Here is a 54,430-nt window from a genome sequence, read left to right as displayed (position 1 = left end):
GACCACGAGCTCAGCGAGAACATCGTCCACCTGGTGCTGGCCAAGGTCCCGGGCGGACCGGCCGGGGTGAAGGGCATCTCGCTGTTCGTCGTCCCGAAGTTCCTGCCCGAGGGGGACGGCCTGGGCGAGCGCAACGACGTCGTGCTGGCCGGCCTGAACCACAAGATGGGCTACCGCGGGACGACGAACACCCTGCTGAACTTCGGCGAGGGCGTGCACACCCCCGGTGGCGCCCCCGGTGCAGTCGGCTGGCTGGTCGGCAGCGAGAACCGCGGCCTGGCGGCCATGTTCCACATGATGAACGAGGCCCGGGTCGGCGTCGGCCTGGGCGCGACGGCGCTGGGCTACACCGGCTACCTGCACGCCGTGGAGTACGCCCGCACCCGCACGCAGGGCCGCCCGCCGGCGGGCAAGGACCCGGCCGCTCCCCCGGTGCCGATCGTCGAGCACAGCGACGTGCGCCGGATGCTGCTGGCCGCCAAGAGCTACGTCGAGGGCGGCCTGGCGTTGGGCCTCTACTGCGCCAAGCTGGTGGACGAGGAGACGACCGCCGACACCGAGGACGCGCGGGCCCGGGCGCACACGCTGCTCGAGGTGCTCACCCCGATCGCCAAGAGCTGGCCGTCCCAGTGGGGGCTGGTCGCCAACGACCTGGCCATCCAGGTGCACGGCGGCTACGGCTACACCCGCGACTTCCCGGTCGAGCAGTTCTACCGGGACAACCGGCTCAACCCCATCCACGAGGGCACCGTCGGCATCCAGGGCCTGGACCTGCTCGGCCGCAAGGTGGTGGCCGGCGGCGGCGAGGGGCTGCGGGTGCTGGCCGAGACCATCACCGCGACGACGGCCCGGGCGGCCGGCACCGAGTGGGCGGGGTTCGCCGCGGAGGTCGACGCCGCGGTGACCCGGGTGGGCGAGGTGACGGCGGCGCTCTGGGCGGCCGGCGACCCCGACGTCACCCTCGCCAACGCGACGGTCTACCTGGAGGCCGTGGGGCACGTCGTCGTGGCCTGGCTCTGGCTGGAGCAGGTGCTGGCCGCGGGTGACGCGACCGGTGACTTCTACGCCGGCAAGCGCGCCGCGGCGCGGTACTTCCAGCGGTACGAGCTGCCCCGCACGGGGCCGCAGCTGGACCTGCTGGCCAGCCTGGACCGGACGACGCTGGAGGCGCAGCCCGGCTGGTTCTGAGCTAGGCCGAGACCGGGGCCGAGGCGGGCTCGGCGGCGTGCCGGGCCCGGGGGGCGGAGGCGGTGCGCTTCTCGGCCTCGTAGCGGGAGGTCGAGTGGGTCCCCATCATGATCACCACTCCGGTCAGCAGCAGGAACCCCACGAGGGTCACGAGCGGCCACAACACCATCGGGTCTGTCTCCCCATCCTGTCGAACAAGCACCAGCAGTCACCGGCGCGACGTCCGAAACCGTCCTGCCCGCATCTTCGGCATCTGAACCCCGTTCCTGCAGGAACCCAGGTGAACGTTGGGTAACGCTCCTCACGGCCCGCGCGGTCGTGGTCTGATGCAACCGTCTCCGTCGTCGACCCACCCCCAGGAGGACCCGTGCGCACCCGCACCCCCGCGGCCGGGCTGCTGGTGCTCACGCTGGCACTCGCCGTCACCACGCTGTCCCTGCTGCAGTCCCTCGTCGTCCCGATGCTGCCGGTCATCGCCGAGCAGCTGGGGGTGGGCGCCGGCGCCGCCGGGTGGGTGCTGACGGCGAACCTGCTGGCCGCGGCGGTGCTCACCCCGGTGATCGGCCGGCTGGGCGACACGCTCGGCGAGCGCCGGGTCGTGCTCGGCGTCCTCGTCGTCATCAGCGTCGGCACGCTGCTGGCCGTCCTGACCACCTCGCTGCCGCTGCTGCTGGTCGCCCGGGTGCTGCAGGGGGCCTCCTACGGGCTGTTCCCGCTGTCCATCTCGATCCTGCGCCGCGAGCTGCCCGCCGCCCGGCTGACCGTGGCCATGTCGATCGTGTCGAGCACGCTGGCCGTCGGCGGCGTCATCGGCCTGGTGGTCACCGGCCTGCTCACCTCCGACGGCGGGGACTACCACCGCCCGTTCTGGCTGGGGCTGGGCATCGCCCTGGTGGCCCTCGCGCTGGCCGCCTGGGCCCTGCCCGACCGGCCGGCCAGCGCCACCGGCGGCGTCGACTGGTGGGGCGCCGTCGTCCTCGGGGCCGGGCTCGTGCTGCTCCTGCTGCCGCTGTCCCAGGGCCACACCTGGGGCTGGGGCTCCCCCGGCACCATCGGCTGCCTGGTCGGCGCGGTCGTCGTGCTGGCCGGCTGGGTCGTGCTGCAGCGCCGCCGGACCCACCCGCTCGTGCGCCCGCAGCTGCTCACCGACCGGCGGATGCTGGTGCCCAACATCGCCGGGCTGATGACCGGGTTCGGGCTGTTCGCCTCCTTCCTCGCGGTCACCCAGTTCGTCCAGGTGCCGGCCGCCGCGGGTTACGGGTTCGGGGCGTCGACGCTCGAGGCGGCCGTGGTCTACCTGCTGCCCGGCGGCGTCGCGGGCATCGTGCTGGCCCCGTTCGCCGGGCAGGTGGTCGCCCGGATCGGCGGGTTGACCACGCTGCTGATCGGCGCCGGGTCCGGGCTGGTCGGGTTCACCCTGTTCGCCACCGCGCGGGCCACGCCCTGGGTGGTCGTGCTGGTCGGCCTGCTCACCCAGCTCGCGGTCACCGTGGCCTTCGCCGCGCTGCCGGCCCTGGTCGTGCAGGCCGTGGAGCCGGCGGAGACCGGCGTGGCCAACGGGGTCAACTCGATCACCCGCTCGGTGGGCAGCGCCCTGGCCAGCGCGCTGATCATCACCGTGGTCGCCGGGTCGGCCGACGCCACCGGGTTGCCCAGCAGCGGGTCCTTCACCGTGGTGGCGATCCTCGGCGGCGGCAGCGCGCTGGTCACCGCAGCCGCGGCGCTGTGGGGCCGGGCCGGCGAGCGGCGCGCCGGGGGACGGCGACCCGATGAGCTCGAGGACGTCGAGCGGGCCACCGCGTGCGCCGGGGAGTGGTCCCCGGTCAGCGGGATCCGCTGAGGCGGGTCAGCCCGCCGACGGGCAGCGCGGGGGCAGGTTCTGCGCCGCCCACCCGGCCAGCTGGTCCAGCACCGGGGTCAACGAGCTGCCCGTCGCGGTGAGCGCGTAGGTCACCCCGACCGGAGGGCCCTCGTCCACCGTGCGCTGCACCAGACCGGCCGTCGCCAGCTCGGAGAGCCGGTCGGACAGCACCGAGTCGCTGATGCCGCCCACCGCCCGGCGCAGCTCGCTGAACGTGGCGGGGCCGCCGCTGAGCACCCCCAGCACCATGCCGTTCCAGCGCTTGCCCAGGAAGCCGAACGCGTGCGCCAGCGCCGCGTCGCAGGCGCGGGGCTCGTGCTGCACGTCGTCGACCACGGGTGGAGCGTACTCGTGCTAGCTTCTGCGGCGTCGCTCTGTTTTTCCTAGCGACCTCTACGAACCTAGCGAGGTAGCCATGTCCCTGTTCCGCCTGGACGCCAGCATCCGCACCGAGGGCTCCGCCAGCCGCGCCATCGCCGACATCGTGGAGGCGAAGTGGCAGGCCGGGAACGCCGACGCCCCCGTCACCCGCCGGCACGTGGGCACCGAGCCGCTCCCGGCCGACGCCTGGGGCGCCGCGGTCGCCGGCTCCTACCTGCCGGCCGACCAGCGCACCCCTGAGCAGGCCGGGGCCCTCGCCCTGGCTGCCACGCTGACCGACGAGCTGGTCGACGCCGAGGCACTGCTGCTCGCCGTCCCGCTGTACAACTTCGGCGTCTCCCAGCACGTGAAGACCTGGGTCGACCTGGTCATCACCGACCCCCGCATGGGCCCGCGGGCCGAGCCCGCACTGGCCGGCAAGCCCGCCGTCCTGGTGACCGTGCACGGCGGCAACTACAGCGCCGGCACCCCGCGCGAGGACTGGGACCACGCCACCGGCTGGCTGCGCCGCATCCTGGCCGACGTCTGGCAGCTCGACCTCACCGTGGTCACCCGGGAGTTCACCCTGGTCGGGGTCAACCCGGCGCTGGACGACTTCACCGAGATGGCCGCCGAGCTCAAGGAGGCCGCCGAGGTCGAGGCCGCCGAGCACGGCCGCCGGCTGACCTCGGTCCGCCAGGCGGCCTGACCGGTCCCGGCGGGGGCTGCGTCCCCCGCCGGACCGGTCCGTGGTTCCCGGGCGCACGGGCGGGGCACGGCGGCATGGACGGGGAAGCAGACCACCGCCCACACCGACCGCCCGGAGCACCGATGTCCAGCAGCGCACACACCGGCCGACCCCGCACCGCCGACCCGGCCCCCGGCGACGAGCAGATCTCCGCCGGCGGCCGGGCCGACCACGCCCCGACCGGCGCACCGGGGAAGGCCACCACCGGTGGCACCTTCCGCCGGCTGCTCAGCGAGACCAGCGAGGACAACCTCACCGACTGGGCCGCCTCGCTCACCTACTACTTCGTGCTGGCGATGTTCCCGGCGCTGATCGCGCTGGTCTCGATCGTCGGGCTGGTGTTCGACCCGCAGCAGGTCACCGACGCGCTGACCCAGGTGCTGAACCAGGTGGCGCCCGGGACCGCGGCGGACACCTTCAGCGGGGTCATCGAGCAGGTCGCCGGCAGCACGTCGACCGCCGGCATCGGCCTGGTCGTCGGCCTGGCCGGGGCGCTGTGGTCGGCCTCGGGCTACGTCGGGGCGTTCACCCGCGCGGCCAACGTCATCTGGGAGACGCCCGAGGGACGGAAGTTCTACGTCCTCAAGCCGCTGCAGCTGCTGATCACCCTGATCGGCATCCTCTTCGTGGTGCTCATCGCGCTGTCGGTGGTGGCGACCGGCCCGCTCACCGACGCCATCGGCAACGCCCTGGGCCTGGGCAGCACCGCGACCACGGTCTGGGACATCGCCAAGTGGCCGGTGATGGTGGTCATCGTCGCGATCATGATCGCCGTCCTGTACTGGTCGACGCCCAACGTCCGGCTGCGCGGCTTCCGCTGGGTCTCCCCGGGTGCGGCGTTCGCGCTGGTCGTCTGGATCGTCGCTTCGGCGCTGTTCGCCTTCTACGTGGCCAACTTCGGCAGCTACAACAAGACCTACGGCGCGCTGGCCGGCGTCGTGGTCTTCCTGGTCTGGCTGTGGATCACCAACCTGGTCCTGCTGATCGGCCTGGAGCTCGACGCCGAGCGCGAGCGGACCATCGAGCTGCGCGAGGGCGTGCCCCGCGCGGACAAGGAGATCCAGCTCGACGCCCGCGCGGAGCCCGAGGAGCAGAAGACGACCTGAGGGTCAGCCCTGTTCGGCGGACCGGCGCATCGACCACATCTGCGCCGGCCGCTCGAACTGGGTGGCGATCTCCCAGCTGACGTGCGGCGGGCCGGTCTCCTTGCGGAAGTTGCCGACGGCGACCCGGGCCAGTGCGGGGTCGGCGGCGACCCGGGCGGCCAGCTCCCGCGCGCGGGGCTCGACGTCCTCGGCCGGCAGCGCGGCCCAGGCCAGGCCGAGCTCGGCCGCCCGCGCACCGCTGACCTCCTCGCCGAACAGCGCCATCGCGGCGGCGGCCTCGCGCCCGACCAGCCGGGACAGCAGCACGAAGTGACCGCCACCGGGGTGCAGCCCGCGCTTGAGGAACCCGCAGATCAGCCGGGCGTCGGTGGCCACGACCCGCAGGTCCGCGGCCAGCAGCATGTTCATCCCGGCACCCACGGCGGACCCCCGGACCGCGGCCACGGTCGGGACGGCGACCTGGCCCAGCCGGTAGAACGAGTCGTAGATCGCGCCCATGCCGTCCCAGGCGGCCTCGGCGGCGGGGTCCTGGCCGGCGTCCAGCAGGGTCTGCACGTCGCCGCCGGCGCAGAAGCTCTTGCCGACCGCGGTCAGCACCAGCGCGCCGACGTCGGACCGGCCGTCGACCTCGTCCAGCACCGCGATGAACTCCGCGGCCATCGCCGGGGTCAGGGCGTTGCGCCGGTCGGGCGCGTTGAGGGTGACCACGGCGACGCCGTCGGCGACCTCGAGCAGGACCTCGGGCACTCGTACCTCCACGGGACAGGGCCCCGGCAGCTCTGCCGGGGCCCTGTGATCAGACCATGCCGCTCAGGGAGCGGTGCGCTCCTCCTCCAGCCGCTGGGCGCCGGTGGTGGTCTTGAGCGCCTTCTCCTTGATGAACAGGACGACGATCAGGGCCAGCGCGGCCAGCGGGGTCGCGATGAGGAACAGCTCGGCGGTGGCGTTGCCGTAGGCGTCCTGCACCAGGGTGCGCACCTCGGCCGGCAGCGTGGAGACGTCCGGGACCGCGGCCTCGCCGGAGCCCGATCCGCCACCGAGGGCACCCAGGTCGGAGGCGACCCGGGCGGCCAGCACGGCGCCGAGGACGCTGACGCCGATGGTGCCGCCCAGGCTGCGGAAGAAGCTCAGCACCGAGGTGGCCGAGCCCAGCTGCGCGGCGGGGACGTCGTTCTGCGCGGCGAGCACCAGGTTCTGCATGAGCATGCCGACCCCGGCGCCCATGACCAGCATGTAGACCCCGATGAGCACGATCGAGGTGTCCGCCGAGATGGTGGCCAGCGCCCCGAAGCCCAGCGTCATCAGCGCGGCGCCGACGACCAGGTAGCGCTTCCAGACGCCGGTCCGGGTGATCAGCTGGCCGGCGACGGTGGAGGAGACCAGCAGACCGAAGATCATCGGCAGCGAGAGCAGCCCGGCGGCGGTCGGCGAGTAGCCCAGCGAGATCTGGAAGTACTGGCTCAGGAACACCGTCCCGCCGAACAGCGCGATGCCGACCAGGGCGCTGGCGACGACGGTGAGGGCGACGGTGCGGTTGCGGAAGATCGTGAGCGGCACGACGGGGTCCGACACCCGGGACTCGACCCAGACGGCGAGGGCCAGCACGACCAGGCCGCCGGCCACCAGCAGCGCACTGGGCACCGACACCCAGTCGTAGCTGTTCCCCGCCAGGGTCACCCAGATCAGCAGCGTCGAGACGCCGGCGGTGATCAGCAGCGCGCCGAGCCAGTCGACCCGGACGCCCTCGCGCGTGACCTGGGTGAGCTTCAGCGTCTTCTGCAGCAGCACGATCGCCAGCAGCGCGAACGGCACGCCGATGAAGAAGCACCAGCGCCAGCCCAGCCAGGAGGTGTCCACCAGGACGCCGCCGATCAGCGGTCCGGCGACGGTGCCGACGGCGAAGACGGCGCCGAAGATGCCGGCGTACCGGCCCAGCTCGCGCGGCGGGATCATCGCGGCCATCACGATCTGCACCAGCGCGGTCAGACCACCGGCGCCGATGCCCTGCACCACCCGGGCGGCGATGAGCATGGTGGTGTCCTGAGCGAGGCCCGAGGCCAGCGAGCCGACGACGAACAGGCCCAGCGAGGACTGCACCAGCAGCTTCTGGCTGAACAGGTCGGCGAGCTTGCCCCACAGCGGGACGGTCGTGGTCATCGCCAGCAGCTCGGCGGTGACCACCCAGGTGTAGACGGACTGGCTGCCGCCGAGGTCGGCGATGATCGTGGGCAGCGCGTTGGACACGACGGTCCCGGCGAGGATCGCCACGAACACGCCCATCATCAGGCCGGACAGGGCCTGCAGCACCTGGCGGCGGTCCATCACCGCCCGGGTGCTGGCAGCGGTCCCGGCGGCCGGGTCCTGGGTGGTGGTCACGGGTGTGCCTTCCTGTTCTGGTTCGCGACGGGGTGGGTCAGGGGGTGGGCAGGCCGGCGGCGAGGGCGTCCAGCGCCTCGTCGACGACGGCGGCCAGCGGGGTGTCGGGCATCCGGTGCCAGCGCATGACGGCCACCCGGGTCGCCGCGGTCAGCACGGCCGCGACGAGGGCCGGGTAGAGGTCGGCGTCGACGTCGGTGCCCGTGCGGGCCGCGACCGCGCCGGCGATCGACCGCTCGTCGCTGGCCGACAGCTCGACCAGCCGGGGCAGCAGCGCCGGGGTCGCGGCGAAGACGGCGAACCGCGCGCGCCAGGTGCCGGCGTCGGCCTCGAACCGCTCGAGCTCGGTGCGCAGCGCGGCCCGGACGGCGTCCAGCAGGTGCAGCGCCGGGTCCTGCTCGGCCAGCCGCTCCGCCAGGCCCGGCCGGCCGGCGCCCTCGGGCTGCAGCAGCGCCTCCTCCTTGGAGGCGAAGTGGTTGAAGAACGTCCGGTAGGACACGTCGGCGGCCCGGGTGACGTCCTCGACGGTGACGTGGTCGAAGCCGCGCTCGGAGGACAGCCGGAGCACCGCGGCCGCCAGCGCGGCCCGGGTGTCGGCCTTCTTGCGCTCGCGGAGCCCGGTGGTGGTCACCGACGACATCAGACACCTTCGCTGCACACTGTGCAACGTTGCCCAGTGTGCATCCGATCACCGCGCGGCCGACGCCGTCCGGACGGGTCCGGGATGGTTTGATCCCCGAACAGGCACGGGCGTGGAGGGTGGCGGGTGAGCGAGGACAGCGACGCGGTCCCGGCGTCCCAGACGCTGGACCGCGGCATCCGGGTGCTCGAGCACCTGGCGGCGACCCGCGAACCGCAGTCCATCGCCACCGTGGCCGCCGCCGTGGGCGTGCACCGCTCGATCGCCTACCGGCTGCTGCGCACGCTGGAGGCGCACCGGCTGGTCGAGCGGGACGCCGAGGGCAGCTACGGGGTCGGCCTGGGCGTCGTCGGGCTGTCCCGGTCGGTGCGGCGCACCCTGCAGGCCGCCGCTACCCCCGAGCTCGCCCGCCTGGTGCGGGAGCTCGGCATGACCGCGTTCCTGGTGGTCCGGGACGGCGACGAGGCGGTGACGGTGAACGCCGTGGAACCCCGCGACTCCCCCGCGCACGTGGCGTTCCGCCCCGGCAACCGGCACCCGGTCCACCTGGGCGCGACCGGGCTGGCCCTGCTCATCCCCGAGCCCCCCGGCGACGACGACCGGCCGGTGCTGCTGGCCGCGCGCGAGCGGGGCTGGGTGTCGTCGCTGGGCGAGGTCATCGCCGGCATGCGGTCGGTGGCCGCGCCGGTGCGACGTCCCGACGGCTCGGCCGCCGGTGCGCTGGCCGTCATCTTCGTGGACCAGGCCGTGGACGACGGCCAGATCGGCCCGGTGCTGGTGTCCGCCGCCGATCGCGTGTCGGCGGTCCTGGGCTGACTACCGTGCAGGCATGACCGACCCCGCTCCCGACCCCGACCGCGTGGCCGATCCCGACCCCGGCGCGACCCCCGAGAAGCCGAAGACCCCCGTCTGGTGGACGGCGGTCCCGGTGCTCGTGGGCGCCTACGCGGTCTACGGGCTGGCGCAGGGCGACACCGGCTCGATCTGGCCCTGGGGCGACATCGTCATCCTGGTCGTCGCGCTGGTCCTGCTGGGCGTCGTGCTGGCTCCCCGGCTCCGCGGCCGCCGCTGACCCGGTCGGGGAACGACCGGTCCCCGAAGAGGACGGCGCGGGCCACCGCCCGCCCCGGCGGGGTCCGCAGCAGCGGGAACCCGGCGCTCACCAGCGCCGGCGAGCGGACCGCGGACAGGCCCCGGCGCAGCAGCAGGCGGCCGCGGAACCGCTCCGGCAGCGCCGCGCCGTCGTAGCCGGCCAGCACCTCCCGGGACGACGTGCGCAGCGCGCGGTCCAGCACCTCGACGGCCAGCGCGGCCTGCCGCAGGCAGGGGTCCAGGCCACCGGCGGTGAGCGGGGAGACCGCCCCGGCGGCGTCGCCGACCAGCAGCCCGGCCGGCCCGGCGATCCGGCGGAGCAGCCCGCCGACCGGGATCGGGCCGCCGCGCTTCTCCACGTCGTCCGGGCGCGGGACGTCGGCGAGCCCCGGCGCGGTGGCGGCGAACTCCTGCAGCGCCGCCCGCATGCCGCGCGGGAAGCGGTCGGCGTGCCCGGCGACCCCGACGTGGGCGTGCTCGCCGTCGTCGACCACCCAGGCCAGGTAGCCCGGCGCCACCGTGGGGTCCAGCACGCAGTGGAAGGTCGGCGGCCGGTCGTGCCGCGGCACCGGGTAGACCTCCTCGGCGCCGGCCAGCAGCAGCCGGTTGCGGTCCAGCCCGAGGTCCGCGGCGACCCGGGAGCGGGCGCCGTCGGCACCGACCAGGAAGCGGGCCCGGACCCGGCTGGTGCCGCCCGGGCCGACCAGGGTGGCGGTGCCGTCGTCCCACCCGTCGTAGCGGGTGCCCAGGGCGAGCAGCACGCCGGCGTCGACGGCGTCGCGGGCGGCGGCGAGGTAGAGCGGGCCCATGTCACCGACCCGGAACTCCTCCCGCGGGCTGTCCAGCGTCACCGGACCGCGCAGCCCCGGCGGGTAGAGCACCACCCGGTGGATCGGTGGGCCGAGGCAGTCCTCGGGCAGGTCGAAGTCGGCCAGGGTCTTGGCCACGAAGATGCCGGTGGTGCGGATCGCGCCGTCCAGGGCGGCCCGCCGGTCCACCAGCACGACGTCGTGCCCCTGCCGGGCCAGCCCGGTGGCGGTGTGCAGCCCGGCCAGGCCGGCACCGACCACGAGGACGTCGACGGCGGTCACGTGCGGTCGGCGGTGTCGGGGACCCACTCGAGCAGGTCGCCGGGCTGGCAGTCCAGCACCCGGCACATCGCCTCCAGGGTGCTGAACCGCACCGCCTTGGCCCGGCCGTTCTTCAGCACCGCCACGTTGGCCGGGGTCAGGCCGACCAGCTCGGCGAACTCGGTCACCCCCAGCCCGCGCTGCGCCAGCGCCACGTCGATGCGCACCCGGATCGGCATCAGATGACCCCGTCCAGGTCGCTGCGCAGCGCGGTGGCCTGGCGCAGCAGCGAGCGCAGCACCAGCACGACAAGCTCGACGACCACGATGCCGACGAGCACCAGGAAGAGCAGCAGCGGCAGGCCGGGGTCCTCGGCGGCGAACCCGACGAGCACGAAGCCGACCGCGAAGACCGCACCCCCGGCGGCGGTGGCCCGCACGATGAGGTCCACCCAGGGCAGGGCGTCGGTGGTGAAGATGCGGTCGCGCTCGACCATGCCCAGCAGCTTCCAGGTGGCCACCACGACCACCTCGAACCCGAGCAGGGTGCCCACGGCGACCGCGGTCAGCGGCCAGCGCGCCCAGGCCAGGTCGGCGTCCTCGCGGGCCAGGGCGGCGAACTGGCCCGGGAAGGCGAAGGTCTGCAGGAACACCAGCAGGACGAACAGCAGGACGAGGGCGATCCGGAGCAGCGGGACGACCCCGACACGGCGCGACATGCATCGAGTCTCGATAGATACCTATCGAAAGTCAATCGCTTCCCACCCGTGTCGCCCGGGTGGGTCAGACCAGGCCGTGCTCGTGGGCGAAGACGACGACCTGCACCCGGTCGCGCAGGCCGAGCTTGCGCAGCACCGCGCCGACGTGGGTCTTCACGGTGGACTCCGACAGGTAGGCCGCCCGCGCGATCTCGCCGTTGGACAACCCCTGCGCCACCGCGGCGAACACCTCGCGCTCCTTCTCCGTCAGATCACCGAACACCCGCGGCACCGGCGACCGCGCCGGCGGCCGGCTGTCCAGCAGGGTGGCCAGGTCGCGCGGGGCCAGCACGGCGTTGCCGGCGTGCACCGTACGGATCGCGTCGCGCAGCTGCAGCGGCGTCGTGTCCTTGAGCAGGAACCCGCTGGCGCCGTGCCGGATCGCCGTCGCCGCCCGGTCGTCCAGGTCGAAGGTGGTCAGCACCACCACCCGGACCGGGCGGGCCCGGGCGGCCACCGCGTCCGGGGCCAGGATCCGGCGGGTGGCCTCCACGCCGTCCAGCTCGGGCATCCGCAGGTCCATCAGGACGACGTCGGGCGCCAGCTCCTCGACCGCGCGGACCGCCTCGTGGCCGTCGCCGGCCACGCCGACCACGCGCATGCCCTCCTGGGCATCGACGATCACCTGCACGCCGGCGCGGAAGAGCTCCTGGTCGTCGACGAGCAGCACCCGGATGTCGTCGTCCACACCGGCATCCTGCGTCACCGGCGGACCGGCAGCCGGGCGGTGACGGCGAAGCGGTCGGGTCCGGGCTCGACGTCCAGCCGGCCGCCGACCGAGGCGAGGCGGTCCCGCATGCCGACCAGGCCGCGCCCACCCGGGGACGGCGCGGCGCCGTCGGTGCCGTTGGCCACCCGCAGGCACAGGCCGTCGTCCCAGATCCGGTCGACCTGCACCGGGGCGTCCCGCCGGCCGTGCCGCAGGGCGTTGGTGACCATCTCCTGCAGCACCCGGTAGGCCACCTGCGCCAGCTCCGGCGGCAACGGCTGCGGCCGCCCGGTCTGCGCGTCGACGACCTCCCGGCCGCTGCGCCGCACGCCCTCCACCAGGTCGTCGAGGTCGGCGAGCACGACGTCCGGCGTCCGGCCGTCGGACCGGGTGGCCTGCAGCACGGTGCGCACGTCCTGCAGCGAGCTGCGGGCCGACGTCGCGATCACCGCCAGGGTCTGCTTGAGGCGGGCCGGGTCGTCGTCGGGCAGGTACTGGCCGGACTCGGCCTGGGCCAGGATCACCGCCAGGGAGTGCCCGACGACGTCGTGCACGTCGGCGGCCAGCCGGGCCTGGTCGCTGCGCAGCCGGGCGACCTCGGCGCTCTCCTGCTCGCGGGCCTCGGCGGCCAGCTGCTGCTGCTGCGAGGTCCGCGCCCGCACCAGGAACCGGACGGCGAGCCCGGCCAGCCACGGCAGCGCCAGCGTGCCCAGCCCGAGACCGACGACGCCGACCTGCAGCGTGGTGCTGCTGGAGATGAGCGGGGCCAGGGCCTCGCGGAAGCTGCCGCCGCTGCCGGGGAACCAGCCGTCGCGGAACAGCAGCAGGCCGATCAGCACGCCCAGCGGCAACGAGATGCCGGCGACCGCGACGGTGGCCGGCCGGCCCCAGCGGGCCGCGCCGAACGCGACGAGGGCCAGGGCGACCTGGGTGACCAGCGGCGGCACGTAGGTGACCACCTGCAGCGCGCAGGTCAGCCAGGCCAGCCCGATGCCCAGCGACGGCAGCCGCCGCCAGGTGAGGACGGCGGCCACGGTGCCCAGCACCACGGCGGCCAGCTGCGCCCCCTGGCCGGGCAGGAACGGCAACAGCCGGACGACGTCGACCAGCCCGACACCGGCGACGACCAGCGCCGGCAGGGCGTCGACCAGCCAGCCGCGGGGGGCGGGGCCGTCCGGGGGTGGCTGCACAGCACGAGCATCGCTGCCCGCGGCCGATCGGACATCCCCCTGGGGTACCGGTCGGTCGGCACCGGCGGCCCGATCCCGGCACCGCGGGTGGAGGTGGCCGGGGCCCTGGGCGGCGAGCGTGGCTGCATGCCCCGCACCCGCCGTCCCCTGGCCCTGCTCCTGTCGTCGCTGGTGCTGGCCGCCTGCGCCAGCACCGCCGTGGCCGGTTCGCCGTCCCCCACCATGACCACCCCGGAGGGCACGGTGATCGGCCCCGAGGACGGCTACCTGCCCGACGGCACCTCGCTGTCGCCGTTCGACACCAGCCAGGCCGCGGTGTCGAACCTGGAGCGGGCGCTGCTGGACGCCCTGCAGGACGCCACCACCGCGGCGGCCGGGGACGGCGTCCAGGTGCAGGTGACCAGCGGCTGGCGCAGCGCCGCGCTGCAGCAGTCGCTGTTCGACCAGGCCGTGGCCGAGCACGGCAGCGTGGAGGAGGCCCGCCGGTTCGTGCTGAGCCCCGAGCACTCCCAGCACGTCACCGGCCGCGCCGTCGACGTCGCGCCCTACGAGGCGATGGACTGGTTGAGCCGGTTCGGGTCGGACTACGGGCTGTGCCGCACCTACGCCAACGAGGCGTGGCACGTCGAGCTGGCGACCTCGCGCGGCGGCGAGTGCCCGGAACCGCTGGCCGACGCCACGGCCGGGTGATCAGCCGATGCTGGTCAGGCGAGGCCGCGCACGGCCCGCTTGCGCTCGTACATCCCGGTGTCGACGACGGCCAGCGCCTCGTCGACCGACTGGCCGGCGGCCATGACCACCACGCCGACCGAGGCCGAGGTGATCGCCGTCCCGCGTCCGGGGACGGGCACCTCCAGCCGGGCCAACCGCTGCCGCAGCCGGGCGGCCACGGGTCCGCAGCCCGGCGGGAGCAGCGCGACGAACTCGTCGCCGCCCAGCCGGCCGACGACCCCGCCGGGCGGCCGGCACACGCCCTCCACGACCCGGACCACCGCCTGCAGGACGACGTCCCCGGCGGCGTGGCCCAGGGTGTCGTTGACGGACTTGAAGTCGTCCAGGTCCAGCAGCACGACGACGGCGCCCTCGACCGCGATCGCCTCGGCGGCCTCGAAGAACCCGCGCCGGTTGGCGATCGCGGTCAGCGGGTCGGTGCGTGCCTGGTGCTCCAGCTCGTCCTGCAGCGCGGTGCGCCGGTCCACCTCCTGCGCCAGGCGCGCGTTCGCGGCGGCCAACCGGTTCTGCAGCCGGACCCACGGGATGGCCGTGATCGGCGCGATGACCAGCGGCATCAGGAACGGCAGCCCGTGCGCGACCAGCTTCACCGGCAGCGCGTCGAAGGTGAGCCCGAGCGCGAGGTAGGCCAGGTGCGTGATGACGACCGACGCGATCGTGCCGGCGACGACCAGGCGGACCACCGCCCGCACCCCCGACGGTGGGCGGTCGTCCGGTCGGGCGGCATCCGGTCCGGACGTGGTCACGGGGTGATCATCGACCACGACGCGCGATCGGCGTAGAGCTCGACCGGGGGACGCCGCGACGGGAGTGGGCCCCGTGGGGATCGAACCCACAACCCGCGGATTAAAAGTCCGCTGCTCTGCCAGTTGAGCTAGAGGCCCGCGACGGATCGCCGCCCGACGAGCCTACGGTCCCGCGGCGCGACGGCCCGGCGATCCCGTGCCGCGCCCGGTCACCGGGGAGGGATCCGGTCACCGCGTGCCGTGACCGGATCCCTGCCGGGTGACCGACTGCGGCCGCGGTGACCGAACGCAGCCGCCGGGGTCGGTGGTCACCCGTTCAGGGCCCGGTCGGCACCGATCGAGGGATGCCGCGACCACGCAGGGTCACCTAGCGTCGGCGGAGTCCCGGTGCACCCTGCAGGAAGCGAGCACGCCATGACCGGCAAGGACCAGGTCGTCACGACCCGGCCGCTCGTCCGCGGCAGCGTGCTGCCCCAGCGCACCGGGGGCCGACCGCTGCGCGCCCGCCTGCGCCGTCGCCGTCCCGCCCCGGCGCCCTCGGGCCCGAAGCTGCTGGTGCTCGTCCCCGCGCACGACGCCGCTGCGACCGTCGCCGACACCCTCGCCTCGCTGCAGGCGCAGACCCGGGTGCCGCACCGCGTCGTCCTGCTCGCCGACGGCTGCACCGACGACACCGAGCAGGTCGCCCGCCGGTTCCCCGGGGTCACGGTCATGCGCACCGTCGAGAACACCGGCGGTCGCGCCGGCGCGCTGACCCAGGGCTGGCGCCGCTGGCAGACCGGCCACGACCTGGTCGCCGTCGTCGACGCCGACACCGTGCTGGCCCCCGACTGCCTCGAGCTGCTCGTCGCCGACCTGGCCACCGCGCCCCGACCGGGTGCCGCGACCGCCCGCTTCGGGTTCGACCAGGGCCTGGGCTCGACCCCCGTCGCCCGCCTGCTCGTCCGCCGCCACCACCGCGAGCACACCGCCTGGATCACCCGTGGGCTGGCCGGCGACCGGTCCGACCACGCCCTCGGCGGGCAGGTCGCCGTGCTCGACGCCCAGGCCCTCCGCGACCTGACCGCCGAGCAGGGCACCCCGGGACCCTGGACCGGCACCGACGACCAGCTGGTCCGCGCCCTGCGCCGGGCCGGCCGCGACACCCGCACCTCCGCGGGCGCCCGGGCGCACGCCGGTCCGGTGCTCACCCTGCGCACCCTCGCCGGCCACCGGCGGGCCGGCGAGGTGCGGACCGCCCTCGCGCTGCGCACCCGCTTCCGGCGCAGCACCGCGGCCGGGCTGCACCGACCCCAGCTGACCCTGCTGGCCGGCCTCGCCGTCCGGCTCGTCGTGCTCGGCGCGCTGGTCGGGGTGGTCCCGTTCGCGCCGTGGTCCTGGGCGCTGCCGCTGGCCGTCGGCGCGGTCGCCGGGACCGTCCGGGCACTGCGGGCGCCGCACCGCACCGTCGCCGACGTCCTCGGCGGGCTGCTGCTGGTCCCGGCGGAGCTGGACTTCTGGCTGCGGGTCACCGGCACCGCCGGCGCCTGGCTGCAGGTGCTCCGCGGCCGTCCCCGCACCCCCTGATCCGGGGTGGCCGGCTCCCCCTCCGGCCCCCCTCCCCACTAGCCGCAGACCCGGTCCACCAGCTCCTGCAGCTGCGCCCGTTGGTCGTCGGACAGCGGCAGGTCCACCACCGCGGACTCCCCCGCCGCCTCGACGGCCACGGCGAACACGAACGGCTTCTTGGTCTCGGCCAGCACGTGCGGGTCGCAGGTGGCCAGCCCGACCGTGAGCGGCAGGGTCAACTCGTCGTCCCCGTCGGCCAGCGTCGCCGGCAGGTCGGGCACCGCCGGCTCCAGCAGCACGCTGCGCCCCACCGACGAGACGACGACGTCCCCGCCGTCGTCCACCCGGGTGAGGACGACGGACCCGCTGACCCGGTCGCCGTCGGGCACGAGGCCCTCGACGGAGAGCGTGACGTGCTCGGCCAGCCGCTGGGCGGCGCACTCCGCGTCGAACACCAGCTCCAGGTCGTCCCCGGCCAGCGGCACCGTGACCTGCTCCGGCCCGCTCCCCCGGTCGAGCTCGACCACCGCGGCGACCGGCTGGACGGCGGCGGCGCAGTCGACGGCGCCGAACGGCACCGGCAGGTCGATCGTCCGCCGCGGGGCGTAGACCGCCGTCTGCGCGCTCGCCGGCTGCGGCGCGAAGGCCGGGCTGGACAGGGCCACCGAGGTCAGGGTGAAGCCGGCGTCCCCGGTGTCGGTCAGCCGCACGTGGACCTGCCCGCCGACCGCGGCGTCGGTGCGCAGCAGCACCACCTCGCCCTCGACGCCGGGCACCGCGGGCAGGGTCACCGCGGGGGTGTCCGTCGTCGGCGCGGCGGCCGGCGCGTCGGCCGGTGCCGAGCACCCCGCCAGCACCACCAGGAGGACGGCGAGGGAAGGCAGCCCGGACCTCATGCCGCGCACCCTAGAGCGCCGTGTCGGTTGCCTGTGACAACCATCACCGGACTACCGTCCCGCACGGGGAATGCACATCCGTCTCCTGGGTTACCCACGAACGGAGTGCGAAGAGTTCTCCGCACCACCACCGCGAACCTGGAGTCACCGTGACCTGCCCGAGCCTGCTCCGCCGCCACCCCGCGGTGGAGGTCGTCTCCGAGGCGGCCGAGGGTCTCCGGGCGCAGTCGGAGCACCGCGCCGCCCGGCTGGTGCAGCGGCTGCGGGACGGCGACCAGGGCAGCGCCCAGTTCGTCCGGTTCGCCTTCGTCGGCCTGCTGTCCAGCGTGCTCTACGCCGCCCTGTTCGTCGCCTTCGACGGCATCGGCGACCAGCCGGCCAACCTCGTCGGCGCGATCGCCTCCACCCTGCTGGCCAACGAGCTGCACCGCCGGCTCACCTTCCACGCCGGCGACCGCGTCGGCTGGTTCACCGCCCAGTGGGAGGGCGGCGGCCTGGCCGTCGTCGGCCTGGTGGCCACCTCCCTCGCGCTGGCCGGCCTGGACCACCTGGTCGGCGAGGCGTCCTGGCAGGTGCAGGTGCTGCTGATCGGCGCCGTCACCGGGGCCATCGGCGCCGTCCGGTTCGTCGCCCTGCGGGCCTGGGTCTTCACCTCCCGCCAGCTGCGCCACAGCTGATGCGCGGCCCCACCGGGGCCTCGCTACCGTCTCCCCGGTGACCGACCCGACGCCCGCCACCCCGGACGAGGACGCGGACGAGACCCCGGTCGAGACCGTCGAGCGCCGTCCGCGCACCGCGCTGCGGACCACGGTCCGCTGGTTGCAGCGCATCGTCGTGGCGCTGGTCGGCGCCACCCTCGGCGTGCTGCTGCTGGGTCGCGTCGAGGCGCCCATCGGTCCCTTCGACGCCACCGTCGCCTTCACCCCGGCGACCACCGGCGGCGCCGAGCTGGAGATCCCCCCGCTGGGCGCCCTGGCCGTCGACGCCTACGACGGCCCGCTCCGCCTCGACGTCCAGCTGCGCCGGGTGGACCAGCTGCGGGCGCAGGCGCTGGCCACCGACCCCAGCCAGCTCGACGGCGTGGTCGACCGGGTCAGCGCGGACCTGAGGGACGCCGTCACCGAGCTGGCGTGGCGGACCGCCGCCGCCGGGATCGGCGGAGCTGCGCTGTTCTCCCTGGTGGCCCTGCGCCGCCGACGGGAGCCGCTGATCGCCGTCGGCATGTCCACCGTCCTGCTGGCCGGCACCGCCGGGCTGGGCGCCGCGACCTGGCGGCCCGAGGCGCTCAGCCAGCCGACCTACACCGGCCTGCTGGTCAACGCGAACAGCCTGATCGGGAGCGCCCAGGACATCGTGGCCCGCTACGACGCCTACCGAGCCTCCCTGGAGGACCTGGTCACCAACGTCAGCACGCTGTACTCCGCAGTCTCCACGCTGCCCGACCCCAGCGGCACCGGCGAGAGCGTCGCCCTGCTGCACGTCTCCGACATCCACCTGAACCCGGCCGGGGCCGACCTGATCAGCCAGGTCGTCACCCAGTTCGACGTCGACGGCGTGCTGGACACCGGCGACATCGTCGACTGGGGCAGCCCCGCGGAGAACCAGACCTTCGGCTGGATCGGCGACCTCGACGTCCCCTACGTCTACATCCGGGGCAACCACGACTCCGCCGTGACCGCCGCCGCGGTCGCGGCCCAGCCGAACGCCGTGGTCCTCGACGACACCGCGACCACCGTCGCCGGCATCGAGGTCGTGGGCGCACCGGACCCCCGGTTCACCCCGGACAAGGACGCCACCGGGGCCACCGAGACGCTCGAGGAGTCCGGCGAGCAGCTCGCCGACCTCGTCGACACCCTCGACGAGCCGCCGTCGATCGCGCTGGTCCACGACCCGAAGCAGGCCCCGCCGCTGGACGGCCTGGTCGACCTGGTGCTGGCCGGGCACACCCACGAGCGCGAGGTCTCGGTGCTCGACGACGGCACCCGGCTGATGGTCGAGGGCTCCACCGGCGGTGCGGGGCTGCGCGGCCTGCAGGGCGAGGACCCGACGCCGCTGTCGTGCACCGTGCTGTACCTGGACCCGGCCACCGGCGAGCTCACCGCCTACGACGAGATCACCCTCGGTGGGCTCGGCCAGTCCGAGGTCACCATCCAGCGGACCTACGTCGACCCCCTGCCCACCGGCGACGACGAGGACGGCGGGGACGAGGACGGCGAGCCCACGCCCTCGGACGGGCCCACGCAAGGTCCCGCGCAGCCGACCGGCTGACCCCTACGCTGCCGGGCATGACGCCCCTCCGCGCCGCCCGGTTCGCCGTCCCGCTGCTCGCCGCCGTCGCCGTGGCCGGCTGCTCGCTCACGTCGAACAACGTGAGCTGCTCGGGCAACGAGTGCACGGCGACCCTCACCGGCTCGGGCAGCGAGGCGACGATCCTGGGCAACTCCCTGGTCTTCGCCGGCACGCAGGACGGCCGGGCCACGCTGTCCGTCGGCGACGCCGAGGTCTCCTGCGCGGCCGGGGAGTCCGTCACCGCCGGCCCGCTGTCGCTGACCTGCACCTCGGTGGAGGACGACAGCGTGGAGCTGACCGCCAGCCTCGGCTAGTCCTGCACGTCGACGACGATGCGGCTCGGGCCGGTCAGCGCGTAGACCCGGAACGGCCGCTCCGCGTCCAGCCCGACGTAGGCCAGCGCCTGGCCCTCGAACGTCGAGTCGAACCAGACGCCCTGCACCGGACCGCCCTGGCCCGGGTAGGCGCCCCGGCCCACCTCGGTGACCTCCGGCGCCTCGTAGGGGTTGGTGATCCCGGTCAACGTGACCCGCAGGAACGTCGTCCCGGGCACGTCGACCGGCTCGCCGCTGCCCTCGGCCGTCGCGGCGTCGACGTAGGCGACGTCCCAGCCCGGGGCCGCGCTGCCCGACACCTCGAACACGACCCGGTCGAAGCCGTCCTGGTCCCCCACCCGGAGTGCGGTGACCACGGTCGGTCCCTCGCCGGCGGTCGCCTCGCCGGTGTCCGGGGAGGTGTCGGCCGGGAAGGTCGACGGCTGCGCACCGCCGGCGCCCTCGGGGTCGCTGCCGCTGGGCGTCGCCGTGCCCGGTGCGGAGGTCGACGTCGCCGACGTCGCCGCGGCCGACGACGTGGCGCCGGCCTCCTCGGCGTCCCCTCCGCCGCACCCGGCCAGCAGGACCAGGGCGGACAGCGGGACGGCGGCCATGCCTCGGGCCAGAGCGGAGCGGCGCATGCGCCCACAGTGGCAGCCCCGGCGCGCGGGACGGGAGACCGGCGCGCGGTCGGCTCGCCCGGACAGGTGAGGCTGCCCTGCCGTTTCGGCCGGGCCACCACCGGGGAGTGCCCCCGGCGTCCCGCCCGCCCACCGGAAGGTCCCCCGTGCTCGACGTCACCGACTTCATCCTCGAGGACCACCACACCATGCGCCGCCAGTTCGCCCTGCTCGACGACGTCTGGGACGACCCGCGCGCGCTGGGCCTGGTCTGGAAGGGCCTGGCCCGCCTGCTCGACGTGCACGCCGCGTGCGAGGAGGAGGTGTTCTACCCCTACCTGCTGAAGTACGGCGACTCCGGCGACGACGACAGCACCGAGGGCGACGTCGTCGACGAGACCGACGACGCGATCGGCGACCACGACGAGATCCGGGACGCCGTGGCCGCTGCAGGCAAGGAGGAGCCGGGCACCGAGGCCTGGTGGACAGCGGTGCGCAAGGCCCGCGAGGAGAACGACGACCACCTGGCCGAGGAGGAGCACGACGCGCTGCCGGACTTCCGCCGCAACGCCTCCGTCGAGCTGCGCGCGGAGCTGGCGCTGCGCTGGCTGGACTGGCGCTACGCGCACGACTCCGGCGAGGGGATCACCTACGACAAGGACCCCGAGGCCTACATCGCGGAGTACCGGGCGCACCCGGTCGCCGACCCGGTCGACCACCCGGTGGCGGCCACCTCGGTGACCCACGGCTGACGTCCCCGCGACCCGCGCGGCCCCCCTGTCACGGGGGGCCGCACCGGGCATGTATGGTTCTCCATGCCTCCAGCGAGCACGAGCCCTCATCGTCTAGTGGTCCAGGACGCCGCCCTTTCAAGGCGGTAGCACGGGTTCGAACCCCGTTGGGGGCACGCACCACAGCAGCACAAGCAAGGCCCTGTAGCGCAGTTGGTTAGCGCGCCGCCCTGTCACGGCGGAGGTCGCGGGTTCGAGTCCCGTCAGGGTCGCCGACCGATGTCCACGGATCACACCCGGGGATGCCGGCAGCGGGCCAGGTAGCTCAGTCGGTACGAGCGCTCGCCTGAAAAGCGAGAGGTCGGCGGTTCGACCCCGCCCCTGGCCACACCCTCCCTGCATTCCCCCGGTCACAGCGACGGCACAGTCCGCGCACCGGCCCCCAATGGTCCCGGCCGGGACAGTCCTCCTCCTCACCCCGAGGAGGACCCGTGGACCCGATCGACCCCCGCCGCACCGGCATCCGCCGGCTGCGGCTGACCACCGTCGCGGTCGCCGGCAGCGCCCTGGTGGGCACCGCGGCGCTGACCGTCGTGGTCGCCCAGGCCCACCCTGCCGCCGCCACGTCGGCGGAGTCCGCGTTCGGCGGCTCCTCCGCCGTCGAGCCGGCCCCGGGCGCACCCAGCGGGCTCGGGCACGCCTCCGGGGACGCCGACGCCTCGAGCGGCGCCTCGTGACCGCGGTCCGGGAGCGGGCCGTCGCCACCGCCGACTGGACCGCCTGGACCTGCCGGGTCCGGCTGGCCGTCACCGACCCGGCAGCGCTGGCTCCCGCGACGGCTCTCGTCCGCGCCGAACTCGACGCGGTGGACCTGGCCTGCAGCCGGTTCCGGCCCGACTCCGAGCTCGCCGCCGTCGACGCCGCTGCCGGGCGCTGGACGACGGTGGGCCCGCTGCTGGCGCAGGCGTTGGCGGTGGCGCTGCGGGCGGCCCGGCTGACCGGCGGCGCCGTCGACCCCACCGTCGGCGGGGCGATGGTGGCGCTCGGCTACGACCGGGACCTGGACGCCGTCGACCCCGGGTCCGTGCCGCCGGTGCTCGCCCCGGTGGCCGGGTGGCAGACCGTGGAGCTGGACGTCGACGCCGGTCGGGTACGGGTGCCCTACGGCGTCCGGCTCGACCTGGGCGCGACCGCCAAGGCGTGGACCGCCGACCGGGCAGCGGCCGCCGTCGCCCGGGCGGCCGGCGCCGGGGCCCTGGTCTCCATCGGCGGGGACGTCGCCGTGGCCGGGCCCGCCCCGGTCGGCGGGTGGCGGGTCCGGGTGGAGGACGTCGCCGGCGACCCGACCGACCCCGGGTCCCCCGGTTCGGCGGTGGTGTCCCTCACCGACGGCGGCCTGGCCACCTCCGGCACCCGCGCCCGGCGCTGGCTGCACGGCGGCGTCGAGGTGCACCACCTGCTGGACCCGCGGACCGGGCTGCCCGCGGCACCGTTCTGGCGCACCGTGGGCGTCGCGGCCGACAGCTGCGCCGGCGCCAACGCCGCGAGCACCGCCGCCGTCGTCCTCGGGCAGGCCGCGGTGCCGTGGTTGGGCCGGCTGGGCCTGCCGGCCCGGCTGGTCAGCGAGCACGGCGACGTCCTCACCACCGGGGGGTGGCCGGCGTGAGCGTGCTCTCCGACGGCGGGTTCCTCTGGTACCTCAACCGCTCCACCGGCCTGGTCGCCCTGCTGCTGATGACCCTGACCGTCGTGCTGGGCGTCGTCGTCCGGCGCCGCGGCCGGCTGCCCGGGCTGGCCCGCTACGGCGTCGTGGGCCTGCACCGCAACGTCTCGCTGGTCTCGACGGTGCTGCTGGTCGTGCACGTGGCCAGCGCCGTCGTGGACGGCTACGTGAGCATCGGCTGGCTGGACACCGTGGTGCCCTTCGTGGCCGGCTACGAGTCGCTGTGGGTGGGGCTGGGCACGCTGGCCGTCGACGTCCTGCTGGTCGTGGTCGCCACCAGCCTGCTCCGCGGCCGGCTGCCCGTCCGGGCGTGGCGGGCGGTGCACCTGACGTCCTACGCCCTCTGGCCGCTGGCGTTCGCGCACGGCCTGGGCGCCGGCACCGACCTGGGGTCCGGCTGGTTGCTCGCCGGCGCGCTGGCCTGCGCCGCCGCGGTCGCCGCCGCCACCGGCGTCGCCGTGGCCGACCGGCTGCGGTCCCGCTCCGCCCTCGACCGCGCCCCCGCCGCCCTGGCGCAGGCCCGCGCCGCCCTCGCCACCGGCCGCCCCGCGGCCGCCTCCCGGAACAGGTGATCCCGATGAGCGCCCCACCCCTGACCCGCGGACTGCTCGGCACCGGCGAACCCGGGCTGACCGGCCACCTGACCGCCCACGGGCCGCTGCCCGCGGTGGCCGACCTGGCCGCCGCGGCCGGTGACCACACCGGCCGCGGCGGAGCCGGGTTCCCGACCGCGCGCAAGCTGCGTGCGGTCACCGACGCCGCGCGGGCCACCGGCCGGGCCGCGGTGGTGGTCGGCAACGGCGGGGAGGGCGAGCCGGCCGCGGCCAAGGACGCCGTCCTGCTGGCGCGCTCGCCGCACCTGGTGCTCGACGGGCTGCACCTGGCCGGCCGGGCCGTCGGTGCCGACACCCTGGTGCTGGCCGCGGCGCACGCCGCGCTGCCTGGCCTGGACCGGGCGCTGGCCGAGCGCGGGGACCGCGCCCGGGTCCGGCTGGTCGGCCTGCCGGACCGGTTCCTGGCCGGGGAGGAGTCGGCGCTGGTCTCCGTCGTGGACGGCGGTCCGCCGCTGCCCCGCACGAAGGTGCCGCCGGTCCGCGAACGAGGCGTCGGGGGCCGGCCCACCCTGGTGCTCAACGTCGAGACCCTCGCCCGGCTCGCGCTGCTGGCCCGCGGGGACGACGCCGGCGGGCACACCCTGGTCACCCGGCACACCGCCGGCCCGCACGGCCGGGTCACCGACGTCGCCGAGGTCCCGGTGGGATCCCGCCTGGCCGACGTGCTGCCGCTGGCGGGCGCCCGGGCGGTGCTCGTCGGCGGCTACCACGGGAGCTGGCTGCCGACCCCGGTGGCGGCCGACCTCAGCCTGGACCGGGACTCCCTCGCCTGCGCGGGAGCATCGCTCGGCGCCGGCGTGCTGGCCGCCCTCCCCGCGGACCGGTGCGGCCTGCGGGAGACCGCCTCGGTCGTGGCCCACCTGGCCGCGCAGTCGGCGGGGCAGTGCGGGCCGTGCCTGAACGGCCTGCCCCGGATCGCGGCTGCCCTGGAGCTGCTGGCCCGGCCGGCCCCGGCGCCCCACGGCCTCCTCGACGACGTCCACCGCTGGTCCGGGCTCGTCGTCGGGCGCGGGGCCTGCAGCCACCCCGACGGCAGCGTCCGCTTCGTGGCCAGCGCCCTGCGGGTGTTCGCCCCCGAGCTGGCTGCGCACGCGGCGGGCCGGTGCTCGGCGACGACGGCCGCCCCGTTCCTGCCGGTCCCGGGCGGTGCCCGGTGAGCGAGCGGCTGCGGGTGGACCCGGTCGCCTGCACCGGGCACGGGGCCTGCGCCGACCTGCTGCCCGAGGTGGTCCGGCTCGACGAGTGGGGCTACCCGCTGCTGGCGCCCGGCGACCTGCCCGCTGGGCTGCACCGGCCGGCCCGCCGCGCGGTGGCCGCCTGCCCGGCCCGTGCGCTGCTCCTGGACCGCCTGGTCGAGCCTGGTCCGGGCACCGGACCTGGACAGACACTTCCTGGACAGCTCACAGGAAGTGCGCAGGATCGGGCTCCACAGTGGTGACCATGACCGCGATGGACACCCGCCCCGTCACCAGCTCCCGGGCCCAGCTGACCCGCCCCGACGGCAGCGCCCTGCGGGTGCTCGTCGTCGACGACGAGCGCTCCATCTGCGAGCTGCTCTCCCTGGCCCTGCGCTACGAGGGCTGGGACGTCCGCACCGCCTCCGACGGCACCGAGGCGGTCAAGGTCTCCCGCGACTTCCGCCCCGACGCGGTCGTGCTGGATGTCATGCTCCCCGACATGGACGGCCTGGAGGTGCTGCGCCGGCTGCGCGCGGACTCCCCGCTGGTGCCGGTGGTCTTCCTGACCGCCAAGGACGCCGTCGAGGACCGCATCGCCGGGCTGACCGCCGGTGGCGACGACTACGTGACCAAGCCGTTCTCCCTCGAGGAGGTCGCCGCCCGCCTGCGCGGCCTGCTGCGCCGCACCTCCCGCGTGGTGGCCGACGACGGCCTGCTGGTCGTCGGTGACCTGACGCTGGACGAGGAGTCGCACGAGGTCACTCGCGGCGGGGACGACATCCGGCTCACCGCCACCGAGTTCGAGCTGCTGCGCTACCTGATGCGCAACCCCAAGCGCGTGCTGTCCAAGGCCCAGATCCTGGACCGCGTGTGGCAGTACGACTTCGGCGGCCAGGGCAACATCGTCGAGCTCTACATCTCCTACCTGCGCCGCAAGATCGACGCCGGCCGCACCCCGATGATCCACACGCTGCGGGGCGCCGGCTACGTGATCAAGCCCGCCCCCGCCGCCTGACGGGACACGTGACGCCCCCGACCGCGCCCGCAGCAGGACCCGCCCGACGGCGGGCCTCGCTGCGGGCGCGGTTGCTGGTGGCGTTCGTCGTCCCCACGCTGCTGGTCCTCGTGGTGGTCGCCTTCGCCTCGACCGCCGTCCTGCGGCACGAGCTCATGCGGCAGGTCGACGACCGGCTCGCCGCGGCCGGCTCCCGGACCGAGCAGGTCGCCGGCGACTACGACGACGACCCGCCGGCGCCCCCGGCCGGCGAGCAGCAACCCGCCGACTACTTCGGCCCCGGGCAGGGCGAGGGCACGCTGATCGCCAGCTTCGCCGACGGCGTGTGCACCTACTCCGGGGTGATCGAGCGGACCGGCGAGAAGCGCACCCTCGGCGATGCGCAGGTCGCCGCCCTCGACGGGGTGAGCGGGGACTGGTCCCCCACCACCGTCGACCTGGGCGACGGGCTCGGCGAGTACCGGGTGGTCGGGTCCACCACCCCGTCCGGCGAGCTCGTCGTGACCGGGCTGCCGCTGGGCAGCGTCGACCAGGCCGTCGGCTCGCTCATCGTGGTCGAGGTCGTGGCCGGGCTGGTGGCGCTGCTGGCCGCCGTGGTGGCCGCCGCGGTCGTCATCCGGCGCACCCTGCGCCCGCTGGACCGGGTCGCCTCGACCGCCACCCGGGTGGCGGAGCTGCAGCTGTCCACCGGGGAGGTGCAGCTGGCCGAGCGGGTGCCCCCGGAGGACACCGACACCCGCACCGAGGTCGGCCAGGTCGGCACCGCGCTCAACCGGCTGCTGGACCACGTCGAGGGCTCGCTCGCCGCCCGGCAGGCCTCGGAGACCCAGGTCCGCCAGTTCGTCGCCGACGCCAGCCACGAGCTGCGCACCCCGCTGGCCTCGATCCGCGGCTACGCGGAGCTGGTCCGCCGCCAGCACGCCGACGTCGAGCCCGAGGTCGGGCATGCGCTGCGGCGGGTGGAGTCCGAGGCGGTCCGCATGTCCGGGCTGGTCGAGGACCTGCTGCTGCTGGCCCGGCTGGACGCCGGACGCGACCTGGTCACCGAGGAGGTAGACCTGGCCGCCCTCGTCGTGGACACCGTCTCCGACGCCCACGTGGCCGGCCCCGACCACACCTGGCGGGTCGACCTGCCCGACGTGGGCGTGCTGGTGCCCGGCGACGGCGCCCGCCTGCACCAGGTGCTGGCCAACCTGCTGGCCAACGCCCGCACGCACACCCCCGCCGGGACGACGGCGACCGCCCGACTGCGCACCGAGGGCGGCTGGGCCGTGCTGCAGGTCGAGGACGACGGCCCGGGCATCCCGCCCGACCTGGCCGCCCACGTGTTCGAGCGCTTCGCCCGCGGCGACTCCTCCCGCTCGAGGCAGGCCGGGTCCACCGGCCTGGGCCTGGCCATCGTGAGCGCGGTGGTCGGCGCCCACGAGGGCACGGTGACCGTCACCAGCCAGCCCGGCCGCACCGTCTTCACCGTGCGCCTGCCGCACGCCACCGAGGTCGCGGCCGACCCCGAGTCCGACCTCGACGGTGACACCGACGACCTGCTCCTTGACGACCGGTGACCGCGGACGCTTGATCGTCGCCGGGGCGGGTAGGGGACGTAGGTGACGAATCCCACCGATCCGCCGCCCTCCGCCGTCCCCGCCGGGGGCGAGCTGCCCGTCCCCGACGTCACGGTCGAGCGGACCGCGCAGGACACCGTGCGGGTCACGGTCACCGGAGAGTTCACCGCCGAGGCCCGCCGCCCGGTCATCCGGACCGTCACCGACCTGCTGCTGGGCGAGGACCCGCCGTCCCACCTGCTGCTGGACCTCAAGCCCGTCACCTTCCTGAACTCCGCGGGCCTGTCCACGGTGGTGCAGCTGCACCGCATGCTGGAGGGGCGCGGCTCCGAGCTGGAGCTGCTGGTCGGCAGCACCGTCGTGGCCCGGCCGCTGCAGCTGTCCGGGCTCTGGCACCGCTTCCACGTCCGCGACGAGCGGGCCCCCGGCTCCTGAGTCAGCCGGGCCCGGCGCGCAGCGCCCGGGTCATGCTCTGCAGGGCCGCGAAGGCCGTCGACCGCTCGGCCGGCGTCAGCCCGGACAGCATCCGGAGCTCCACGGACCGGACGGCGGCGGTCGCCGCCGCCAGGCTCTGCCGCCCGCGCGGGGTGAGCCGGGCCGGGAGCACCTTGCCGACGGCGGCCTCCGCCGGGCGGCTCACGTAGCCGTCCCGCTCCAGCCCGTGCACCAGGACGTTCATGGACTGCCGGGTGACAAACGCGCCGCGGGCGAGCTCGGAGTTCGACGAGCCCGGGCGCTGGGCCAGCAGCTCCAGGCAGGAGTAGTGCGTGATGGTCATGCCCAGCGGCCGCAGCACCTCCTCCATCGCCGCGCGGAGCGCGCTGGCGGCCTCCTTGAGCAGGTAGCCCATCGACGTCGGCAGGTCGATGCCTCGACTCATGTCAGCATCCTGACATAGCGTCTGCGTGTCAGACAACTGACACGTACCCGAGGAGCGCACCCATGCCGGTCACCGGCCCCGACTTCATCTCCCTGCAGGTCAGCGATCTGAACGCTGCCCAGGCGTTCTACGAGCAGTACCTCGGCCTGGTCCGCTCCCCCGCCGGCCCCCCGCACGCGGTCGTGTTCACCACGACGCCGATCGCGTTCGCGCTCCGCAGCCCGCTGCCCGGGGTCGACCTCGGCTCCCTCCCCCAGCCCGGCATCGGCGCCGCGGTCTGGCTGCACGCCACCGACGTCCAGGACATCCACGACGCACTGGCCGCCGACGGGCACCGGATCGTCTCCGCACCGATCGACGGCCCCTTCGGCCGGACGTTCACCTTCGCCGACCCCGACGGCTACCACGTGACCCTGCACGACCGCGCCTGAGCAGGGTCAGAAGGCGTAGCGGACGGTCAGCCAGGGCGTCCGCTCGGCGACGAGGTCGAGCAGGCGCTGCACCCAGACAGCCTTCCAGCGGGCCCGGTAGCGCACGTTGTCCATCCCGTTCTGCGAGCGCTTGACCTCCTGGACGTCGGGGCGCCAGAGCACCTCCTCCCCGCGCGGGTGCCACCCGAGGTTGACCTCGTGCAGGCCGGCGTTGTGGGTCAGGAAGATGACCTCCGCGGCGCACTGCGCCTTGGCCCGCGGGCTCAGCACGTCGTCCAGGTGGTCCAGCAGGGCGGCCCACTCCTCGAGCCAGCCCTCGTGCACGATCACCGGCGAGAGGTTGAGGTGCACCTCGTAGCCGGCGGCCACGAAGTCGTCGACGGCGGCGACCCGGTCGCGCACCGGGTCGGTCCGCACGTCGACCAGCTTCGCCATCGCCTCGGGCATCACCGAGAAGCGCACCCGGGTGCGGCCCTGCGGGTCCAGGTCGAGCAGGTCCCGGTTGACGTGCTTGGTGGCGAAGCTGGCCTTGGCCGTCGGCATCGCGGCGAAGGCGGTGACGAGGTCCGCGACGTTGTCCGACACCCGGGCGTCGACGCTGGCGTCGCTGTTCTCGCCGATGTCGTAGACCCAGGCGGTCGGGTCGCACTGGTCGGGCGCGGCCTTGACCCCCTGCCGGGCGACGTGCCGCTGCAGGTAGCCCACGACCTCGTCGATGTTGGCGTAGACGGTGATCGGGTTGGCGTAGCCCTTGTGCCGCGGCACGTAGCAGTACCCGCAGGCCATCGCGCAGCCGTTGGCCGTGGAGGGCGCGATCCAGTTGGCCGACCTCTCGTTGCGCCGCGCGGTCAGGGTCTTGCGGACGCCGAGGGCGAGCACCTCGGTCTTGGTCCGCACCCAGCGCTCCACGCTGGTGTCGGCACCGTGCACCTGCGGGATGCGCAGCGCGGACTCGACCTCCACCACCTCGGCCTCGGGCCACCGGGAGACCACCTGCTGCCCGCGCGGCAGCGCCAGGGCGGCCGGCTCGGCGTAGATGGTCCGCACCTGCAGCAGGTCGCGCCGGTCGGTGCCCACCACCCCATCGTCGTCGCCGGTCGGGCTGCCCGCACGGCTACGGTGCCCGCTGTGACGCAGGCGCTGGACGACGGACCGTTCTTCCACGGGACCAAGGCCGACCTCCGGGTGGGCGACCTGCTGACGGCCGGGTTCCGGTCCAACTACCGGCCCGAGGTCGTGATGAACCACGTCTACTTCACCGCCCTCCGCGACGGCGCCGGGCTGGCCGCGGAGCTCGCCGCCGGCGACGGGGTGCCGCGGGTCTACGCCGTCGAGCCGACCGGGGCGTTCGAGGACGACCCGAACGTGACCGACAAGAAGTTCCCGGGCAACCCCACCCGGTCCTACCGCAGCGCCGCCCCGCTCCGGGTCACCGGCGAGGTCACCGACTGGACGCGGCTGGCGCCGGAGGCGCTGCAGGCCTGGCGGGACCGCCTGGCCGCGCTCCGCGCCGACCAGCGCGGCGAGATCATCAACTGACCCCGAGGGCGGGACGACGAAGGCTGCGCAGGCCGGTGCGGATCTCCTCGACCAGGATCCCGGGCTGCTCCATCGCGGCGAAGTGGCCACCGCGCGGGGCCTCGCCGAGGTGCACCAGGTCGGCGTAGGTGTCCTGGATCCAGCTGCGGGGCAGCCGCGGGACGTCCCGCGGGAACACGGTCACCGCGACCGGCAGCTCGAGCCGCGGGCCGGCCATGGTGGCCGCCCTGTTCTCCCAGTAGATCCGGGCAGAGGACGCGGCGCTGTTGGTGAACCAGTGCAGCGAGATGGCGTCGAGCATGGTGTCGACGTCCAGGGCGTCCTCGGCGAGCCCGTCGTTGTCCGTCTTGGACTGGAACTTCTCGTAGATCCAGGCCGCCTGGCCGACCGGGGAGTCCGCCAGGGCGAACCCGACGGTCTGCGGTCGGGTGCCCTGCAGGTGGTTGGAGCCACCGAGCTCACCGCCGTAGCGGGCCAGGCCCGCCACGGCCCGGCGCTCGTCGTCGGAGAGCTCGTCGGGGATCTGCGCGGGGAAGGCGTACTGCGTGTTGAGGTGGATCCCGAGCAACCCGGCCGGTCGCAGCGCCCCGAGGGTCGTGGTCACGACGGCGCCCCAGTCCCCGCCCTGGGCCGCCCACTCCTCGTACCCGAGCCGGGTCATCAGCTCCACCCAGGCGTGCGCCACCCGGGTGACGTCCCACCCGGTCCCGGTGGGCTTGCCGGAGAACCCGGAGCCGGGCAACGCCGGCGCGACGACGTGGAAGGCGTCCGCGGCGTCGCCGCCGTGGGCCACCGGATCGGTGAGCGGGCCGATCACCTGCATGAACTCGACGATCGACCCCGGCCAGCCATGGGTCAGCAGCAACGGCACCGCGTCCGGGTGCGGTGACCGGACGTGGACGACGTGGATGTCCAGCCCGTCGATCGTGGTGAGGAACTGCGGGAAGGCGTTGAGCGCGGACTCGAACCGGCGCCAGTCGTAGTCCTCCTGCCAGTAGCGGACCAGCGACCGCAGGTCCCCGGAACGGACGCCCTGCGACCAGTCGTCGACGGTCTCGGGGTCCGGCCAGCGGGTGTCGGCCAGGCGCCGACGCAGGTCCGCGAGCGCGGAGTCCGGCACGGCGGCGACGAAGGGTCGGAGCTCGGGTGCGGGCACGGTTCCTCCTGGGGTCCTCTGCACATCGGTGTGCAATGCACACTGCTGTGCAAGTTACCGATCTGCACACCGCTGTGCAAGACTCGCCGCGTGGTCGTCTACAACCGGACCCGGATCCTCGACGTGGCGCTCGAGGTGCTCGGGCAGGACCCCGACGCCGCGATGGCCGACATCGCCGCGGCGGCCGGTGTGGTGCGCCGGACCGTCTACGGCCACTTCCCCTCCCGCACGGACCTGGTGCTGACCCTCACCCGGCAGGCCGCGGGGGAGCTGTCGGGCACCCTCGCCGACGCCGAGGTCGAGGCGTCCGGGAGCACGGCGGACACCGTCTGGGCGGGCTTCGTCGGCCGGGTGTGGCCGCTGGCCCGCCGCTACCGGTTGCTGCTGGCGCTGCGCCGCGGCGAGCACGGCCCGGACATCCACGCGCTGCTCGCCCCGGTCGAGGAGACCCTCGCCGACCTGGTGCGCCGGGGCCAGGACGAGGGGGTGCTCGGCCGGCACCTGCCCGCGCGCGTGCTCAGCCAGCTGGCCTTCTCGACCGTCTTCACCGTCGCGGAGAACGCCCTGTCCGACCCTGCCCTGGACGCCGCGGCGGCCACCGTCACCAGCCTGCTCGTGCTGGGTGTCCCCGCCGAGCGCGCGCGGACCCTCGCCGGGGCCTGAGCCGGAGCTCAGGCCGGGACGACCGCCGGGACGGCGCCCTCCGCCAGCGTGACCCGGCCCTTGCCGTGCTGCTTGGAGCTGTACATGGCCGCGTCGGCCCGCTGCAGCAGCTCCTCGGCCGACTCCCGCCCGGTGCGGGTCAGGGCGACGCCGAGGCTGGCGCCGACCTGGGCCGGTCCGCAGGCCAGCTGCACCGGCCGGCTGACCGACTCGCGCAGCCGGCGGGCCAGCGCCAGCACCGGGCCGCGGTCGCCGCCGTCGGAGCAGACCACGACGAACTCGTCGCCGCCGAGGCGGGCGAGCACGTCGTCGGGCCGCAGGCAGTGCGCCAGCCGCGCCGCGACGACGACGAGCAGGTCGTCACCGGCGGCGTGCCCGAGGCGGTCGTTGACGGCCTTGAAGCCGTCGAGGTCGATGAACAGCGCGGCGACGCCGGGACCACCGGCCCGGGCGCGGGCCAGCGACTGGCCCAGGTGGTGCACCAGCGCGACCCGGTTGGGCAGCCCGGTGAGCGGGTCCTCCTCGGCCCGCCGGCGCAGCTGGTCGTGCAGGTCGCGCATCTCGGTGGAGGACACCTCGATCGAGCGCTCGAGGGTGTACCGGTCCTCGTCGGCCTCGGCGTAGGCCCGGGACACCACGGCGAGCAGGTCGGCCCACTGGCCGTCGTCCGGGGTGCCGTCGATGCCCAGCCGGCGCAGCTGGCGGGTCAGCAGCCGGTGCAGGTCGGGCGGGGGGCGGTCACCGCTCACGGATCACCGACACGGTCATCGTCTGGTTCTGCATCGTCGCGCCGCCGCGGGTCGCGGTGGTCAGCTCGCCGTAGGAGTAGAAGCCGACGGTGACCGGCGGCGGCCCGCCGTCGCCGAGGGCCTCGGCGACGGCCTCGAGCTCCTCCTCGCAGCGCTGCCCCAGCACCAGGCGACGGCCCACGCAGCTGACGACGAGGGCGAACGCGTCGCCGTCCCCGGCGCCGAGCCGGGCGATCTCGGCGGCCTCCTCGGCGGCGCCGACCAGCCGGTCGGTGCTGCTGCGCATGAGCTGGGCGCGGGAGCCCTCGGGCACCTCGCCGGCGAAGGTGATCGACTGCTCGTCGGCGTCCACGGCCAGCACGGTGCGCACGGACTCGTGGTCGGCGCCGGGCGGCCGGACGCCCAGCGGGAAGAGCAGGGCGGTGGCCGGCAGGCCACTGGCCCGGTCGCCGAGGTAGGTGCGGTAGAGCTCGAGGGCCGGGCGGTGGTCGAGCTCGTGGACGACCGTGCCGCGGGAGCGGGTGACGACGCGCTCGGGGCCCAGGACCGACCAGCCGCCGCGGGCACCGTGGCCCACCTCCACGGCGTCGCCGGCCAGGCCGACCGCGACGACGTGGCCGCCGACCGGCACGCCGTCGACGAGCACCCAGGTGCTGGCGAACCGGTCGCCGTCGCCGGCGAGGCCGCCGACCACGACCGTGCCGACGGGCAGGCCGGCGGACAGGCCGTCGGCCAGCGCCGAGCCGTTGACCTGCAGGCCCTCGCTCAGCACCAGGACAGCGGCGAGGTCGGCGTCGTGGTCGGCCAGGCGCTTGCCCAGCAGCAGGCCCACGTCGCGGGAGTCGTCGGCGGTGACCGGGGCGGTCTCCACGTGCACCCGGGTCGCGGCGAAGCGGAGGACGGCGACGGTGAGGGTGTCGTCGTGCAGCTCGCTGCCGGACACCTCGCCGGACGTCGAGCAGCCGGCGAGCGAGGAGGTCGGGTAGGCCGCGCGCAGGTCGGCCAGGGCGGGGTGGCCGGGCTCGTGCCGCAGACCGCTGGGACCGAGCACCAGGACCAGGGTGGCCGGGCCGTCCCACGCGGGGAGGGGCGCCGACCAGCCGGTCGGGGAGGCCCATCGGCCCGAGAACACGTCCATCGTCACCCTCCACGGGACGCGGTGCCCCTGCAGCACCATCGGCCTGACCAGGGCCCGGTGGAGGGCTCCGGCCCCGCCCTCACCCCGAGGGAGGAGGGCTCGTGGTCGGTCAGAGCCGGGGCAGGTGGTGGGCCAGGTCGGGGTGCGGACCCAGCGGCTCCGCCGGGACGACGGTCTCGGCCTCGTCGAAGAAGGTCCCCAGCGGGAGGCCCCACCGGGCGCTGCGGCGCAGGGCCCGGGTCGCGGCCACCGTCACGCCGACGTCGCCGACCCGGCCGGTCAACCGCCCCGGCCCACCCGGGCGCACCCGGTCGAGCAGCTCCGCAAGCCCGCCCGGTGCCCACCGCACCGGTCCGTCGAGGATGACCTGGCTGCGGGCCCGCGCGAGGACCGACGCGGACGGCTCCCCCGCGTGCACCCTCGGGTCGCCGTCCAGCAGGTCGGGGTCCACGCCCCACACCTGCAGGTCCACCCCCGCCGCCAGCAGCGACCGGACCCCCAGGACCGTCGCGTCGTCGTCGGCGCCGGGCGCCATCCGCGCGACGACGGCCGGGTACCGCCACCAGCCGCCCACCCCGCGGGCCGCCGGGTCGGGCAGCAGCCGGGCCAGCGACCGGGTCTCGGCGTTCTTCTCCCGGCGGGCGGCCACCGGGTCGTCCCCGCGCAGCCCCCAGTCCGGGCCGTCGTGCCAGGCCACCGCCCGCTCGCGGTGGGCCAGCACCGCGCCGGCGGTGAACAGCCGGTGGGCGAGCTCCCAGTCCTCGCCGCCGTAGCCGCCGAAGGTCTCGTCGAACCCGCCGACCTCCTCGAAGAGCGCCCGCGTCGTCCCCATGACCGCGCTGATCACGAACCGGTAGGAGCGGTCGTCGGCGTCCAGCAGCGACCCGGACTCCCGCAGCCAGGCCGGCTCGGTCAGCTCCTCGGGTGCCGGACCGCCGACGAACCAGGCCCGCAGCCGGTCCGGCGTCCACCCGGTCAGGTCGGCGTGCCGGCGACGGCCGGTGACCAGTGCGTCGGGCAGCAGCGCGGGCAGCGCCGAGAGCTCCTCGACGTAGGTCTGCTCGGGCACCGTGTCGCCGTCGACGAACAGCAGCACCTCGCCGTCGGCCGCCCGGGCGCCCAGGTTGCGCGCGGCCGCGGCGCGGAACCCGCGGTCCTCCTGGCGGACGACGACCACGCCGGCCGGGACCACCGGCGGCTCCGGCGACCCGTCGTCGGCCACCACCACCTGCAGCCGGCTCGCCGGGTGGGTCTGCAGCGCCAGCCCGGCCAGCACCAGGTCCAGCTGCGCCTGCGCCCGGTAGTGCGGCACCACCACCGACACCGTCGGCGGCTCCGCCGGTCGGGCGTCGGCGAGGGACGACCAGTCGTTCCCGCGCACGGTCACGCGGCCCTGACCGCCGTCCAGACCGCGCGGTAGGCGGCCACCGTCTCCGGCATGGACGGACCCACCGGCGTCCCCGGGTCCAGCCAGGTCCGCGCCGGGTCGGCCAGCGCCGCGGCGAGTGCGGGCGCCAGCTCGTCGTAGAGCCACAACGTCCCGGGGGACCGCTGCGCCACCTCGCGGGTGTAGGCCACGTCGGGCACCAGCGGACGCCGTCCGGCCGCCAGCCAGGAGCCGATCGACCCCGACGCCGACACGTGCCGGTGCGGCGCCAGCGGCACCGACGCCGCCCGCAGCTGGGCCGGCAGCTCGGCGTCGGGCACGTACCCGGTGACCGTGAGGGGCCCCAGCTCCGCGAGCGAGGCGACCAGGTCCTCGTGCCCGTCCGACGGCTTCCCCAGCGCGGTCAGCCCCGTCCCCGGCGGCAGCGCGCGCAGCGCCTCCTCGTGGCCCTTCCCCGGGTACAGGAAGCCGAGCACGACCACCTGGCCGTCCGGCGGCGGCACCGGCCCCGGGGGCAGCGGCTGCACCGGCAACGGCACGACCGTCGGGACGACGTCGGCGAACGCCCGCAGCCGGGCGGCCTCGTGCTCGCTGTTCACCACGACCGCGGCGCAGGCGCCCACGACCGCCGCGTAGGCCGCCGCCCGCCGCCGCTGCAGCACGGACCCGTCGTGCGGCGGGACGTCGTGCAGGGTCACCACCACCGGCCGGCCCATCGCGACGGCCCGGGCCACGAACGCCTCCGCCGAGGTCTCGGCGGTGTGCCCGAACAGCCGGTCGGTGTAGTGCACGTGCACCACGTCGGCGTCCCCGCGCGGTCCGCCGTCGGCCTCGGCGAGCTCCCGGGCGTACCGGACGACGCCGTGCTCTGCCGGGCCGACCAGCAGGTGCTCGACCCGCACGCGGGTGCCCTCAGGTCCGGGCATGGTGGTCGGCGGCGACCCGGCCGTAGACGTGGTCGTGCACCCGGCGCAGCTGGGTCCGCTGCTCGGCCCGCCAGGCCGGGTCCGCCCGGGCCGGCCAGGGCCGGGTGACCGCGACGAGCACCGCGGCGGTCAGCGAGCCGGTGTCCAGCCCGCGCACCTCGTCGTTGCCGTAGAGCACCACGTCGTCCCACTGGTCGGCGTAGTGCCCGCAGGTGGGCGCCACGACCCGGGTGCCGACGTCCCGGCAGGCCTCCAGCCAGCCCGAGTGCGTGCCGAACCGGTGCGGCAGCACCGACACGGCCAGCGTCTGCAGGTAGGTGGTCAGCTCGTCGTCGGCGAACCGCCCGTGCACGACGAGCTCGTACTCCCCCGCGTCGGCGCCCTCGACCAGACCGGGCACCCGCAGACCCAGGTCGACGTCGTCGTGCACGTCGACCCGCAGCCGGCCGCCGGCCGACACCGCGCCCGACGCGGCCGCCCGGACGACGTCCAGCGGGTCGAGCAGGTTGGTCCGCAGCGACTTCAGGTGCACGCCGACCAGCCGCGGCTCCCGGCCGACGTCGGGCAGCGGGGTGACCAGCCCGGGGTGCGCGACGACGATGCAGGACCGGGAGAACCGCTCGGCGATCTCGTCGGCGGCGCCCTCGGTCAGGGTCAGCACGACCTCGGCGGCCCCCAGCAGCGCGGCCAGGTGCCGGTCGTGCCGCTCCCGGGTGGAGTGGTGCGGGTTGCGCAGGTCGTGCACTGTCACCACGAGCGCCACCCGGCTGCGGCGGACCGTCTCGGTCCAGGCCAGCATCTCGTCGGGGGTCAGCCCGTCGAAGCCGAAGTGCAGGTGCACCACGTCGACCTCGTCGGCGTGCGCGGCGAGGTAGGCGGGGTCCAGCCACGGGCTGGGCGCCCACGGCTCCCCGGGCGGCGGGGGCGGCCCGACCCGGACCACGTTCGCCGGCAGGACGGCGTCCAGGTAGGGGTGGGCGTAGGGCACGGTGGCGACGCGGATCACGCGGCCACCCACCCGTCGGCGGTGCGCCGGACCAGGCCGCGGTCGGCGAACGCCTCGAGCCAGCCCTGCATCGGCCACCAGCCCCAGCGGTCGGCGAAGACCCGACCGTTGACCAGGACGTCGTCCAGGTGCTCGACCGGGGGGCGGGACACCGCGTGGTGCTGGTGGAAGGCCCCCGCGCCCCCCACCCAGCGCAGCGGGACCCCGGCGGCGTGGGCGGTCTCGGCGAAGTCGGTGTCCTCGCCGCCGTAGCCGGCGTACTCCTCGCAGAAGCCGCCCAGCCGGGTCCAGGTGGCGCCCGTCAGCGCGAACGACAGCGACCAGAACAGCCGGTGGTCCTCGGCCACGAGCACTTCGCCGTCGGCGGGGACCGGGCGGGCCGGGTGCGGGTCGGCCAGCGTGTGCAGGGTCGCCAGGTCGTAGTCGGCGGCGGCCGGCAGGTAGGTCACGGGGCCCGAGTCCAGCACGTCGTCCTGTGCGGCCGCGGCGTACCGGGCCACCAGGTCCGGGCCGGGGATGCAGTCCACGTCGAGGAAGACCAGGAGCTCGGCACCGCCGGCCAGCGCGGCGTCCGCGCCGGCGTTGCGGGCGGCGGCCAGCGGCAGCCGGGCGCCGGCGGGGACGTCGAGGACCCGCGCGGCGGTGCCGACCACCGCGCGCACCTGCGCGTCGCCCATCGCCACCACCACGTGGTCGTCGGCCGGCCGGGTCTGCCGGGCCAGCCCGGCCAGCTGGCGGGTCAGGTGCGCATGACGGCCGTGGACGACGGTGACCACCGCCGTCCTCACGTGCGGGCCACCGCGGCGATCTCGGCGGCGGCCCGGCGCGCGGCGTCGCCGGAGGACCAGCGCGCCCAGCCGTCGCCGCCCAGCGCCCGGGCCTGCTCGAGCAGCCGCGGCCAGGCCGAGGCCTCGGGCCAGCGGGGCAGCCCGACGGCGATGCCCGAGCGGTGCAGCGCGTCGGTGCTGCGGTGCTGCTCGCGGAAGGGCCGCTCCTGCGCCACGACCACGGCCGGACGGCGGGCCGCGGCCACCTCGGCCAGGGCGTTCTGCCCGGCGTGGGTGACCACCACGTCGGCGGCCGACAGCACCGGCCACGGGTCGGCGGACCAGCCGCCGGGGCCGCCGAGCACCGTCCAGGTCAGCCCGGGGGTGACCGCGCGCAGTGCCGCGACGTCGGCCTCGGTGACCGCGTTGCCACCGCTGCCGGCGAGCAGCACGGCCGTGCCCGGTGCGGGGTCGGCCGGCGGGCGGGCGTCGAACCGGGAGACGGCGCCGACGTGCACGACCCGGTCGCCCAGCCGGGCCAGCCACGGCGGGTCGAGCACGTCCTGCGGCCAGAAGGCCAGCACCCGGTCGGCGACGGTGTAGCCGGTGGTGTGCGGGGCGTCGGTGCGGTCCCCGGGCATGGCGGTGACCACCACGGGCACGCCCATCAGCCGCAGGAAGACGCTGACCTCGACCGACACGTCGACGACGACGGCCGAGGGCCGTGCCTCGTCGACCCAGGCGGCCAGCCGGGCCATCCGCTCGCGCATGCCGTCGTGCCCGCGCGGGGCCCAGTGCAGCGCCCCGCCGGCGGTGACCTCCTCGACCGGGTGCCCCGCGTCGTCGGCGAGGGACACCCACCCGGCGAACGGCGCCCCCGGGTCCGGCAGGGACGACAACCCCGTGACCGGGAGGTCGAGCTCCGCGGCGACGGCGGCCGCCCGGTGCAGGTGACCCCGGCCCTGGTGGTGGACGTACCAACCGATCACGGGGTCCTCCTCAGGCAGTTGCCACCGCCGGCACGGCCAGCGACTCGTAGAGCTGCTCGTACCGGTCGACCATGGTCTCTACCGAGCAGTGTGCCCGCGCCCGCTCCCGGGCAGCTGTGCGCGAGAGCTGCTCGGCCTGCGGGATGGCCTCGGCCAGCGCGGCGACGTCGCCGGCGGGGACCAGCCGCCCGCACGCGGGGGTCAGCACCTCCGGGATGCCGCCCCGGGCGAAGGCGACGACCGGCGTGCCGCAGGCCAGCGCCTCGGCGACCACCAGGCCGTAGGGCTCGTCCCAGCACGGGGTCACCAGGGCGACCGACGCCTGCCCGACGGCCCGGGCGAGCTCGGGGTGGCCCAGGTGCCCGAGGTGGGTGACCCCGCGGCCGAGGAAGGGGGCGATGGTCCGCTCGAAGTAGCCGCGGTCGACCACGGGACCGGCGATCTGCAGCTCGCGACCGGCGGCCAGCGCCGCCTGCACGGCCAGGTGGGTGCCCTTCTCCGGCACGATCCGCCCCGACCAGATCAGCGGGCCCCCGCCGGGACCGGCCGTCCAGCGGTCCAGGTCCACGCCGTTGGGCACCACGCCGACCTGCTGGCGGACGCCCGCGGCGGTGCGCCAGGCGGCGGCGGTGTGCTCGCTGACCGCCACCAGGTGCGCCGGGGTCGGACCGCCGCTCTGCAGCGCGGACTCCAGCCACGGGGTGGGCGGGCAGTGCAGCGTGGACACCATCGGCACCTGCAGCGCGGGCGCCATGGCCAGCGGCAGGTAGTGCAGCGCGTGGTTGTGCACCAGGTCGAAGTCGTGGGCCCGCCGGCCGGTGAGCTCGAGCATGAGGGACAGGTAGGCGTGGTGGTCCTCGAGGAACACCTCGGGCGCCATGCTCACGTCGGCCCGGGCGGCCGGGCTGATCTCCAGGCGCCGCACGGCCAGGTGCTCGACGGGCAGCGCGGGGTCGGTGCCCGGACCGGCGAAGAGGGTCACGTCGTGCCCGCGGGCGACCAGCGAACGGGTGAGCTGCCAGACGTGGGACTCCAGCCCGCCGGCGAACGGCTCGGCGATCGGGTACCGGCTGGAGGCGATCAGCGCGATGCGCAGCGGTCGCCCGGACTCGACCCCGTGCTCGAGCCGGTCGGGCCGGGTCGCCGGGACGGCGTGCAGGCGACCGCGGCGGGACAGCGGCGCGCGGTGCGCGCCCGGGGCGCGGGAGGGCGGGGCGGGGGTGTCGGGCACGGGTGAGCAGCACCTCCTGGGCGCGGGCGCCCAGGCCGGACGGAGATCCGGGAGGGCGCGAAGGGGGACGGCGGCCCGCCACCCCGCTTCATGAGGCGCGGCCACGGTTGCGGCGACCCCCCGGCCGGCGCCCGTGCCACGTGGGCCGAACTTCCACCGATCTTCACAGACCCCCCGCCCCCCCGCACCTCGACCTCCCCTGCGGTGGGGCAGGTCACCCCCCGGAAACCAGCGGAACCGCGGTTTCCGGGGCCCCCCTCACCACGACGGGTGATCACGAGCGGGCGGGATGTCACCGGGGTTCGATAGCGTCCCCGGCGCAGGGAACGGGGCGGTCCGCCCCCGTCCGGCGACGAGGAGGACACGTGACCGAGCGCGGCGACGGAGCGGGGCAGGCCGGCTCCGGCGGCTGGTCGGGCTGGGGCAACGCGTCGGGCTCCACCCCACCGGGCGGTGGCTGGCCCGGTCAGCAGCAGCCGCCGCAGTCCCCGCAGCAGCCCCCCTCGCAGCAGCCCCAGCCCTACGGCCAGCAGCCCCCGCCCCCGCCGCCGCCGGGGCAGCCGCGCTGGGACGGCCGGCAGGAGACCGAGCAGCTCGGCGCGACGCCGGCCGGCCCCCCGCCGCCGGCCTACGGCGGCCAGCCCTACGGCCGGCCGACCCCACCCGCTCAGCCCCCCGGTGCGTGGAACCCCGCCGGTGGTCCCCCGCCGTGGGCCGTGCAGCCCTCCAAGCGCAGCCGGAAGAAGCCGCTGCTGATCGGCGGCGCGGTGCTCGTGGTCCTCCTGCTGGTCGCCGGCGGGCTGTTCTTCTTCCTGCGCGGCGACGACTTCAGCTACGCCGGGCGCACCGTGGTCGAGCCCCAGCAGGTGATCGACGACGCCGAGGCGAAGCTCGACTCCTACGCCGAGGGCCGGGGCGGGGTGACCAGCGACGACAGCGGCTGCTGGTTCCGCTACCTGGACGCCGACACCTCCGACGTGCAGGACGACCTGGTGTGCGGCCCGGTCCTGTTCGTCGACGGCGACCCCACCGCCACCTACCTCCTCTTCGCGCTCACGCCGTCGGCCGGCGACGGCGACGTCACCTTCGAGGTGGCCGCCGAGCCCACCGACCCGCAGCCGCAGGAGCTCACCGACCGCGAGCTGCTGGCCAGCCCCGACGGGGACACCCCGCCCGACGGCGCCGGTGACCTCGAGGTGCCCCAGCCCCCGCCGGCCGAGGCCGGCTACACCGCCGAGGGCCCATTCGACGACGTGGAGCTGACCGCGCCCGAGGGTCCGGCCACCCTGTCCGGCGCCTCGGCGCGGGTGACGATCACCGGGTTGGCGCAGGCCGACCGGGTCGGCACCGGAGACGACGCCCGCTCCCCCGCCGACGGCGAGGTGTTCCGGGTCGTCGAGTACGTCGTGGACCGCGGCGAGGGGTACGCCAGCGACGCCCCGACCCTGTCCTACGTCGTCGACGGCGGCGAGACCGTCCCGGTCGACTCCTCGGTGGTCACCCCCGGGGCGACGGTCGAGGCCCTGGTGTCCGCCCCCGAGGACGCCGACGTCCAGCTGGTGGTCGTGGACGGTGTGGACACCCAGAGCCTGTCGATGGTCGACGGCTCCCCCGGCCCGGACAACCTGCAGGTGACCACCCGGGTCAACCGGACCGCCGACGCCATCCCGGCACAGCAGATCCCGGGCGTGATCAGCGCACCTGGCCGGGTGACCACGCCGTTCACCTTCACGGTGACCATCCAGAGCGCGACCCTGAGCTGGTTCGCCGGCACCAACGTGACCGCCCGCCCCTCGGGGCCGGACCGCGCCTGGCTGGTGATCGACACCGACCTGGTGGCCGACACCTTCAGCGCCGGGGAGGGTCCCTCGCAGTACTTCACCCTCACGCTGCCCGACGGCACCGTGGTGGCGGCCCAGGACATCGTCGACGACCCCGCCCTGGTGGGCACCGCGTTCGACGTCCCCGCCGACTTCACCGCCGGCACGATCACCTTCGGCGGGGTCTTCACCTACCCCGACACGGCGACCGTGGACTTCCAGCCCGGCACCCTGTCGTTCCCGGTCACCGTCGCGGCCGGCTGACCCGGCGTCGCACGGTGACCGGCCGGGCCGGTCACCGTGCGGCTGCGGGGCTCAGCCCCGCAGCTCGGCCAGGATCGGCTTGGCGACGGCGAGGGCGTGGTTGGCGGCGGGCACCCCGGCGTAGACGGCCGTGTGCAGGCAGACCTCGGCGATCTCCTCGTCGGTGAGCCCGTTGTGCACCGCGGCCTTCACGTGCAGCGCGAACTCGTCCCAGTGCCGCAGCGACGCGGTGATCGCGAGGGTCAGCATCGAGCGGGTGCGCCGGTCCAGGCCGGGCCGCTGCCAGAGGTCGCCCCAGGCGACCCGGGTGATGAAGTCCTGGAAGTCGGCGGTCAGCGGGGTCACCGCGGCCACCGCGCGGTCGACGTGCGCGTCGCCCAGCACCTCCCGCCGGGTGCGCATCCCGGCCGCGCGGCGCTCGTCGTCGGTCGTCGGGCCGGTGGTCGGGGTGCCGGCCGGGTCGGTCATGCCGCACCGCCCAGGTGGGCCAGCAGCGCGTCGGTGACGTGCTGGGGCTGCTCGATGTTCGCGATGTGCGCGGCCGGCGCGACGGTCAGCAGGGCCGCGCCGCGGATCCCGGCGGCGATGGCCTGCTGGTGCTCCGGCGGCAGCGCCGGGTCGTCGGCCCCGCTGATCACCAGGGTGGGCGCGGTGATCGCGTCGAGCTGGTCGCGCAGGTCCAGCGCACCCACGGCGGCGCAGCAGCTGGCGTAGCCCTCGTCGTCGCTCGCGGTGATGGTCTCCCGCATCCGGGCGACGAGCTCGGGGTTCGCCTCGGCGAAGGCCGGGGTGAACCAGCGGCCCACCACCGCCTCGGCCAGCGCGCCGGTGCCCTGGGTGCGGGCGGTCGCGGCGCGGTCGCGCCAGGCGTCGGGGTTGCCCGGGTACGCCGAGCTGCACAGCACCACCAGGCGGTCCACCCGCTCGGGGTTGCGGGCGGCCAGCCGCAGGCCGGTCATGCCGCCGATGGACAGCCCGACGACGTGCGCCTGGGGGATCCGCAGCCGGTCCAGCAGCGCCAGCACGTCGTCGGCCAGGTCGTCGACGGTGGAGTCACCCTCCGGCGACGGCGACCGGCCGTGCCCTCGGGTGTCGTAGCGGACCACCCGGAAGCGCTCGGCGAGGGCGGCGACCTGCGGCTCCCACATCTCCAGGGTCGCGCCCAGGGAGTTGGACAGCAGCACGACGGGGGCGCCCTCGGGGCCCTCCACCACGGCGTGGACGTCGATCGGGGGCACGGGCTCTCCTCAGCTGCGGGTGATGGTGTGCTCGGCGAGGGCGGCGTCCACCTGGGCGCCGGCCTCCCCGACGTCCGGGGTGGTCGCGGCGACCAGGGCGGCGACGTCGACGTCGGTGCGCTCGGCGACGACGTCGGCCAGCGACCGACCCTCCCGGGCAGCCTGCCGCACGGCCTCCGCGGCCGCGTCGTGGGCGGGGCCGCGACCCAGCGACCCGGTGAGCGCGTCGGCCAGCGCACCGGCCAGCTGCGCGCCGCCCGCGGCCTCGACGACGGCGGCCATGCGCGCAGTGTCCAGCCGCAGGCCGCCCAGGCAGTCGGCCAGCCAGGCGGCCGCCGAGCCCACGGTGGACAGCAGCTCCGACAGCGTGGGCCACTCGCTGTGCCAGGCCCCGGCCGACCGCTCGTGCTCCTGCTCCATCGCGCCGAGCAGCGTGCCGACCAGGCCGGGGGCCCGCCGGGCGCACGCCCGCGCGGAGACGGCGGCCACCGGGTTGCGCTTGTGCGGCATCGCCGACGACCCGCCGCGCCCCTCCCCGGACTCCGCGGCCTCGGCCACCTCCGTCTGGGCCAGCAGGACGACGTCCAGCGCGACGGTGGCCACCACGCCGGCGGCGGTCCCCAGCGCGCCGGCGAGGTCGGCGACCGGCAGCCGGACGGTGAACCACGGGACGGCGGTCGTGGTCAGCCCCAGCTCGTCGGCCAGCGCGGCCCGCACGTCGAGGCCGGAGCCCGAGCTGGCGGCCAGCGTGCCGACCGCCCCGCCGTACTGCACGGGCAACGAGGCGTCCACGGCGGCCAGCCGGGCGCGGGCGCCGACCAGGCCGGTCAGCCACGCGGCGGCCTTGAGCCCGGCGGTGGTGGGCAGCGCCTGCTGCAGCAGCGTCCTGCCGATGGTCACGTCGTCCCGGTGGTCGGCGGCCAACCGGGCCGCGGCCTGCGCGGCGGCGGCCAGGTCGGCGTCGATCGCGGCGATCGCCCGCCGGGCCACCAGCACCATCGCGGTGTCCACGACGTCCTGGCTGGTGGCGCCCACGTGCACGGCACCCGCGGCGTGCGGGCCGACCGCCTCGCCGAGGACCCGGACCAGCGGGGGCACCGGGTTGCCGGCGTCGGCCGCCCGGGCGATGACCGTGGCGATGTCGAGCGCGCCGGGCTGCGCGGCGACCCGGGTGACCTCGGCGGCGGCGGTCTCGGCGACCAGCCCGCAGCGGGCGGCCGCGCGGGCCAGTGCCGCCTCGACGTCGAGCATCGCCTGCAGCCAGGCGTCCCCGGTGACCGCAGCGGCAGCACCCCCGCGCGCGAACGTGCCGTCCCACAGTCCGGTCATGCCGTCATCCTCACACCGCGAAGAAGACGGTCTCGCTGTCGCCCTGCAGGTGGATGTCCAGCCGGTAGCCGTCGTCGGTGGGCTGCGCGACCAGCGTGGCCCGCTGCTCGGGCGACAGCCCCACCAGCACCGGGTCGGTCCCCAGGTCGTCGTCGGCGAAGTAGACCCGGGTGACCACGCGGTCCAGCAGACCGCGGGCGAAGACCGAGACGTCGACGTGCGGGGCCTGCAGCCCGCCCTCGCCGTCGGGCACCGGGCCCGGCTTGAGCGTGCGGACGGCGTACTCCCCGCCCGGTGTCGCCGACCGGGCGAACCCGCGGAACCCGGGGGTGGACGACGACCCACGCGGGTCGTCGGCGTGGGCGAAGCGGCCGTCGGGGTCGGCCTGCCAGGTCTCCACCATCGCGTCGGGGACCACGTCGCCGTTGCCGTCGAACACCGTGCCGCGCAGCCAGATCTCCCCGGTCGTCCCGGGGGTGACCGCGTCGGCGCCGTCCGGCCAGGTCAGGCCGATGGCCAGGTACGGGCCCACCGTGGCGCTGGGCGTGGTGCGCAGCAGCAGCGGCTCGTCGAGGAAGCCGGACCCGCGGCGGGGGGTGCCCGGGCGCCGGTCGTTGGACTCGTCGGCGTCGCGGACCAGCGGTGAGTCGTGCTCGAACGCCATCAGGGAAGTCCTCTCGTCGTCACCGCTGCGGCGACGCCTGCACCGGGCCTGCGTCCGCGTCCAGCCGAGTCGCTCACGCGACGTACCCGTCGTCGTCGGTCTCGAAGGGTGTCTGCTCGGTGCCGCGCAGCACGATGTCCCACCGGTAGGCCAGCGCCCAGTCCGGCTGGGTGCGGGACAGGTCGAAGGTGGCGATCGCCCGGTCGCGGGCGGTCGGCGGGATGGCGTTGAAGATCGGGTCCTGGCCGAACAGGGGGTCGCCCGGGAAGTACATCTGGGTGACCAGCCGCTGGGTGAAGGCCCGGCCGAACAGCGAGAAGTGGATGTGCGCCGGCCGCCAGGCGTTGTGGTGGTTGCCCCACGGGTAGGCGCCGGGCTGGATGGTCGTGAACTCGTAGCGGCCCAGGGCGTCGGTGACCACCCGGCCCAGGCCGTCGAAGTGCGGGTCCAGCGGGGCGGGCCAGTTGTCCACCACGTGCCGGTAGCGCCCCGCGGCGTTGGCCTGCCAGATCTCCAGCAGGGCGTCGGGCACCGGCCGACCACCGCTGTCGAGCACCCGGCCGAACACGATGATCCGCTGGCCCAGCGCCTCGCCACCGGCCCGCAGCGTCAGGTCGGCGTCCCCGGCGGCCAGCCGGTCCTCGCCGAGCACCGGCCCGGTGATCTCGGTCAGCCGGTGCGGCAGGTCGACGGGGGTGCGCAGCGGCGCCCGCAGCCCGGTCGAGCGGTACGCGGGGTGCGCGACGGGGGTGCGCTGGTCGGCGGCCTCGCGCAGGTACGCGGGGACGACCAGCGGAGATGTGGTCCCGGTCATGCCCGGCAACGTACGACCTGCGCCGGATGTCTGGCACCCTGACCTTCCCGCTCAGTGGAAGAGGTGCGCATGGCCGGTGGCAGCGCCGCAGCAGGCCGGTCGGTGACCTCCCGCGCGCTGCGGGTCCTGGACGCCTTCGACGGCGACCACCCCCGGCTCAGCCTGTCCGAGATCGCCGACCGCAGCGGCACGCCGCTGACCACGGCGCACCGGTTGCTGGGCGAGCTCGCCGCCTGGGGGGCGCTGGTCCGGCGACCGGACGGCCGCTACGAGATCGGCCGCAAGCTCTGGGACCTGGGGCTGCTCGCGCCGGTGCAGGCCGAGCTCCGGCAGGTCGCCAGCCCGTTCCTGCTCGACGTGCACACCGCCACCCGGGACACCGTCCACCTGGCCGTCCGGGACGGGCCGACCGCGCTCTACGTCGACCGGGTGTCGGGCCGGGAGTCCGTCCCGGTGGTCAGCCAGGTGGGCAGCCGGTTGCCGCTGCACGCGGTCGGCGTGGGCAAGGTGCTGCTGGCCGCCGCCCCGGACGAGGTGGTGGAGCAGGTGCTGCGGTCGCTGGACCGGCAGACCCGGCACACCGTCGTCGAGCCCGCCCGGCTCGCCCGCGAGCTGGCCGAGGTCCGGCGCACCGGCTGGGCCCGGACGTCGGAGGAGATGAGCCTGGGCGCGGCGTCGGTCGCGGTCCCGGTCACCGTCGTCCGGGGGTCGGGCGGGCGCGCGGTGGTCGCCGCCGCGCTGGGCATCGTCGTCCCGACGCACCGGGCCGAGCGCGACCTGCCCCGGCTGGTGCCCGTCCTGGAGGTCGCGGCCCGCGGGATCGGCCGGGAGCTGGCCCGCACGGAGGAGTTCCGCTGACGCTTCCGGTCAGCGGGAACGAGGTGTCGCCGTGCCGACGTCACCGTGGTCACACTCCTGCCATGCGTACCCAGGTGGGGATCATCGGCGCCGGGCCGGCCGGACTGCTGCTCTCGCGGATGCTGGCCGTGCAGGGCATCGAGTCCGTGGTGCTGGAGAACCGGTCCCGCGACTACGTCGAGGCGCGGATCCGGGCCGGAATCCTCGAGCAGCACACCGTCGACACCCTGCGCGACGTCGGCATGGGCGCCCGGCTGGACCGCGAGGGCCTGGAGCACGACGGCATCTACCTGCAGTACCCGGGCACCCGGCACAAGCTGGACTTCCCCGAGCTGTGCGGGCGCAACGTGTGGATCTACGGCCAGTCCGAGGTGGTCAAGGACCTCATCGCCGCCCAGCTGGACGACGGCCCGCCGCTGCTGTTCGAGGTCACCGACGTGCAGCCCCGCGACGTGGACACCGACTCCCCCTCCATCGCCTTCACCGACGCCGACGGCGTGGCCCAGGTGCTCGAGTGCGACGTCGTCGCCGGGACCGACGGCTTCCACGGCGTCTCCCGGCCGATCGTCACCGCAGCGACCGACGGGAAGCTGTGGGAGCGCACCTACCCCTTCGCCTGGCTGGGCATCCTGGCCGACGTCGCCCCCAGCACCGACGACCTGATCTACGCCTGGCACCCCGACGGCTTCGCGATGCACTCGATGCGCTCGCCGTCGGTCTCGCGGCTGTACATCCAGGTCGACCCGACCGAGAAGATCGAGGACTGGTCCGACGACCGGATCTGGGAGGCGCTGGCCACCCGGATGGCGCTGCCGGGCTGGGAGCTGCAGACCGGGCCGGTGACCGAGAAGTCGATCCTGCCGATGCGGTCGTTCGTGTCCTCCCCGATGCGGCACGGCCGGCTGTTCCTGGCCGGGGACGCCGCGCACATCGTGCCGCCGACCGGCGCCAAGGGGCTGAACCTCGCCGTCGCCGACGTGACCCTGCTGGCCGCGGCGCTGGTCCGCCTGCTGGCCGAGAAGGAGACCGACCTGGTCGACGCCTACTCGGACAAGGCGCTGGCCCGGGTCTGGCGGTGCACCCACTTCTCGTGGTGGATGACCTCGATGCTGCACACCCACGGCGACGAGTTCGACGCCCAGCTGCAGCTCTCCCAGCTGCAGCGGGTCTGCACGTCGGAGGCGGCCGCCCGCGAGCTCGCCGAGATGTACACCGGGCTGCCCGTCGCCCTCTGAGGCTCACGCCCGGACGTCGACCCGCTCGGGCTCGGCCGCCGTCGCCCGGCCGGAGCCGGCCAGCGTGCCGAGGACGCCGACCACCGCGTAGGCGGCCATCACCCAGCACGCCTGGGCCACCCCGCTGCCGCCGAAGTAGACGATGCCCCGCACCGCGTCGGTGCCGGCGCCCGGCGGCAGCCACGGGCCGATCGCGGCCCAGAACGGGGGCAGCAGCGGCGCCGGGTAGGCCCCGCCGGCGCTGGGGTTGCCCAGGATCACGAACAGCACGATGGCCAGCCCGATGCCGACCAGACCGGTCCACACCTGCAGGGCCATGGTGAGCGCGCCGACGCCGAAGACGAGCAGCGCGCCGAACAGGGTGAGCGCCAGGGTGTGCCCGCCGTCCAGCGCGCCGAGCACCGGGCCGGCGATCAGCGCCCCGCCCAGGCCGCTGACCAGCGAGTAGACCGCCAGCGCGGCGAGCCGGGTGGCACCGCGCCCCCGGGTCAGCGGCCGGGAGCCGGCGCTGATCCCGATGATCGAGGCGACGAGGTAGCCGCCGACCACCCAGCCCACCGCGAGGTAGAACGCCGACAGGCCGCGGGCGTCGCCGTCCCCGGCCGGGATCGCGTCGGTGGTGGTGAGCGTGCGGGACTGCGCGCCCTCGACCTGGGTCAGCACCTGCTCCAGCGCGCTGCTCACCGCCCCGCCCTCCGCGCCGGCGACCAGCAGGGTGTCGGCGGTGCCGGTCCCCGGGAGGAACACGCCGTCGACGTCGCGGTCGGCCAGGGCCTGCCGGGCGGCGTCCTCGGTGTCGTAGGCGGTGGCGGCCACCGGGCTGCCGGTCAGCCCGTCGAGCTGGTCGACCAGGGAGTCCGCGGTGCCGGCCGGCGCCCCGGCGGGCGCGACCACGGCCAGCGGCACGTCGCGCGGGACCGGGGAGTGGAAGGCGCCGACGTAGCTGAGCACGAAGCCCAGCTGCAGCAGCAGGACGCCGACCACCAGGACGGCGGCCCGCCGGGTGACCCCGGGCAGAAGTTCGCGGCGGGGCGCCTCGTGGTGTCCGTGCTGGCTCATCGTCTCTCCCTCGATACCGGTGCGTATCCGATACGCACGAGTATGCTCTCCGCCGTGGACGACGCAAGACCAGACGACGTGACGGTGCGCACCCGGCCGCGCCGCGACGAGGTGCGTGCCCGGGTGCTCGCGGCGGCACGCACCGTCTTCGCCGAGCGCGGCTTCGCCGGCGCCAGCACCGACCAGGTGGCCGCGGCCGCGGGCTTCACCAAGGGCGCCGTCTACTCGAACTTCGGCAGCAAGGACGACCTGTTCCTCGCGCTGATGGACGCTGAGGTCACCGCCCGGGTCGTCGCCGTGGAGCACGCGCTGGCCGGCACCGCCGACCTGGCCGGGGCGCTGGCCGCGGTGGGCGGTGAGCTGTCCCGCCGCGACCCCGGCTGGCAGCTGCTCTACCTGGAGTTCTGGCAGCGGGCCGTGCGCGACGTCGACGCCCGGGCCGCCTTCGTCGCCTCCCGGCGGGACCTGCGGTCGCGGGTGGCCGGGGTGGTCGAGCAGTTCCTCGCCGACCACCCGGTGCGCACCGGGTGGGACGCCGAGGGCCTCACCCTGGTGCTGATCGCGCTGACCAACGGACTGGCCCTGGAGGCCCTGCCCGACCCGGACGCGGTGCCCGCCGACGTGCTGCCGCGGGTGCTCGCCGACCTGCTCGACGGCGACCCCGGCCGGTGAGCAGGAGGCGGCTGGGACGGGTGGGACCAGGATTGGCACACTCTCCGCAGCCGTCCGGTGATGTTCGGTGACATCTGTCGGGGCGACGGACCGGTCGGTCACCTAGCGTCGACACCATGATGTCGACGCTCCTGATCATCGGTGGTGTGCTCCTGGCACTCGTCGGGCTGCTCGCGCTGATCGTCAAGCTGAGCGCCCGTCCCGCCGACCGCCGTGGCTCCACGACGGCGTCGCGCACCCCCTCCTGGGTGGTCGACACCGGGCAGAAGCACCCCGGCGCCTGGGAGCCGCTGTCCAACACCAGCACCCAGATCCGCGCCACCCGCTGAGCCCGGCGCGCGGGACCGGGTCGCGGGAGGGTCAGCCGGCGCCCCGCCGCGCCAGCTCGTGCCGGGCGGCATCGCGGCGCGCCCGGGCCACCTGCAGGCCCTGCTCGATGGCCGACCGGTCCCAGCTCTCGGGCAGCGGGCTCATCGCCCGGCCGTGCCGGCGCAGCACCGGCACCCGCGGGCGGCCGGCCGGGACCAGCTCGAGCAGCCGCTCGGCGGCGAGCACCCCGGCGTCCGCCGCGAACGCGTGCCGCGCCAGCTCCGGACCGTCGAGGCCGGCCGGGTCCGCGGCGGTGGCGTCGGCAGCGGCCCAGGTCAGGAACAGCCAGTCGGCCCCGCCGAGGCCGGTCCCCCCGCCCGCCGGGGCCAGGCGCGCCAGGGTCGGCACGGGCTGCCCGCACGTCGGGCACCGCCACGACAGCTGCCACCCCTCCCCGCTCGCGTCGGCGACCGGCTGCAGCACGTGCCGGACCAGCGGGGGCGTGGTCGGGCACCGGAGCACCTGCCCGCCCGGGTGCTGGCGCGCGGCGCACAGCAGCTGGGCCTCGAGCTCGTCGGCCACCGCGGTGCCGTGCCGCAGGGCCACCCGCTGCGGCCACGCCCGGGCGGCGGGCAGCCGCAGCAGCACCCACGGCAGCCAGAGGTAGGCCACCACGACGTAGGGCAGGACCGCCGTCCACGGCGCCGGCCGGTCGTCACCCAGCAGCATCGCCACGAGCGCGGCGGTGTAGACCAGCAGCCCGACCACGCCGAGCCGGGCCAGGAAGAAGCCGTCGGCGTAGCTGCCGGTGTGCACGACCCGCTTGAGGCCGCGCCAGGCCAGCGCAGCCAGCAGGACGGGCACCCCGACGACCGGCACGAGCCCGACGACGCGGACGACGCCCCACAGGTCGCTGCCCAGCAGCTGGCCGGCGAGCAGCACGGCGAGGGCGAGCAGCGCCACCGGGGCCACGGCCAGCAGCGCCGCCGCCCCGAGCACCACGGCCGGGGGACGCACCTGCCGGACGCCGGCCAGCACCGCGCCGACCGGCGGCCCGAACCCGCGGGGCGGCCCGGCGCCCTGGACGGCCTTGGCCGACTCCATGAGCGGGGGCAACGGCCGGGACACGGCCCGAGGGTGCCACGCACGGGGACGACGACGGCCCGCCGGCGATAGGGTCGCCGGGATGTCCGCACCCGGTGTCACCCCGCCGCCGTCGTCCGCGGCCGACCTGCTGCTGCCGGTCGGCCACTCCCTGGGACTGGGCGACCAGGGCGCCGTCGAGGTCCGCCTCGGCGCCTCGGTCGAGGAGCTGCCCCTCGAGGAGTTCTCGCTGTGGGCGCTCGCGCACGGCGACCCCGACGGCGGCGACGAGCCGTGGGGCGCCGACCGGGTGCTGGCGGCCGCGGAGCAGGCCGGCCTGGCCGACGCCGGGACGCACCTGGACACCCTGGAGCAGCGCGGCCTGCTGGTGCGGGCCACCCCCGGCGAGGCCTCCGCCCGGGCCCTGGCCGACCGGGTCCGGCTGCTGCCGCTGGCGCTGGGCCTGGGCAACACCCGGGTGCAGCCGCAGGTCTACCGCCTGGGCCGGTCCGGGGAGGTGCTGGCGGTGGGCAGCTCCACCACCTACGACCTGGTCACCTGGGCGCACATGGAGACCAGCCTGTGGCGGGCCTGCGTCGCCTCCGGGGCGGTCGCGGCCCGGGCCGGGGCCACCGACCCCGGGCTCGTCGACCCGGACGAGCTGCTCACCGGCCTGCTCTCGACGCTGCACCCGCTGCTCAGCACCGGCACGGTGTGCCTGGACACCTGGGGGGTGGCGGCGTGACCCTGCTGCTGCGGGTCGGCCACGCCCTCGGCCCGTTCCACCCCGCACCCGGTGAGTCCGCCCGGCACCACGTCGTCCGCATCGGCTGGGAGACCCCGAAGCTGGTCGGCGAGGCCGAGCGGACGGCGTGGGAGCACGCCCTGGGGCACCCCGACCCCGGCACCGACCCCGCGGTGGTCGACGCCCTCGTCGCCCGCGGGCTGGTCGCCCGGGTGGACGACACCCGCGAGGCCCGGATCGCCTTCGCCCGCGCCCACCGGGTGCAGCCGCTGGGGATGGGCACGCTGGCCACCGAGGACGGCGGCCGGGTGCTCGGCACCTGGTCGCGCCCGTCGGCGACCACCGACCCCGAGGCCTTCGACATCTGGGCGTGGGCCCACCTGTTCCCCACCCTGGAGGCCGCGGCCGCCGGGCTGGCCGGGGCGTCGTCCGTCGCCGACACCGGTGGTCCCCAGCCGCCGACCGGGGACGCCGTGCTGGACCGGCTGCTGGACCGCCTGCCCGAGCTGCTGGCCGCCGAGCTGGTGTACCTCGACGTCCCCCGCGACGCCGTCGCCGAGCCGCGCCCGTGACCGCGACGCTGGTGCTCCCGCTCGGCCGGCAGCTCACCGTGCTCGACCTGTCCCCCACCGGCCACCCCGACCCGCGGTCCGCGCACGGGTACGTGCAGCTCGCCGGCCGCACGGTCGGCCTGTCCGGCGCCGCCCTCCACCTCTGGTCGGCCTGCCACGGCCGCAGCGACCGCCCGGGGCCGCAGGGACGGGACGACGCCGCGGCCCTCGCCGGCCAGTGGGGCCTGGACCCGGCGGACGTCGCCGACGGCTGGGCGGAGCTGGCCGCCGCGGGCGCCGTCGTGGACCTGGTGGACGACGCCGACGGCCGCCGCGCGTGGGCCCGGGCGCACACGATGCACCCGCTGGTGCCCGGTCTCGGCGAGGTGCCCGGGGAGTCCGGTCTGCACCAGCTCGGCCTGCCCGGCGAGCCGGAGCTGCCCCGGGTCCAGCTGGCCCGCGTGCTGCGCGACGTGTGCGCGTGGGGACCGCTGTTCGCCGACGTCTGGGCCGACGTCGACTGGCACGCCGCCGGGTACCGGGACGCCGGCGCCGCGGAGCCCCGCACGACCGATCCCGACCTGCTGCTCGCCGACCTGGTGGCCTCCCTGCCGGCGCTGCTGCTCGCCCGGGCCGCCCACCTCGACCCGGCCGTCGGGGGTGCGGCGTGAGCGCCGCCCCGCTGGTGCTGCCGGTGGGCTTCCGCCTGGGTGCCGAGACCCTGCCGCGACCGGTCCCCGGCTCGGTGCGGTTGGGCTGGCGGCGCCTGGGCCTGGACGCCGACGAGGCCCGGGTCTGGGACCTCGCGCACGGCGCGGTGGAGGACACCGACCACGGCCGGGACCTGCTGGTGGAGCGGGCAGCCGGCCTGGGGGTGGCCTCCCCGGCCGATGTCGTGGCCGGGTTGCTGGCGCGCTCGCTGCTGGTCGAGCTGCCCACGGGCGGACCCGACCTCGCCGCGGCCGCCGGGCGGCTGCGGGCCCGCCCGCTGCTGCTCGGGCTCGGCTCCGGCCGTGACGGCACCACCGGCCTGCTCGGCCTGCCCGGGTGGCCGGTGCTCGAGCTGCCCCGGTCCAGCGTGCGACGGTGGGAGGACACCGCCGCCTCGCCGGACCTGGTGGCCGCCGCCGAGCTCGCCGTGCTGCGGGAGTGGGACCGCGTCCACCCCGACGCCGACGCCGAATCCGCCCCGGTGCCGACCGCCGACGAGGTCGCCGGTGCGCTGGCCGACGTCGTCGCCGACCTGCCGGCCCTGCTCGCCCGCAGCTGCGGGTACCTCGACCTGGCCGACCCCGCGGCCTGACCCAGCGGCCCGGGGCGCTGCCCGTCAGCTCCCGGTGGGCACCCGGCGCAGTCGGCCCAGCAGGTCGGCCACCGGCCGCAGCCGGAGCGCGGCGGTGGCCGCGTCGGCCTCGGACTGATCCAGCTGCCGCGGGCCCCGGCCGGTGAGCAGCGCCGGGACGCCCACCAGGGAGACCGGCAGCTCGCTGAGCAATGACCGGGTCCCGGCGCGCTCCCCGACCACGACGGCGCCGGCCAGCCGGGCGGCCGGCGGGCGCAGGGCGGCCAGCGCCAGTCCGGCCGCTGCCAGCACGGCCGCGGGCACGCCCCACCAGAACGAGGCACCGGGGACGTCGGACAGCACGAGCACCGGGCGGTGCCCCGGCCCCGGGTCGACCCACCGGACCAGCAGGTCCGCCGGCGACCCGCCCGGCGCCACCACCGTCACGACCGCGGCGGTGGTGCGCCCCACGCCCCCGGGCCAGTCGTCGACGTCGACGACCGGCTGCTCCGCGCCGGCCACCGGCGGCGGCGCGTCGTCCGGGGCGGACCCGTACGGGGTGGGCCGCGGGGCGTAGGGC

General features: G+C 75.9%; 64 protein-coding genes and 4 tRNA genes (1 of these 68 cut by a window edge). 35 read left to right on the top strand and 33 right to left on the bottom strand.

The features are described from left to right. Positions 1-1,188, top strand: partial view of an acyl-CoA dehydrogenase gene (locus tag UXQ13_RS14370; RefSeq protein ID WP_225233076.1) — the 3' portion only. It extends 603 nt beyond the left edge of the window; the window shows 1,188 of its 1,791 coding nt (coding positions 604-1,791); the start codon falls outside the window, past its left edge; it ends in the stop codon at positions 1,186-1,188. 1 nt (position 1,189) lies between these two features. On the opposite strand, the gene UXQ13_RS14365 is transcribed toward UXQ13_RS14370, so the two are convergent. Further along, complete coding sequence (locus UXQ13_RS14365; protein ID WP_225233077.1) at positions 1,190-1,339, bottom strand: hypothetical protein; 150 nt, start codon at positions 1,337-1,339, stop codon at positions 1,190-1,192. Positions 1,340-1,555: 216 nt separating this feature from the next. On the opposite strand from UXQ13_RS14365, the gene UXQ13_RS14360 reads away from it, so the two are divergent. Next, on the top strand, positions 1,556-3,028 hold the full coding sequence (locus UXQ13_RS14360) for an MFS transporter (RefSeq protein ID WP_225233078.1): 1,473 nt from the start codon (positions 1,556-1,558) through the stop codon (positions 3,026-3,028). Between the two features lie 6 nt (positions 3,029-3,034). On the opposite strand, the gene UXQ13_RS14355 is transcribed toward UXQ13_RS14360, so the two are convergent. Further along, positions 3,035-3,385, bottom strand: coding sequence for a winged helix-turn-helix transcriptional regulator (locus UXQ13_RS14355; protein WP_225233079.1), 351 nt, complete (start codon positions 3,383-3,385; stop codon positions 3,035-3,037). A 79-nt stretch (positions 3,386-3,464) separates the two neighbouring features. Between UXQ13_RS14355 and UXQ13_RS14350 the strand changes: the two genes are divergently transcribed. After that, positions 3,465-4,118 (top strand): FMN-dependent NADH-azoreductase, encoded by a 654-nt coding sequence (locus UXQ13_RS14350; protein WP_225233080.1) that lies wholly within the window; start codon positions 3,465-3,467, stop codon positions 4,116-4,118. A gap of 122 nt (positions 4,119-4,240) precedes the next feature. Continuing rightward, positions 4,241-5,263, top strand: a complete 1,023-nt coding sequence (locus UXQ13_RS14345) for a YihY/virulence factor BrkB family protein (protein WP_225233081.1) — start codon at positions 4,241-4,243, stop codon at positions 5,261-5,263. Positions 5,264-5,266: 3 nt separating this feature from the next. Here the strand turns inward: UXQ13_RS14345 and UXQ13_RS14340 are convergent, their stop codons facing one another. The 3 genes from UXQ13_RS14340 to UXQ13_RS14330 form a co-directional block, all read right to left on the bottom strand. Next, positions 5,267-6,010, bottom strand: coding sequence for an enoyl-CoA hydratase/isomerase family protein (locus UXQ13_RS14340; RefSeq protein ID WP_225233082.1), 744 nt, complete (start codon positions 6,008-6,010; stop codon positions 5,267-5,269). A gap of 63 nt (positions 6,011-6,073) precedes the next feature. Further along, entirely contained in the window at positions 6,074-7,639 is a 1,566-nt protein-coding gene (locus UXQ13_RS14335) for an MFS transporter (RefSeq protein WP_336392468.1), read from the bottom strand. 37 nt (positions 7,640-7,676) lie between these two features. Next, entirely contained in the window at positions 7,677-8,279 is a 603-nt protein-coding gene (locus UXQ13_RS14330; protein WP_336392467.1) for an acyl-CoA-like ligand-binding transcription factor, read from the bottom strand. 126 nt (positions 8,280-8,405) lie between these two features. Here UXQ13_RS14330 and UXQ13_RS14325 point away from each other — a divergent pair, with 126 nt between their 5' ends. Beyond that, a complete protein-coding gene (locus tag UXQ13_RS14325; protein WP_263639363.1) occupies positions 8,406-9,095 on the top strand; it encodes an IclR family transcriptional regulator in 690 nt (229 codons plus the stop codon). 13 nt (positions 9,096-9,108) lie between these two features. Beyond that, positions 9,109-9,351 carry a hypothetical protein gene (locus UXQ13_RS14320; RefSeq protein WP_225233085.1) on the top strand — a complete coding sequence of 81 codons (243 nt, stop codon included), beginning with the start codon at positions 9,109-9,111 and terminating at the stop codon, positions 9,349-9,351. Here the strand turns inward: UXQ13_RS14320 and UXQ13_RS14315 are convergent. The 5 genes from UXQ13_RS14315 to UXQ13_RS14295 form a co-directional block, all read right to left on the bottom strand. After that, entirely contained in the window at positions 9,284-10,462 is a 1,179-nt protein-coding gene (locus UXQ13_RS14315; protein ID WP_225233086.1) for an NAD(P)/FAD-dependent oxidoreductase, read from the bottom strand. The genes UXQ13_RS14320 and UXQ13_RS14315 overlap by 68 nt on opposite strands. Beyond that, positions 10,459-10,680, bottom strand: coding sequence for a helix-turn-helix domain-containing protein (locus UXQ13_RS14310; RefSeq protein ID WP_225233087.1), 222 nt, complete (start codon positions 10,678-10,680; stop codon positions 10,459-10,461). Before UXQ13_RS14310 ends, UXQ13_RS14315 begins: the two co-directional genes overlap by 4 nt. Next, complete coding sequence (locus UXQ13_RS14305; protein ID WP_225233088.1) at positions 10,680-11,159, bottom strand: DUF2975 domain-containing protein; 480 nt, start codon at positions 11,157-11,159, stop codon at positions 10,680-10,682. Before UXQ13_RS14305 ends, UXQ13_RS14310 begins: the two co-directional genes overlap by 1 nt. Positions 11,160-11,223: 64 nt before the next feature. After that, positions 11,224-11,886 carry a response regulator gene (locus tag UXQ13_RS14300; RefSeq protein WP_225233089.1) on the bottom strand — a complete coding sequence of 221 codons (663 nt, stop codon included), beginning with the start codon at positions 11,884-11,886 and terminating at the stop codon, positions 11,224-11,226. 14 nt (positions 11,887-11,900) lie between these two features. Further along, positions 11,901-13,097, bottom strand: coding sequence for a sensor histidine kinase (locus tag UXQ13_RS14295; protein ID WP_225233090.1), 1,197 nt, complete (start codon positions 13,095-13,097; stop codon positions 11,901-11,903). A 126-nt stretch (positions 13,098-13,223) separates the two neighbouring features. Between UXQ13_RS14295 and UXQ13_RS14290 the strand changes: the two genes are divergently transcribed. Beyond that, on the top strand, positions 13,224-13,787 hold the full coding sequence (locus tag UXQ13_RS14290) for a M15 family metallopeptidase (RefSeq protein ID WP_225233091.1): 564 nt from the start codon (positions 13,224-13,226) through the stop codon (positions 13,785-13,787). A gap of 14 nt (positions 13,788-13,801) precedes the next feature. Here UXQ13_RS14290 and UXQ13_RS14285 read toward each other — a convergent pair whose 3' ends face one another. Together UXQ13_RS14285 and UXQ13_RS14280 are read right to left on the bottom strand one after the other, a co-directional pair. After that, positions 13,802-14,575: a GGDEF domain-containing protein gene (locus UXQ13_RS14285; RefSeq protein WP_225233092.1), complete on the bottom strand. Its 774-nt coding sequence runs from the start codon at positions 14,573-14,575 to the stop codon at positions 13,802-13,804. Positions 14,576-14,640: 65 nt separating this feature from the next. Next, a tRNA-Lys gene (locus tag UXQ13_RS14280) sits at positions 14,641-14,713 on the bottom strand. A 276-nt stretch (positions 14,714-14,989) separates the two neighbouring features. On the opposite strand from UXQ13_RS14280, the gene UXQ13_RS14275 reads away from it, so the two are divergent. After that, on the top strand, positions 14,990-16,141 hold the full coding sequence (locus tag UXQ13_RS14275) for a glycosyltransferase family 2 protein (RefSeq protein WP_336392466.1): 1,152 nt from the start codon (positions 14,990-14,992) through the stop codon (positions 16,139-16,141). 38 nt (positions 16,142-16,179) lie between these two features. On the opposite strand, the gene UXQ13_RS14270 is transcribed toward UXQ13_RS14275, so the two are convergent. Further along, a complete protein-coding gene (locus tag UXQ13_RS14270; RefSeq protein WP_225233094.1) occupies positions 16,180-17,019 on the bottom strand; it encodes a hypothetical protein in 840 nt (279 codons plus the stop codon). A gap of 149 nt (positions 17,020-17,168) precedes the next feature. Between UXQ13_RS14270 and UXQ13_RS14265 the strand changes: the two genes are divergently transcribed. From UXQ13_RS14265 to UXQ13_RS14255, 3 genes are read left to right on the top strand one after another with little or no spacing between them, the layout of a single operon-like run. Then, positions 17,169-17,696 (top strand): GtrA family protein, encoded by a 528-nt coding sequence (locus tag UXQ13_RS14265; RefSeq protein ID WP_225233095.1) that lies wholly within the window; start codon positions 17,169-17,171, stop codon positions 17,694-17,696. Between the two features lie 37 nt (positions 17,697-17,733). After that, a complete protein-coding gene (locus tag UXQ13_RS14260) occupies positions 17,734-19,287 on the top strand; it encodes a metallophosphoesterase family protein (RefSeq protein ID WP_225233096.1) in 1,554 nt (517 codons plus the stop codon). 17 nt (positions 19,288-19,304) lie between these two features. Beyond that, positions 19,305-19,622: a hypothetical protein gene (locus UXQ13_RS14255; RefSeq protein WP_225233097.1), complete on the top strand. Its 318-nt coding sequence runs from the start codon at positions 19,305-19,307 to the stop codon at positions 19,620-19,622. Here the strand turns inward: UXQ13_RS14255 and UXQ13_RS14250 are convergent. Further along, on the bottom strand, positions 19,619-20,263 hold the full coding sequence (locus UXQ13_RS14250; protein ID WP_225233098.1) for an AMIN-like domain-containing (lipo)protein: 645 nt from the start codon (positions 20,261-20,263) through the stop codon (positions 19,619-19,621). The genes UXQ13_RS14255 and UXQ13_RS14250 overlap by 4 nt on opposite strands. Before the next feature lie 146 nt (positions 20,264-20,409). On the opposite strand from UXQ13_RS14250, the gene UXQ13_RS14245 reads away from it, so the two are divergent. The 12 genes from UXQ13_RS14245 (at position 20,410) to UXQ13_RS14190 (ending at position 27,500) form a co-directional block, all read left to right on the top strand. Beyond that, on the top strand, positions 20,410-20,994 hold the full coding sequence (locus tag UXQ13_RS14245; RefSeq protein ID WP_225233099.1) for a hemerythrin domain-containing protein: 585 nt from the start codon (positions 20,410-20,412) through the stop codon (positions 20,992-20,994). An 82-nt stretch (positions 20,995-21,076) separates the two neighbouring features. Then, positions 21,077-21,149 (top strand) — tRNA-Glu (locus UXQ13_RS14240). Positions 21,150-21,171: 22 nt separating this feature from the next. Next, positions 21,172-21,245: transfer RNA gene (locus UXQ13_RS14235), tRNA-Asp, on the top strand. A gap of 42 nt (positions 21,246-21,287) precedes the next feature. Next, positions 21,288-21,361: transfer RNA gene (locus UXQ13_RS14230), tRNA-Phe, on the top strand. A gap of 103 nt (positions 21,362-21,464) precedes the next feature. Beyond that, positions 21,465-21,710: a hypothetical protein gene (locus UXQ13_RS14225; protein ID WP_225233100.1), complete on the top strand. Its 246-nt coding sequence runs from the start codon at positions 21,465-21,467 to the stop codon at positions 21,708-21,710. Next, the gene (locus UXQ13_RS14220; RefSeq protein WP_225233101.1) at positions 21,707-22,639 is read left to right on the top strand and encodes an FAD:protein FMN transferase; all 933 of its coding nucleotides are present in this window, start codon (positions 21,707-21,709) and stop codon (positions 22,637-22,639) included. Before UXQ13_RS14225 ends, UXQ13_RS14220 begins: the two co-directional genes overlap by 4 nt. Then, positions 22,636-23,268, top strand: coding sequence for a ferric reductase-like transmembrane domain-containing protein (locus UXQ13_RS14215; RefSeq protein ID WP_336392465.1), 633 nt, complete (start codon positions 22,636-22,638; stop codon positions 23,266-23,268). Before UXQ13_RS14220 ends, UXQ13_RS14215 begins: the two co-directional genes overlap by 4 nt. 5 nt (positions 23,269-23,273) lie before the next feature. Further along, entirely contained in the window at positions 23,274-24,467 is a 1,194-nt protein-coding gene (locus UXQ13_RS14210) for an NADH-ubiquinone oxidoreductase-F iron-sulfur binding region domain-containing protein (protein WP_336392464.1), read from the top strand. After that, on the top strand, positions 24,464-24,748 hold the full coding sequence (locus tag UXQ13_RS14205) for a ferredoxin (protein ID WP_225233104.1): 285 nt from the start codon (positions 24,464-24,466) through the stop codon (positions 24,746-24,748). Before UXQ13_RS14210 ends, UXQ13_RS14205 begins: the two co-directional genes overlap by 4 nt. A 2-nt stretch (positions 24,749-24,750) precedes the next feature. After that, positions 24,751-25,503 carry a response regulator transcription factor gene (locus UXQ13_RS14200; RefSeq protein ID WP_419146490.1) on the top strand — a complete coding sequence of 251 codons (753 nt, stop codon included), beginning with the start codon at positions 24,751-24,753 and terminating at the stop codon, positions 25,501-25,503. Between the two features lie 8 nt (positions 25,504-25,511). Then, entirely contained in the window at positions 25,512-27,065 is a 1,554-nt protein-coding gene (locus UXQ13_RS14195; RefSeq protein WP_225233105.1) for a sensor histidine kinase, read from the top strand. A 42-nt stretch (positions 27,066-27,107) separates the two neighbouring features. Continuing rightward, positions 27,108-27,500 carry an STAS domain-containing protein gene (locus UXQ13_RS14190; RefSeq protein ID WP_225233106.1) on the top strand — a complete coding sequence of 131 codons (393 nt, stop codon included), beginning with the start codon at positions 27,108-27,110 and terminating at the stop codon, positions 27,498-27,500. Between the two features lies 1 nt (position 27,501). Here the strand turns inward: UXQ13_RS14190 and UXQ13_RS14185 are convergent, their stop codons facing one another. After that, positions 27,502-27,945: a MarR family winged helix-turn-helix transcriptional regulator gene (locus UXQ13_RS14185; protein WP_225233107.1), complete on the bottom strand. Its 444-nt coding sequence runs from the start codon at positions 27,943-27,945 to the stop codon at positions 27,502-27,504. A gap of 62 nt (positions 27,946-28,007) precedes the next feature. Here UXQ13_RS14185 and UXQ13_RS14180 point away from each other — a divergent pair, with 62 nt between their 5' ends. Then, positions 28,008-28,376 (top strand): VOC family protein, encoded by a 369-nt coding sequence (locus UXQ13_RS14180; protein ID WP_225233108.1) that lies wholly within the window; start codon positions 28,008-28,010, stop codon positions 28,374-28,376. A 6-nt stretch (positions 28,377-28,382) separates the two neighbouring features. On the opposite strand, the gene UXQ13_RS14175 is transcribed toward UXQ13_RS14180, so the two are convergent. Further along, a complete protein-coding gene (locus UXQ13_RS14175) occupies positions 28,383-29,453 on the bottom strand; it encodes a spore photoproduct lyase family protein (protein WP_225233109.1) in 1,071 nt (356 codons plus the stop codon). A 51-nt stretch (positions 29,454-29,504) separates the two neighbouring features. Here UXQ13_RS14175 and arr point away from each other — a divergent pair, with 51 nt between their 5' ends. Continuing rightward, complete coding sequence (gene arr / locus UXQ13_RS14170; protein ID WP_225233110.1) at positions 29,505-29,915, top strand: NAD(+)--rifampin ADP-ribosyltransferase; 411 nt, start codon at positions 29,505-29,507, stop codon at positions 29,913-29,915. Here arr and UXQ13_RS14165 read toward each other — a convergent pair. Further along, the gene (locus UXQ13_RS14165) at positions 29,908-31,071 is read right to left on the bottom strand and encodes an epoxide hydrolase family protein (RefSeq protein WP_225233111.1); all 1,164 of its coding nucleotides are present in this window, start codon (positions 31,069-31,071) and stop codon (positions 29,908-29,910) included. The two genes, arr and UXQ13_RS14165, sit on opposite strands and share 8 nt — an antisense overlap. Positions 31,072-31,161: 90 nt before the next feature. Here UXQ13_RS14165 and UXQ13_RS14160 point away from each other — a divergent pair, with 90 nt between their 5' ends. Continuing rightward, the gene (locus UXQ13_RS14160; RefSeq protein WP_225233112.1) at positions 31,162-31,734 is read left to right on the top strand and encodes a TetR/AcrR family transcriptional regulator; all 573 of its coding nucleotides are present in this window, start codon (positions 31,162-31,164) and stop codon (positions 31,732-31,734) included. An 8-nt stretch (positions 31,735-31,742) separates the two neighbouring features. On the opposite strand, the gene UXQ13_RS14155 is transcribed toward UXQ13_RS14160, so the two are convergent. The 8 genes from UXQ13_RS14155 to UXQ13_RS14120 all read right to left on the bottom strand — a co-directional run bounded on the left by UXQ13_RS14155 (position 31,743) and on the right by UXQ13_RS14120 (position 39,927). Next, a complete protein-coding gene (locus tag UXQ13_RS14155; protein WP_225233113.1) occupies positions 31,743-32,483 on the bottom strand; it encodes a GGDEF domain-containing protein in 741 nt (246 codons plus the stop codon). Next, positions 32,473-33,621 carry an FIST signal transduction protein gene (locus UXQ13_RS14150; protein WP_225233114.1) on the bottom strand — a complete coding sequence of 383 codons (1,149 nt, stop codon included), beginning with the start codon at positions 33,619-33,621 and terminating at the stop codon, positions 32,473-32,475. The genes UXQ13_RS14155 and UXQ13_RS14150 overlap by 11 nt, the downstream gene beginning before the upstream one ends. A gap of 109 nt (positions 33,622-33,730) precedes the next feature. Beyond that, positions 33,731-35,008: a glycosyltransferase gene (locus UXQ13_RS14145; protein ID WP_336392463.1), complete on the bottom strand. Its 1,278-nt coding sequence runs from the start codon at positions 35,006-35,008 to the stop codon at positions 33,731-33,733. Beyond that, positions 35,005-35,934 carry a glycosyltransferase gene (locus UXQ13_RS14140; RefSeq protein ID WP_225233116.1) on the bottom strand — a complete coding sequence of 310 codons (930 nt, stop codon included), beginning with the start codon at positions 35,932-35,934 and terminating at the stop codon, positions 35,005-35,007. The genes UXQ13_RS14145 and UXQ13_RS14140 overlap by 4 nt, the downstream gene beginning before the upstream one ends. Next, the gene (locus UXQ13_RS14135) at positions 35,921-36,940 is read right to left on the bottom strand and encodes a glycosyltransferase (RefSeq protein ID WP_225233117.1); all 1,020 of its coding nucleotides are present in this window, start codon (positions 36,938-36,940) and stop codon (positions 35,921-35,923) included. Before UXQ13_RS14135 ends, UXQ13_RS14140 begins: the two co-directional genes overlap by 14 nt. Further along, positions 36,937-37,728, bottom strand: a complete 792-nt coding sequence (locus UXQ13_RS14130) for a glycosyltransferase family 2 protein (protein ID WP_225233118.1) — start codon at positions 37,726-37,728, stop codon at positions 36,937-36,939. The genes UXQ13_RS14135 and UXQ13_RS14130 overlap by 4 nt, the downstream gene beginning before the upstream one ends. After that, positions 37,725-38,696 carry a glycosyltransferase gene (locus tag UXQ13_RS14125; protein WP_336392462.1) on the bottom strand — a complete coding sequence of 324 codons (972 nt, stop codon included), beginning with the start codon at positions 38,694-38,696 and terminating at the stop codon, positions 37,725-37,727. Before UXQ13_RS14125 ends, UXQ13_RS14130 begins: the two co-directional genes overlap by 4 nt. A 10-nt stretch (positions 38,697-38,706) precedes the next feature. Next, positions 38,707-39,927: a glycosyltransferase gene (locus UXQ13_RS14120; protein ID WP_336392461.1), complete on the bottom strand. Its 1,221-nt coding sequence runs from the start codon at positions 39,925-39,927 to the stop codon at positions 38,707-38,709. 365 nt (positions 39,928-40,292) lie between these two features. Between UXQ13_RS14120 and UXQ13_RS14115 the strand changes: the two genes are divergently transcribed. Further along, a complete protein-coding gene (locus UXQ13_RS14115; RefSeq protein WP_336392460.1) occupies positions 40,293-42,011 on the top strand; it encodes a hypothetical protein in 1,719 nt (572 codons plus the stop codon). A 51-nt stretch (positions 42,012-42,062) separates the two neighbouring features. On the opposite strand, the gene pcaC is transcribed toward UXQ13_RS14115, so the two are convergent. The 5 genes from pcaC to pcaH all read right to left on the bottom strand — a co-directional run bounded on the left by pcaC (position 42,063) and on the right by pcaH (position 46,056). Further along, positions 42,063-42,479, bottom strand: coding sequence for a 4-carboxymuconolactone decarboxylase (gene pcaC / locus UXQ13_RS14110; protein ID WP_225233122.1), 417 nt, complete (start codon positions 42,477-42,479; stop codon positions 42,063-42,065). Then, positions 42,476-43,249, bottom strand: a complete 774-nt coding sequence (pcaD, locus tag UXQ13_RS14105; RefSeq protein ID WP_225233123.1) for a 3-oxoadipate enol-lactonase — start codon at positions 43,247-43,249, stop codon at positions 42,476-42,478. The genes pcaC and pcaD overlap by 4 nt, the downstream gene beginning before the upstream one ends. 9 nt (positions 43,250-43,258) lie before the next feature. Then, positions 43,259-44,578 (bottom strand): lyase family protein, encoded by a 1,320-nt coding sequence (locus UXQ13_RS14100; RefSeq protein WP_225233124.1) that lies wholly within the window; start codon positions 44,576-44,578, stop codon positions 43,259-43,261. A gap of 10 nt (positions 44,579-44,588) precedes the next feature. Continuing rightward, positions 44,589-45,242, bottom strand: a complete 654-nt coding sequence (gene pcaG, locus UXQ13_RS14095) for a protocatechuate 3,4-dioxygenase subunit alpha (RefSeq protein WP_225233125.1) — start codon at positions 45,240-45,242, stop codon at positions 44,589-44,591. Positions 45,243-45,315: 73 nt separating this feature from the next. After that, complete coding sequence (gene pcaH, locus UXQ13_RS14090) at positions 45,316-46,056, bottom strand: protocatechuate 3,4-dioxygenase subunit beta (protein WP_225233126.1); 741 nt, start codon at positions 46,054-46,056, stop codon at positions 45,316-45,318. 69 nt (positions 46,057-46,125) lie between these two features. On the opposite strand from pcaH, the gene UXQ13_RS14085 reads away from it, so the two are divergent. Both UXQ13_RS14085 and UXQ13_RS14080 read left to right on the top strand, forming a co-directional pair. Continuing rightward, positions 46,126-46,914, top strand: a complete 789-nt coding sequence (locus UXQ13_RS14085; protein WP_225233127.1) for an IclR family transcriptional regulator — start codon at positions 46,126-46,128, stop codon at positions 46,912-46,914. Between the two features lie 62 nt (positions 46,915-46,976). Beyond that, positions 46,977-48,149: a 4-hydroxybenzoate 3-monooxygenase gene (locus UXQ13_RS14080; RefSeq protein WP_225233128.1), complete on the top strand. Its 1,173-nt coding sequence runs from the start codon at positions 46,977-46,979 to the stop codon at positions 48,147-48,149. A 3-nt stretch (positions 48,150-48,152) separates the two neighbouring features. On the opposite strand, the gene UXQ13_RS14075 is transcribed toward UXQ13_RS14080, so the two are convergent. Next, a complete protein-coding gene (locus UXQ13_RS14075) occupies positions 48,153-49,208 on the bottom strand; it encodes an ABC-2 transporter permease (RefSeq protein WP_225233129.1) in 1,056 nt (351 codons plus the stop codon). Between the two features lie 54 nt (positions 49,209-49,262). On the opposite strand from UXQ13_RS14075, the gene UXQ13_RS14070 reads away from it, so the two are divergent. Both UXQ13_RS14070 and UXQ13_RS14065 read left to right on the top strand, forming a co-directional pair. Beyond that, entirely contained in the window at positions 49,263-49,880 is a 618-nt protein-coding gene (locus UXQ13_RS14070; protein ID WP_336392459.1) for a TetR/AcrR family transcriptional regulator, read from the top strand. A gap of 116 nt (positions 49,881-49,996) precedes the next feature. Further along, positions 49,997-50,209: a hypothetical protein gene (locus tag UXQ13_RS14065; RefSeq protein ID WP_225233131.1), complete on the top strand. Its 213-nt coding sequence runs from the start codon at positions 49,997-49,999 to the stop codon at positions 50,207-50,209. A gap of 31 nt (positions 50,210-50,240) precedes the next feature. Here UXQ13_RS14065 and UXQ13_RS14060 read toward each other — a convergent pair whose 3' ends face one another. Beyond that, complete coding sequence (locus UXQ13_RS14060; protein ID WP_225233132.1) at positions 50,241-51,317, bottom strand: hypothetical protein; 1,077 nt, start codon at positions 51,315-51,317, stop codon at positions 50,241-50,243. Positions 51,318-51,375: 58 nt separating this feature from the next. On the opposite strand from UXQ13_RS14060, the gene UXQ13_RS14055 reads away from it, so the two are divergent. Genes UXQ13_RS14055 through UXQ13_RS14040 form a run of 4 tightly spaced genes read left to right on the top strand, consistent with a single transcriptional unit; the run spans position 51,376 to position 53,871 of the window. After that, positions 51,376-52,017, top strand: a complete 642-nt coding sequence (locus tag UXQ13_RS14055; RefSeq protein WP_225233133.1) for a hypothetical protein — start codon at positions 51,376-51,378, stop codon at positions 52,015-52,017. Continuing rightward, the gene (locus UXQ13_RS14050) at positions 52,014-52,589 is read left to right on the top strand and encodes a hypothetical protein (protein WP_225233134.1); all 576 of its coding nucleotides are present in this window, start codon (positions 52,014-52,016) and stop codon (positions 52,587-52,589) included. Before UXQ13_RS14055 ends, UXQ13_RS14050 begins: the two co-directional genes overlap by 4 nt. Next, positions 52,586-53,239 (top strand): hypothetical protein, encoded by a 654-nt coding sequence (locus UXQ13_RS14045; RefSeq protein ID WP_225233135.1) that lies wholly within the window; start codon positions 52,586-52,588, stop codon positions 53,237-53,239. The genes UXQ13_RS14050 and UXQ13_RS14045 overlap by 4 nt, the downstream gene beginning before the upstream one ends. Continuing rightward, the gene (locus UXQ13_RS14040; protein WP_225233136.1) at positions 53,236-53,871 is read left to right on the top strand and encodes a hypothetical protein; all 636 of its coding nucleotides are present in this window, start codon (positions 53,236-53,238) and stop codon (positions 53,869-53,871) included. Before UXQ13_RS14045 ends, UXQ13_RS14040 begins: the two co-directional genes overlap by 4 nt. 24 nt (positions 53,872-53,895) lie before the next feature. Here the strand turns inward: UXQ13_RS14040 and UXQ13_RS14035 are convergent. After that, on the bottom strand, positions 53,896-54,430 hold a 535-nt coding region (locus UXQ13_RS14035), incomplete at its 5' end, for a hypothetical protein (protein WP_336392458.1).

The organism is Klenkia terrae (genome assembly GCF_037083865.1).
Classification (GTDB): Bacteria; Actinomycetota; Actinomycetes; order Mycobacteriales; family Geodermatophilaceae; genus Klenkia; species Klenkia terrae.
Note: the sequence above shows the minus strand (reverse complement) of the source record. Positions and strands in the feature narration are given on the sequence as shown.

Bases quoted from the DNA above. Each gene is read 5' to 3' on its own strand.
- UXQ13_RS14305 (WP_225233088.1), bottom strand. From the start codon at position 11,159: ATGTCGCGCCGTGTCGGGGTCGTCCCGCTGCTCCGGATCGCCCTCGTC.
- UXQ13_RS14250 (WP_225233098.1), bottom strand. From the start codon at position 20,263: ATGCGCCGCTCCGCTCTGGCCCGAGGCATGGCCGCCGTCCCGCTGTCC.
- UXQ13_RS14100 (WP_225233124.1), bottom strand. From the start codon at position 44,578: ATGACCGGACTGTGGGACGGCACGTTCGCGCGCGGGGGTGCTGCCGCT.
- UXQ13_RS14075 (WP_225233129.1), bottom strand. From the start codon at position 49,208: ATGAGCCAGCACGGACACCACGAGGCGCCCCGCCGCGAACTTCTGCCC.
- pcaH (WP_225233126.1), bottom strand. From the start codon at position 46,056: ATGACCGGGACCACATCTCCGCTGGTCGTCCCCGCGTACCTGCGCGAG.
- UXQ13_RS14080 (WP_225233128.1), top strand. From the start codon at position 46,977: ATGCGTACCCAGGTGGGGATCATCGGCGCCGGGCCGGCCGGACTGCTG.
- UXQ13_RS14210 (WP_336392464.1), top strand. From the start codon at position 23,274: ATGAGCGCCCCACCCCTGACCCGCGGACTGCTCGGCACCGGCGAACCC.
- UXQ13_RS14200 (WP_419146490.1), top strand. From the start codon at position 24,751: ATGACCGCGATGGACACCCGCCCCGTCACCAGCTCCCGGGCCCAGCTG.
- pcaC (WP_225233122.1), bottom strand. From the start codon at position 42,479: ATGACCGACCCGGCCGGCACCCCGACCACCGGCCCGACGACCGACGAC.
- UXQ13_RS14065 (WP_225233131.1), top strand. From the start codon at position 49,997: ATGATGTCGACGCTCCTGATCATCGGTGGTGTGCTCCTGGCACTCGTC.
- pcaG (WP_225233125.1), bottom strand. From the start codon at position 45,242: ATGGCGTTCGAGCACGACTCACCGCTGGTCCGCGACGCCGACGAGTCC.
- UXQ13_RS14290 (WP_225233091.1), top strand. From the start codon at position 13,224: ATGCCCCGCACCCGCCGTCCCCTGGCCCTGCTCCTGTCGTCGCTGGTG.
- UXQ13_RS14055 (WP_225233133.1), top strand. From the start codon at position 51,376: ATGTCCGCACCCGGTGTCACCCCGCCGCCGTCGTCCGCGGCCGACCTG.
- UXQ13_RS14330 (WP_336392467.1), bottom strand. From the start codon at position 8,279: ATGTCGTCGGTGACCACCACCGGGCTCCGCGAGCGCAAGAAGGCCGAC.
- UXQ13_RS14320 (WP_225233085.1), top strand. From the start codon at position 9,109: ATGACCGACCCCGCTCCCGACCCCGACCGCGTGGCCGATCCCGACCCC.
- UXQ13_RS14345 (WP_225233081.1), top strand. From the start codon at position 4,241: ATGTCCAGCAGCGCACACACCGGCCGACCCCGCACCGCCGACCCGGCC.
- UXQ13_RS14180 (WP_225233108.1), top strand. From the start codon at position 28,008: ATGCCGGTCACCGGCCCCGACTTCATCTCCCTGCAGGTCAGCGATCTG.
- UXQ13_RS14185 (WP_225233107.1), bottom strand. From the start codon at position 27,945: ATGAGTCGAGGCATCGACCTGCCGACGTCGATGGGCTACCTGCTCAAG.
- UXQ13_RS14350 (WP_225233080.1), top strand. From the start codon at position 3,465: ATGTCCCTGTTCCGCCTGGACGCCAGCATCCGCACCGAGGGCTCCGCC.
- UXQ13_RS14150 (WP_225233114.1), bottom strand. From the start codon at position 33,621: ATGGACGTGTTCTCGGGCCGATGGGCCTCCCCGACCGGCTGGTCGGCG.
- UXQ13_RS14140 (WP_225233116.1), bottom strand. From the start codon at position 35,934: ATGCCCGGACCTGAGGGCACCCGCGTGCGGGTCGAGCACCTGCTGGTC.
- UXQ13_RS14310 (WP_225233087.1), bottom strand. From the start codon at position 10,680: ATGCCGATCCGGGTGCGCATCGACGTGGCGCTGGCGCAGCGCGGGCTG.
- UXQ13_RS14255 (WP_225233097.1), top strand. From the start codon at position 19,305: ATGACGCCCCTCCGCGCCGCCCGGTTCGCCGTCCCGCTGCTCGCCGCC.
- UXQ13_RS14275 (WP_336392466.1), top strand. From the start codon at position 14,990: ATGACCGGCAAGGACCAGGTCGTCACGACCCGGCCGCTCGTCCGCGGC.
- UXQ13_RS14085 (WP_225233127.1), top strand. From the start codon at position 46,126: ATGGCCGGTGGCAGCGCCGCAGCAGGCCGGTCGGTGACCTCCCGCGCG.
- UXQ13_RS14270 (WP_225233094.1), bottom strand. From the start codon at position 17,019: ATGAGGTCCGGGCTGCCTTCCCTCGCCGTCCTCCTGGTGGTGCTGGCG.